Origin of the sequence: Pseudoalteromonas sp. MQS005, from assembly GCF_001661605.1 — a bacterium.
In the GTDB taxonomy this organism is placed as follows: domain Bacteria; phylum Pseudomonadota; class Gammaproteobacteria; order Enterobacterales; family Alteromonadaceae; genus Pseudoalteromonas; species Pseudoalteromonas tetraodonis.
The window spans coordinates 1-43,572 of the sequence record NZ_LYRQ01000042.1 but is presented as its reverse complement, the minus strand read 5'-3'; the positions used below and the strand labels follow the sequence as shown (position 1 = coordinate 43,572).

31 protein-coding genes are annotated in these 43,572 nt (G+C 41.6%); 17 read left to right on the top strand and 14 right to left on the bottom strand.

Annotated elements, in window-relative coordinates:
• Window positions 1-101 precede the first annotated feature (101 nt).
• The 10 genes from A9479_RS14255 (at window position 102) to A9479_RS14210 (ending at window position 16,525) form a co-directional block, all read left to right on the top strand.
• A complete protein-coding gene (locus A9479_RS14255) occupies window positions 102-2,456 on the top strand; it encodes a TonB-dependent siderophore receptor (protein WP_064663773.1) in 2,355 nt (784 codons plus the stop codon).
• Window positions 2,457-2,470: 14 nt separating this feature from the next.
• The gene (locus A9479_RS14250; protein ID WP_064663772.1) at window positions 2,471-4,624 is read left to right on the top strand and encodes an FAD-dependent oxidoreductase; all 2,154 of its coding nucleotides are present in this window, start codon (window positions 2,471-2,473) and stop codon (window positions 4,622-4,624) included.
• On the top strand, window positions 4,605-5,429 hold the full coding sequence (locus A9479_RS14245; RefSeq protein ID WP_064663771.1) for a DUF547 domain-containing protein: 825 nt from the start codon (window positions 4,605-4,607) through the stop codon (window positions 5,427-5,429). The genes A9479_RS14250 and A9479_RS14245 overlap by 20 nt, the downstream gene beginning before the upstream one ends.
• A complete protein-coding gene (locus A9479_RS14240; RefSeq protein WP_064663770.1) occupies window positions 5,416-6,693 on the top strand; it encodes an ABC transporter substrate-binding protein in 1,278 nt (425 codons plus the stop codon). The genes A9479_RS14245 and A9479_RS14240 overlap by 14 nt, the downstream gene beginning before the upstream one ends.
• Window positions 6,690-8,405 (top strand): ABC transporter permease, encoded by a 1,716-nt coding sequence (locus A9479_RS14235; protein ID WP_064663769.1) that lies wholly within the window; start codon window positions 6,690-6,692, stop codon window positions 8,403-8,405. The genes A9479_RS14240 and A9479_RS14235 overlap by 4 nt, the downstream gene beginning before the upstream one ends.
• A 24-nt stretch (window positions 8,406-8,429) precedes the next feature.
• Window positions 8,430-9,068 (top strand): ATP-binding cassette domain-containing protein, encoded by a 639-nt coding sequence (locus A9479_RS14230; protein WP_064663768.1) that lies wholly within the window; start codon window positions 8,430-8,432, stop codon window positions 9,066-9,068.
• A gap of 28 nt (window positions 9,069-9,096) precedes the next feature.
• Window positions 9,097-9,747 carry a CDP-alcohol phosphatidyltransferase family protein gene (locus A9479_RS14225; protein WP_064663767.1) on the top strand — a complete coding sequence of 217 codons (651 nt, stop codon included), beginning with the start codon at window positions 9,097-9,099 and terminating at the stop codon, window positions 9,745-9,747.
• Window positions 9,740-10,528 carry a sterol desaturase family protein gene (locus A9479_RS14220; RefSeq protein WP_064663766.1) on the top strand — a complete coding sequence of 263 codons (789 nt, stop codon included), beginning with the start codon at window positions 9,740-9,742 and terminating at the stop codon, window positions 10,526-10,528. Before A9479_RS14225 ends, A9479_RS14220 begins: the two co-directional genes overlap by 8 nt.
• Window positions 10,529-10,799: 271 nt before the next feature.
• Window positions 10,800-13,457, top strand: coding sequence for a glycoside hydrolase family 16 protein (locus A9479_RS14215; RefSeq protein ID WP_064663765.1), 2,658 nt, complete (start codon window positions 10,800-10,802; stop codon window positions 13,455-13,457).
• A gap of 74 nt (window positions 13,458-13,531) precedes the next feature.
• Complete coding sequence (locus A9479_RS14210; protein WP_064663775.1) at window positions 13,532-16,525, top strand: TonB-dependent receptor; 2,994 nt, start codon at window positions 13,532-13,534, stop codon at window positions 16,523-16,525.
• Between the two features lie 73 nt (window positions 16,526-16,598).
• On the opposite strand, the gene A9479_RS14205 is transcribed toward A9479_RS14210, so the two are convergent.
• The 6 genes from A9479_RS14205 to A9479_RS14180 all read right to left on the bottom strand — a co-directional run bounded on the left by A9479_RS14205 (window position 16,599) and on the right by A9479_RS14180 (window position 21,930).
• Complete coding sequence (locus tag A9479_RS14205; protein ID WP_064663764.1) at window positions 16,599-18,071, bottom strand: S41 family peptidase; 1,473 nt, start codon at window positions 18,069-18,071, stop codon at window positions 16,599-16,601.
• 178 nt (window positions 18,072-18,249) lie between these two features.
• Window positions 18,250-18,507 carry a hypothetical protein gene (locus tag A9479_RS14200; RefSeq protein WP_058155832.1) on the bottom strand — a complete coding sequence of 86 codons (258 nt, stop codon included), beginning with the start codon at window positions 18,505-18,507 and terminating at the stop codon, window positions 18,250-18,252.
• Between the two features lie 57 nt (window positions 18,508-18,564).
• A complete protein-coding gene (locus A9479_RS14195; protein ID WP_064663763.1) occupies window positions 18,565-19,116 on the bottom strand; it encodes a GNAT family N-acetyltransferase in 552 nt (183 codons plus the stop codon).
• Window positions 19,117-19,178: 62 nt separating this feature from the next.
• Window positions 19,179-19,397, bottom strand: coding sequence for a hypothetical protein (locus A9479_RS14190; RefSeq protein WP_024602708.1), 219 nt, complete (start codon window positions 19,395-19,397; stop codon window positions 19,179-19,181).
• A 104-nt stretch (window positions 19,398-19,501) separates the two neighbouring features.
• On the bottom strand, window positions 19,502-20,107 hold the full coding sequence (locus tag A9479_RS14185) for a DUF998 domain-containing protein (protein WP_064663762.1): 606 nt from the start codon (window positions 20,105-20,107) through the stop codon (window positions 19,502-19,504).
• Window positions 20,108-20,409: 302 nt separating this feature from the next.
• Entirely contained in the window at window positions 20,410-21,930 is a 1,521-nt protein-coding gene (locus tag A9479_RS14180; protein ID WP_064663761.1) for an aldehyde dehydrogenase family protein, read from the bottom strand.
• Between the two features lie 194 nt (window positions 21,931-22,124).
• On the opposite strand from A9479_RS14180, the gene A9479_RS14175 reads away from it, so the two are divergent.
• Complete coding sequence (locus A9479_RS14175; RefSeq protein ID WP_064663760.1) at window positions 22,125-23,018, top strand: AraC family transcriptional regulator; 894 nt, start codon at window positions 22,125-22,127, stop codon at window positions 23,016-23,018.
• Between the two features lie 81 nt (window positions 23,019-23,099).
• A complete protein-coding gene (locus A9479_RS14170; RefSeq protein ID WP_064663759.1) occupies window positions 23,100-24,131 on the top strand; it encodes a LacI family DNA-binding transcriptional regulator in 1,032 nt (343 codons plus the stop codon).
• 71 nt (window positions 24,132-24,202) lie between these two features.
• Here the strand turns inward: A9479_RS14170 and gtfA are convergent, their stop codons facing one another.
• Window positions 24,203-25,675, bottom strand: a complete 1,473-nt coding sequence (gene gtfA, locus A9479_RS14165; RefSeq protein ID WP_064663758.1) for a sucrose phosphorylase — start codon at window positions 25,673-25,675, stop codon at window positions 24,203-24,205.
• Between the two features lie 175 nt (window positions 25,676-25,850).
• On the opposite strand from gtfA, the gene A9479_RS14160 reads away from it, so the two are divergent.
• The 3 genes from A9479_RS14160 (at window position 25,851) to A9479_RS14150 (ending at window position 30,711) form a co-directional block, all read left to right on the top strand.
• On the top strand, window positions 25,851-27,080 hold the full coding sequence (locus A9479_RS14160; RefSeq protein ID WP_013463015.1) for a sugar MFS transporter: 1,230 nt from the start codon (window positions 25,851-25,853) through the stop codon (window positions 27,078-27,080).
• A gap of 167 nt (window positions 27,081-27,247) precedes the next feature.
• Window positions 27,248-29,641, top strand: coding sequence for a TonB-dependent siderophore receptor (locus A9479_RS14155; protein ID WP_013463014.1), 2,394 nt, complete (start codon window positions 27,248-27,250; stop codon window positions 29,639-29,641).
• A gap of 125 nt (window positions 29,642-29,766) precedes the next feature.
• On the top strand, window positions 29,767-30,711 hold the full coding sequence (locus A9479_RS14150; protein ID WP_064663757.1) for a carbohydrate kinase: 945 nt from the start codon (window positions 29,767-29,769) through the stop codon (window positions 30,709-30,711).
• Between the two features lie 198 nt (window positions 30,712-30,909).
• On the opposite strand, the gene A9479_RS14145 is transcribed toward A9479_RS14150, so the two are convergent.
• The 3 genes from A9479_RS14145 to A9479_RS14135 all read right to left on the bottom strand — a co-directional run bounded on the left by A9479_RS14145 (window position 30,910) and on the right by A9479_RS14135 (window position 32,759).
• On the bottom strand, window positions 30,910-31,311 hold the full coding sequence (locus A9479_RS14145) for an STAS/SEC14 domain-containing protein (protein ID WP_064663756.1): 402 nt from the start codon (window positions 31,309-31,311) through the stop codon (window positions 30,910-30,912).
• Window positions 31,312-31,431: 120 nt separating this feature from the next.
• The gene (locus A9479_RS14140; protein ID WP_064663774.1) at window positions 31,432-32,124 is read right to left on the bottom strand and encodes a cupin domain-containing protein; all 693 of its coding nucleotides are present in this window, start codon (window positions 32,122-32,124) and stop codon (window positions 31,432-31,434) included.
• A 14-nt stretch (window positions 32,125-32,138) separates the two neighbouring features.
• Window positions 32,139-32,759 carry a glutathione S-transferase family protein gene (locus A9479_RS14135; RefSeq protein WP_064663755.1) on the bottom strand — a complete coding sequence of 207 codons (621 nt, stop codon included), beginning with the start codon at window positions 32,757-32,759 and terminating at the stop codon, window positions 32,139-32,141.
• Between the two features lie 178 nt (window positions 32,760-32,937).
• On the opposite strand from A9479_RS14135, the gene A9479_RS14130 reads away from it, so the two are divergent.
• Window positions 32,938-33,456 carry a TetR/AcrR family transcriptional regulator gene (locus tag A9479_RS14130; protein WP_028834207.1) on the top strand — a complete coding sequence of 173 codons (519 nt, stop codon included), beginning with the start codon at window positions 32,938-32,940 and terminating at the stop codon, window positions 33,454-33,456.
• 72 nt (window positions 33,457-33,528) lie between these two features.
• On the opposite strand, the gene A9479_RS14125 is transcribed toward A9479_RS14130, so the two are convergent.
• Complete coding sequence (locus A9479_RS14125) at window positions 33,529-34,992, bottom strand: carbon starvation protein A (RefSeq protein ID WP_013463008.1); 1,464 nt, start codon at window positions 34,990-34,992, stop codon at window positions 33,529-33,531.
• A gap of 339 nt (window positions 34,993-35,331) precedes the next feature.
• On the opposite strand from A9479_RS14125, the gene A9479_RS14120 reads away from it, so the two are divergent.
• Window positions 35,332-35,814, top strand: coding sequence for a putative 4-hydroxy-4-methyl-2-oxoglutarate aldolase (locus tag A9479_RS14120; RefSeq protein WP_013463007.1), 483 nt, complete (start codon window positions 35,332-35,334; stop codon window positions 35,812-35,814).
• A gap of 78 nt (window positions 35,815-35,892) precedes the next feature.
• On the opposite strand, the gene A9479_RS14115 is transcribed toward A9479_RS14120, so the two are convergent.
• The 3 genes from A9479_RS14115 to A9479_RS14105 all read right to left on the bottom strand — a co-directional run bounded on the left by A9479_RS14115 (window position 35,893) and on the right by A9479_RS14105 (window position 43,430).
• Complete coding sequence (locus A9479_RS14115) at window positions 35,893-38,523, bottom strand: glycosyl hydrolase family 18 protein (protein WP_064663754.1); 2,631 nt, start codon at window positions 38,521-38,523, stop codon at window positions 35,893-35,895.
• A 73-nt stretch (window positions 38,524-38,596) separates the two neighbouring features.
• The gene (locus A9479_RS14110; RefSeq protein WP_064663753.1) at window positions 38,597-40,192 is read right to left on the bottom strand and encodes a lytic polysaccharide monooxygenase; all 1,596 of its coding nucleotides are present in this window, start codon (window positions 40,190-40,192) and stop codon (window positions 38,597-38,599) included.
• Window positions 40,193-40,259: 67 nt separating this feature from the next.
• Complete coding sequence (locus A9479_RS14105) at window positions 40,260-43,430, bottom strand: glycosyl hydrolase family 18 protein (protein WP_156520100.1); 3,171 nt, start codon at window positions 43,428-43,430, stop codon at window positions 40,260-40,262.
• Between the last annotated feature and the right edge of the window lie 142 nt (window positions 43,431-43,572).

The following is a 43,572-nucleotide window of genomic DNA, read 5'->3' as shown; positions in this document are numbered from 1 at the left end:
TAATATTTTAATAAATAACAATATTGTTAAATTGCTGAAAGTTATTTTTAAGCCTTTCGGTCTTTTATAACCATCAACATACAATTACAGAGAGAAAACGTTTGAAATATTCATACTTGGCCGTATCTATAGCCGCTTTATTAAATACACCCGCTATTGCTTTTGCTACAACAAAGCCAGTAACAGAAAATGCTATAGAGCGTATTGAAGTAGCGGGCCAAAGTTTAAATTCTCAAGGACTTTCTGTTAAAGATGCAACCATAAATGGCCCCTTTGGCGATAATTTAGCACTGCAAGATATAGCACGTTCAGTCACGCCTATTTCAAAAGAGCTAATAGAACAACTTAACATTACCACCTTGCAAGATGTACTTGCTGTGAGCCCTAATACGTATGCCGCCAGTGGCTTTGGTGCACCAAGCTTACCCACTATTCGTGGCCAATTAGGTGAGCTTTTTCAAGATGGAACTCGTCGCCAAGCAGGTAATAACGGCTTTGGTGTACCGCTATCATTTAACGCGGTAGAACAAATAGATGTAGTTAAAGGCGCTCCTCCAGTATTGTTTGGTTCAAGCCAGCGCAATGGTGGTTTTGTAAATTTACACTCTAAGCAAGCCTCAACTGAAGAACACAAAGGTAAAGCGAAGCTCTCTGCGGGTCGTTGGGATCAATACACCGCTCAGCTTGATTACACCGCACCGATTGTAAAAGACAAAATTGGTTTTCGTGTGAGTTATGAACACCTTGATCATGGAAGCTACTACGATTACTCAGGGACTAAAAGTGACAGTCTTTTTGCAGCACTGCGAGTATTGCCTGATGATAAAAGCAGCTGGGATATTAACTTTGAGCTATATCAGGTTGAGTTTACCGACAACGCCGGTATTAACCGCCCTACTCAAGCACTCATCGACCATGGTCTTTACATTACCGGCCAAGGCGTTCAAGCAAACGGCAGCACAGTACCCGCAGCGGGTTCAATTGTATCTCCTACAGGGTTAGTTAACATTGATCGCAGCACCGTACTTACCGACCCTGATAACCAAAACGAAGCCACTACTTACCTACTACACAGTATTTATAAGCGCGAGCTTTCAGATAAAGCGTCGCTTAAAAATATTAGTTATTTTCAGCACTTAAAACGTGATGAAGTGGCTCAAAACAGTTTTGTTGAAATTATAGATGGTGCCGATACCGCACAAAACCGCACTGAACTAACGTATCAATGGAATAATGAACAGCAAACTATCTTAGCCTTTGATGTACGCTACAACAAAGTACTTGGCTACAGCCAATTTACCACCGAGGCCGACACGCCAATTGATTTAACGGGTCCACTTTCAAACCGTCGTATTCCATTAACCGATGCGCAAAAAGCACGCTTAGTTGAGCTGCGCCCCGGTGTATTTGTATCCCCAGGTGGTCAATACGATATAAACGGTGATGGCAGTGGTGATTTTAACTTATCAGACACCACCGACTCGCGTTCTTGGCAAACTGGCTTTGCTATACAACAAGACTCACAGTGGACAAATAAACTGCGTACCAGTGTGGGCTACCGCGTTGATTATTATGACGTAGAAGCACACGACCCCATTGCACCACAAGGACAAATAGCAGCCAGTGATAGCATTAACGACACACTGCAATCTGGCCAAATCAGTTTTAATTACAAGCTCAATACTGATTTTACAAGTTACGGCGCAGCAAGTTACAACGAAGCGACTTCAAATAGTATGGCCGGTGGTAACACCTTAGGTGGTGACAACACGATTAGTGCGCAAAACTTTGCAACCGAAAACACGCTGGTAGAATTTGGCTTAAAATATGCGCCTACCAACAGCGATTGGTATGCTGATGGCGCCCTATTTAGCCAGCGCCGTAGTTTACGCAACCGCGATGGCAGCAATACCGGTATTCGTACCTCAGGCTTTGAAGGCCAAGTATTTTACGACGCCTACCCATATTGGTTAAGTGCAGGTTATAGCTATATTGACGCGCGCTACGATAACTCTGCGACTGGCCAAGACTCGGCGCAAATTGCTGATGCGTTTGATAACTCACGCCCAGATATTATTGCCGGTAATGGTATAGGCGCGCCAAGTTATACAGCGTTTGCCCCTTCAAATAGCCAAGTACAAGGTATTCCTGAGCAATCGTTAAGCGTTAATGGTAGTTATTCAATTAATGAGAAATGGCAGGCAGGTTTTTCAGCTTTATATACAAAGAGTTACCCGCTAGATTTTTTACAAACAGTGAAAATTCGTGACCAATACACGTTAAACGTCAATACCAGCTACGCGTTTACGCCTAGCACTAAGTTGCGATTAGATGTGAACAACGTCACAAATCAAGATAACTGGCGTCCAGTGTTTGAAGGCGGCTATTTTGGCGCAACATTGGCATTTCCTGAATTACCAATAAACGCCAAGCTTACCCTAACGCATAACTTTTAAGCCCAAGAGATAATATGATTAAAAAACTATTGTTAGTATTGATTGCAGCAGCCGGTATTGGCATGTTCTTTCATTTTAATTTGCACCAGTTGCTTACACTCGATGGCTTAAAAGGGTCGATGGATCAGTTTAACCAATACAAAGCGCAATCGCCGTTGTTAGTTATTGGCGGGTTCTTTTTACTCTATGTGGTAGTAACGGCTCTCTCTTTACCTGGCGCAGCTATTTTAACATTGGCCGCAGGCGCATTATTTGGCTTAATAGAAGGCTTACTGGTGGCGTCGTTTGCCTCAACGATTGGTGCTACCCTTGCCTTTTTAGTGTCACGCTATTTATTACGCGACACCATTAAAAAACGGTTTCCTGAGCGTTTAGCTGCTATCGATAAAGGCGTAGATAAAGAAGGCGCTTTTTACCTTTTTACTTTGCGTTTAGTACCGGTATTTCCGTTCTTTTTAATTAACCTATTAATGGGCTTAACCGCTATTAAGTCGTGGACTTTTTATTGGGTGAGCCAAATTGGTATGTTGGCAGGCACCTTTGTATTTGTGAATGCCGGTACTCAGCTTGCACAAATTGAGCGCTTATCGGGCATTTTGTCACTAGATTTAATTCTGTCATTTGCTCTATTAGGAGTATTCCCACTGATTGCGAAAGCGATTTTAAATGTGTTTAAAAAGCGACGGGTTTATAAAAATTACACTAAGCCTAAAAAATTCGACCGTAACATGATTGTTATTGGCGCGGGTGCAGGCGGCTTAGTTACCAGCTATATTGCCGCCGCAGTAAAAGCCAAAGTCACCTTAATTGAAGCCGGCGAAATGGGTGGTGACTGCTTAAACACTGGCTGTGTGCCTAGTAAAGCGATTATTAAAAGTGCAAAAATAGCACAGCAAATGCGCCATGGCGAAAACTATGGCCTTGAAAACACTACACCGCAGTTTTCCTTTAAAAAAGTAATGGCACGTGTACATCAAGTCATTGCTGATATAGCCCCGCACGACAGCATAGAGCGCTACACAAATTTAGGTGTGGAGGTTTTAAAAGGCTATGGAAAATTGATTGACCCGTGGACAGTAGAAATTAAACTTAACGATGGCAGCACGCACACTCTTACCGCTCGCACACTTGTTATTGCCACCGGTGCACGCCCGTTTGTACCGCCACTGCCAGGTATTGAAGAAACCGGTTACGTTACCAGCGATACACTATGGAGCAAATTTGCCGAGCTCGACGAAGCGCCCAAAAAACTGGTTGTTTTAGGTGGCGGCCCGATTGGTTGTGAGCTTGCACAAAGCTTTGCTCGTTTAGGCTCAAGTGTGACGCAAGTTGAAATGGCTGAGCGCGTTATGATCAAAGAAGATGTTGAAGTGTCAGCTTTTGCACACCAATCACTGACCGATAGTGGCGTTAATATTTTAACCTCACACCAAGCGCTGCGCTGTGAAGCACGCGAGGGTAAAAAGTACCTCGTGGTGAAACACAACGACACCGAAATTGATATTGAATATGATGAGCTACTGTGTGCCGTTGGCCGAAGCGCACGCCTCAAAGGCTATGGCCTTGAAGAGCTTGGTATAGAAACTAATCGCACCATAGTAACTAACGACTACTTAGAAACACTCTACCCTAATATTTTTGCCGCAGGCGATATTGTAGGCCCGTACCAGTTTACTCACGTTGCGGCTCATCAGGGGTGGTACGCGGCGGTTAATGGCTTATTTGGCCACTTTAAAAAGTTTAAAGTAGATTACCGTGTTATTCCATGGACCACCTTCATTGATCCAGAAGTCGCCCGCGTAGGCCTAAACGAGCAAGAAGCGATTGATAAAGGCATAGACTATAAAATCACCCGCTTTGAGTTTGAAGAGTTAGACCGCGCCATTACTGAGAGCGCCAATAATGGCTTTATTAAGGTGATCACTCCTAAAGGAAAAGACAAAATACTCGGAGTTACTGTGGTTTCTGAGCATGCAGGCGATTTAATTGCTGAATTTGTTTTAGCCATGAAACACGGCCTTGGCCTTAATAAAATTCTAGGCACAATTCACAGCTACCCAACATGGGCAGAAGGCAACAAATATGCCGCTGGTGAATGGAAACGTAACCATGCTCCACAAACTGTTTTAAACATGCTTGAAAAATACCATGCATGGCGCCGAGGTTAAGCCTTTGTATACGTTATTGAAGCTTTTAGTTTTAAGTGCACTACTGGTCACGGCGTTTAAAAGTAGTGCACAAAACCTGCACGATAGTTGGAACACGCTATTAACTAAACATGTGGTCGCTATTAATCATGGGCACAGCACTGAGGTTGATTACGCTGCAATTAAACACGAGCATACCCAATTAAAAGCATATTTAAATACGTTAACAGCCATCACACCAGGTGAATTTAACACGTGGGACAAACACAAACAGTTGGCGTTTTTAATTAATGCCTATAATGCCTTTACCGTTGAACTAATATTAACGCAGTACCCTAATATTGAATCAATCAAAGAGTTAGGTAGCTTTTTTAGTTCACCGTGGAGCAAAGAGTTTATTTCGCTGCTAGGTAAAACACGCAGCCTTGATGATATAGAGCATGAGTTAATTCGTGGTAGTGGTAAATACAACGACCCGCGTATTCACTTTGCAGTAAACTGCGCCAGCATTGGTTGCCCTGCACTTCGTGAAGAAGCCTACTCGGCAGATAAACTAGAAGAGCAATTACACCAGCAAACTGTTCGTTTTTTGTCAGACAACACCCGCAACATGGCAACAGGCAATACTTTAAATGTATCACCTATTTTTAAATGGTACGGCGGTGATTTTGAACAAGGCTTTAAAGGAGCAAACACATTACACCCGTTTTTAGCACAATACGCTGATGCATTAAAACTGCTACCCGCTCAACAAGAAGCGCTGCAAAATAATGACATGAAAATTAAATTTTTAGATTACAACTGGGATTTAAATGCACGTCGTTAAGCCAATACAAATACTCAGCCGATACTGTTTTTTGAGTATTGCTTTGTGCATTGTTTTAATTGCTAGCTTTAAAGCCCTTGCAACCTCTTTTTCTGATACTCGCTGGCAAACTATCCAAAGCCAAGGTAAAAACCAACCCGTTTATTTTTATGCATGGGGCGGCGATCCGCAAATAAATGCCTACATTCAATGGGTGGCTGAGCAGGTCAAAGCGCAATATGATATTGAATTAGTGCATGTAAAATTAAGCGATACCAGCGAAGCAGTAAGCCGGGTATTAGCAGAAAAATCAGCCAATAATCACGTTCAAGGCAGTGTCGATTTAATTTGGATCAATGGCGCTAACTTTGCCGCTATGAGTAAGCATGACTTGCTGCTTAAAGACTGGGCCCAGACGCTGCCAAATTTTGCATTAACCGATCCTAATAATAACCCCGCGGTAAACTTTGATTTTGGTTTGCCTACAAACGGGATGGAAGCGCCTTGGGGGCAAGCGTCGCTCACTTTTTATTACGACAGCCTAGCAATAGATGGCAGCACAACGAATCAACTACCCACCACCCTAAATCAGTTATTAACTTGGAGCGCGCAAAACCCTGGGCGTTTTAGTTACCCAAAGCCGCCTGATTTTTTAGGCATGAGCTTTTTAAAATACGCTTTAGTGGTACTACATAACAACAGCGATGATGCATTAAAAGCACAGCTAAACCAGCCAGCTACAGATAAAAACACCACTGAGGTGCTCAACCCTTTGTGGGTATTTTTAAATAAATTACACCCTACGCTTTGGCGCAGCGGCAAACATTTTATGCAAAGTGGCGCACAAATGCGCCGCTTAATTGACGATACTGAGCTTAGTATCGGGTTTACCTTTTCAGCGCCAGAAGTGCCCGCTGCAGTACAACGCTTTGATTTACCCACCAGCACCCGCAGTTATGCTATGCATGATGGCAGTTTAAGTAACACCCATTTTGTAGCAATACCGTATAATGCAAGCCATGCACAAGGCGCACAGTTAGTCGCTAATTTTTTATTAAGCCCTCAAGCGCAAGCTCATAAACAAAAGCCCACTATTTGGGGCGATAAAACCGTGTTGATCCAATCAATGCTAAATACCCAGCAACAAGCCTTATTTAAAACCACACAACCGCACCCAAGTGCGCTGCCCTTTAATAGCATAAAACGCACACTCAGTGAGCCTCACCCAAGTTGGGTTAATGCCATAATGCAAGGTTGGCAAACGCGCTATGGGGTAAGTCAATGAATAAAGTACCCACTTTAAATAGCCTATTTACCTTTTTGGTCAAAATAAGTCCTTACTGTTTGGTCGCATTGCTTACTTTACCCGTTTTAGGGGGGGTAATCGGCGTGCTTTTACCTGCCTTTGGTTGGGCGCCGGCACTCAATGAAACAAATATTGGCTTAGCAGGATTTAACGCATTATGGCAAACGCCTGGATTAACACACATGGTAGGGCTGAGCATACGAACAGGGCTTATTAGTACCTTAATCGCGTTTGTGCTGATGATCATTATGCTTGGCGCGTTTTTTAATAGTGCGTGGCTTAAACGCATTGAATATATTTTAAGTCCAATATTGGTTATTCCGCATGCCGCTGCCGCGATTGCGGTGAGTTTTTTAATTGCGCCATCGGGGTTATTTACTCGTTTATTTTCTCCATGGTTAACTGGCTGGCAATTAGCGCCAGAAGGCGCGTTACCTTACGACGCTTTTGGCTGGAGCATTATTATTGGGCTTGTGCTTAAAGAGTTACCTTTCTTACTACTGATTGCATTGGGTGTTTTGGCGCAACCCGAACTTGGCAAAAAGCTACGCAAGCAGCATCAAATTGCGGTTAATTTAGGTTATTACCCTATGGTGGCGTTTTTTAAAGTGGTGCTACCCAGTTTATACCCACTGTTACGTTTACCTATTTTTGCAGTACTTGCTTATGCCAGCGCCAGCGTTGAAATGCCACTCATTCTTGGCCCAAATACACCACCCACTTTAGCCGTTGCTATAATGCACTGGTTTAACGATGTAGATTTAAACCTGCGAATAAAAGCCTCGGCGGGTGCCCTGTTACAATTAGCGGTCACTGTTGGACTACTCTTAACGTGGCTATTGCTTGAAAAAATCATTGCTCTAGTTTTTAAGCAATCACTTATTAATGGCCGTCGCCAGTATGCACATCAACTGATCCGCACGTTTACTCATGCATCCACAAGTCTAATTTTAACGTTTATTGTTGCTGCGCTAATTGGGTTAGTGATGTGGTCAATCGCGGGCTATTGGCGCTTTCCGGATACCGTGCCCTCAAGCGTGGTATTTCTGCATTTTCAACATGCATTTACACAAATACATACTCCCTTGTTTAATACCTTAATAATAGGGGGAATAAGTACGCTGTTTGCTATCACTATGGTATTGCTGTGCTTAGAAGCCGAGCAGTTAAACGCGAAACCCATGTCGAAATGGACACAGTTAATTATTTATCTTCCTTTATTAGTGCCCAGTATTGCGTTTTTATTTGGTATTGTGTGGTTACAACAACTGCTCAATAGCCAGCATGCCTTCTTTAATGTGATATTTGTGCACGTTTTATTTGTTTTACCGTATGTTTTTTTATCTATTGCCGATAGTTACAGGCGTTTAGACCCTCGATTAGCGCGCGTTGCCGCAAGCTTGGGGGCAAGTCCCTGCAAAGTGTTTTTACAGGTTAAATTGCCACAACTATTCGCCCCTATTTTAATCGCGATAGCGCTTGGGCTGGCGATTAGTTTTGGCCAGTATTTATCTACACTTTTAGCCAGTGGCGGGCGTATAAGTACCATTACCACCGAAGCCGTAACCCTTGCTAATGGCGCAAGCAGACGCACCAGTGCAGTTTACGCCATTTTACAAATGGCATTACCGCTAATTGGTTTTGGTGTGGCATGGGTGTTACCTAAATACTTTTTTAAAGCGCGCGCTTAACTATAAAACCATTAAGGCTATTTAATGCAGTCATCATTACACATCAAAGATTGTCAGCTTTATCGTCAAGGCGAGCTGTTACTAAGCTTAAACGAGCAAGTAAATGGCGGCGAAATACTCACCATTATGGGGCCATCGGGCAGTGGCAAGTCAAGCTTATTAAATTGGCTTACAGGCTGTTTGCCCAAAGACTTTAGGGCACAAGGCGAAGTATGGCTAAATGAGCAAAATATAGGTAACACCCCCCCGCATTTACGCCATATTGGGGTGCTCTACCAAGACGCTTTATTGTTTTCGCATTTAACAGTGGCAGGAAATATTGCCTTTGCTATGCCCAAAGGCAATAAAAAACAGCGTCTTGAAAAAATAGACCACGCCCTAGAACAAGTTGGCTTAACAGGGTTGGCAGCCCGCCATCCCGACAGCCTATCTGGTGGGCAGCAAGCGCGTGTTGCACTGCTACGCATGTTGCTCAGCGAACCTAAAGCTATTTTACTCGACGAGCCTTTTAGTAAACTCGACACCCAATTGCGTGTTGATACCCGCGAACTGGTGTTTAGTCAAATACGCGAGCATAAATTGCCTGCCATTATGGTTACGCACGACCACAGTGACGCCGAGGCAACAGCTGGCAAAGTGATTACTTTAGGCACTGATGCTTAAAACCTGACTCATATTCAAGGCAATACGTATGTTAGATAAATTTGTTACCCCCATTATAAAGCCACTACTAACACCGGTTGTTATGCTCATTAATAAAAGCGGCATTACAGCTAATCAACTCACTGTTTTTGGTTTTTTAGTGGGTATGTTTGCCGTGCCTTTACTTGCCTTTGAAATGTGGTATGGCGCATTAATCGCCATTGCGTTGAATAGAATTTTAGATGGACTGGATGGCGCATTAGCCCGCTATGCTAATCAAAGTTCTAGCGCGGGTGGGTTTTTAGATATTACTCTCGACTTTTTATTTTACGCAGCGATTCCACTGGGCTTTATTTTGGCTAATCCAGCACAAAATGCCATTGCAGGTGCTATTTTACTGGCTACTTTTATAGGTACCGGTTCCAGCTTTTTGGCCTTTGCAATTGCCGCTGAAAAATTTAAACTCGACAAACCACAATTTAAATATAAAAGTTTTTACTACTTAAATGGCTTAACCGAAGGCACAGAAACCATTGCCTTATTTGTTGCCTTTTGTATTTGGCCGCAGCACTTTGCCATAATGGCCAGCTTATTTGCTGCAGCTTGCGCCATAACGATTTTCACCCGTATTTATGGCGGTTATCACACATTAAAACAACAAGAAACTAATATCAGTAAAACGGAGGCTACCAATGGATAACGAATTATGGTGGCGGCTTGGATGTTTTGTAAGTATTTTAGTCATAATGATGCTGCTTGAGTGGCAAGCCCCTGCACGGCAATCGCCCATAAAAGCCACTAAACGTTGGGTTGCGAATTTTGGTCTTGTATTTACCTCTTCAGTGATTGCTCGGTTAGCGGTTCCTTTAGGGTTAACCGCCGCCGCGCTTTATAACCAAGAACATAGTATCGGTGTGTTTAATCAACTAACTATGCCTCTTTCAGTAGCAATTATACTTAGCCTGCTGTTGCTAGATATACTGATTTATTGGCAACACAGATTATTTCATAAAATTCCAATTTTATGGCGTTTACACCGTGTTCACCATGCTGATGCGCACGTAGATACAAGCACTGGGCTGCGCTTTCACCCTATTGAAATAGGTCTTAGCATATTGATAAAGCTTGCCGCCATAACTGCTCTTGGCGTGCCCGCCATTGCAGTACTTATATTTGAAATAACACTCAATGGGTTAGCACTGTTTAACCACGCAAATATTCGCTTGCCAAGCGCAATAGAAAAACCACTGCGCCTCATCCTTATCACCCAAGCGCTGCACCGCATACATCACAGCCAAAACCCCGAAGAAACAAACAGTAACTTTGGGTTTAGTGTAACTTGGTGGGATAGACTTTTTGGCAGCTATAAATCACAGGCAAGCCAGCCTGATAAACGTATTGCACTTGGTTTGAGCCAATACCCAAACCCCGCACAAAATTCATCATTGTGGCAATTGTTAATAATGCCATTTAAAAAATAGCAATACGGCTAATGAAAACGCCCATGTACACCTTTTAAACCTTTATTTATAACATTACTTGGGCGTTTAACCGTTCCTGTTAACAAAAATACCCTGTTAAAAGTAAATCAATTGTAAATTATTTAAACAAATTCTTGACCCAGTTAAAAATCCCCCATATTATTTGTAAGCGCTTACATTTATCACACATAAAAATGTAAGCGCTTACAAAAATGAAAAAATCAACAAATACACTATATTCTGACAATAATCAGTTGAACGGGGTTCAGTTATGAACATTGAAACAACACGCATTACTCGCCTTTTGGCTGCTATTTCATTAGCATCTCTGGCGGGTTGTGGTGGTGACGCAGCAACCACTACTACAGATATTGAAAAAGTAAACCCTACTGAACCAGTCTCTGACTGGCGTATGGTATGGAACGATGAGTTTGACAGCACTAGTATTGATACTAACAAGTGGAACTTTGAATTAAACTGCGCTGGCGGTGGTAACAACGAGAAACAATGTTATACCGACAGTGAAGAAAACGCCTTTATTAAAGACGGTGTACTAAACATAGTCGCCTTACCTGCAGAAGAAGGCGCAGAAAAACCATACACATCAGCCCGTTTAAACACCCGTTACAACGCAGACTTTACTTATGGCCGCTTTGAAATGCGTGCAAAGTTGCCTTCGGGTCAAGGTAGCTGGCCAGCTTTTTGGATGATGCCAACCGATGAAGAATATGGTACTTGGCCGCGCTCTGGCGAAATTGATATTTTAGAAGCGGTAAATTTAAAAACAGTTGCTGAAGACGGCACCGTTGAAGCTAATATTCATGGCACACTTCACTATGGTCGCGAATGGCCAAATAACTCAAGTTCAGGTAAAGCGTATACATTCCCTGAAGGGATGAATCCTGCAGACGATTTTCATACTTACGCAATTGAATGGCAAGAAGGCGAAATTCGCTGGTACGTAGATGGCTATTTATACGCCACTCAACGTCGCTCTGAAGTTCGTTACAATTCAAAAGATGAACCTGTTGGCTTAAAGCATAAAGGTTGGTTTGCTGAATACTTTGAACAAGGTAGCGGCGAGCTAACAACGCATTGGGATAATGCCCCATTTGATAAAGACTTTTACCTTATTTTAAACAATGCTGTTGGTGGTGATTGGCCTGAAAACGTAAATAACTTAGGCGTTGACGCTGCAGCATTTGCAGAAGGTCAAAGTTTTGAAATTGATTACGTGCGTGTTTACGAATGTGCCTCTAACCCAACCACAGGTAAAGGCTGTGAAACAGTACGCCCAGGTTACGATAGCCTAGAAGATGCACTTGTTGAAGGTAAAGCCCCTGTACCTACCCCGCCAAGTGATGGTGTTGCAAAGAATCTTGATATTTTTGATGGCAGCTTAAATGCCAACTGGATCGCATGGGATTGTTGCGGTGGAACAACACCAGAAACCATTACTGACGCTGACAAAGGCGACGTAATTAAGTTTAACATTAACGATAATAACGGGACTGTGCTTGGTTTCTCTACCCGCGGTGGTCACTTCCCTGATGATTTTACTGGCACTTCATCTCCATTTGATGCATCACCTCTACTTGATTTAAATGGTCGACTCACCTTTGATATGAAAGTAGTAACGCCACCAACATCTTCAACTACTTGGTTATTAAAAGCCGAAGCGGGTGATGGTGGTCCTAATACCGGCGATGTAGCCCTTAGCGATAGTAATGAAGGTGTTACTCCTGTTACTGGCCAATGGCAAACCTATACATTCCCACTTTCTTTACTACAAGAAAGAGGCTTAGATTTAAGTGCCATTGATGTATTAATGGTATTCCCAGCATGGCAAACAGGTGCAGGCGCTGAATATTTAATTACCAATGTTGCGATTGAAGGTGATTTACCTGGAAGCCCAGAAGTTGACCTATTCACAGACGGACAAAATCTAGATTGGCCAATGTGGGATTGTTGTGGCGGTTCAACACCAATTGAGGTAGTAGATGATGAAGAACACGGTTTAACCGCAGAGTTTAGCATTGGCGAAGCACCCACTGTAATGGGCTTTAATACTCGCACCTCAGCCGGTGGTAGTGGTAAACCATTTGATGCAACAAGTATTTTAGAAAATGGTGTACTACAGTTTGATGTAAAAGTAATGTCAAATCCAAATGATCCAGCAGCTGTTTGGACAATGAAGATTGAATCTAATGAAGGCGATACAGCGGTAGAGCTTCCATTAACCGATGCTGGCGATGCACCTGTTGTAGGTGAGTGGAAAACTTATACCTTTACATTCGCTGACTTAGCGGGCGCAGGTTTAGATGTTAGTGCCATTGATGTAGTGATGATATTCCCAGCATGGGGCACAGGTGAAGGTGCGGTTTACCGTGTTGATAACGCTAAAATGTACGATCCGAGTGCATCAGCAGGCGATGAAATCACTATTTTCCAAGATACTGCCGCAGATATGTGGAGTATTTGGGACTGTTGTGGTGGCTCTACACCGACTGAAGAAACTGACGATGCTGAACACGGCACAGTGGCTGAGTTTGTTATTGGTGCTACACCAACAGTAATGGGCTTTTTAGCTGACGAAGGGGTTTCTTTTGATGCATCAGCAATATTAGCAAATGGTGTTGTGCAATTTGAAATGAAAATGGTGACACCACCAAATGATCCTGACTCAGTGTGGACATTTAAAATAGAGTCAACAGGTGCAGCAACGGCGGTAGAGCTTCCTCTTGCGCAAAGCGTTGAAGGTGAAGTACCCGTTATTGGGCAATGGCAAACATACACGTTTACAGTGCAATCATTATTTGATGCAGGTTTAGACATTAGCGATATCAATGTACTGATGGTTTTCCCAGCGTGGGGAACAGGTGAAGGTGCAGTTTATCGTATCGACAATGTGGTTATCGCTAACCCATAAACCCTAATTCAGTGGTAGGTACTAAATTAAAAGTACCTACTTACCGTAATAAATTAAGTAAAAGCAGAGCAATTATGAACACAAATAAGTTTAAAAAAAGCCCACTAGCGGCTTCTGTGTCACTTATCATCGCTGCAAGCACATTTAACTTCGCTTATGCTGCGCAAGAAAATACTGCCGAACCTGAACTAGAAGTTATTGAAGTAAAAGGTATTCGTGGCTCTCTCATTCGTTCAATGGACGTAAAACGCGATGCATCAGGCGTGGTAGATGCCATTTCTGCTGAAGAAATGGGTAAATTTCCAGATACTAACTTAGCTGAATCGCTACAACGTATTACGGGTGTATCGGTAAGTCGCTCAAACGGTGAAGGTAGCCAAATTACCGTACGTGGTTTTGGCCCATCATTTAACCTTGTAACACTTAACGGCCGTCAAATGGCAGGCACCGGTTTTACGCGTTCATTTAACTTTGAGAACTTATCATCTGAAGGCGTTAGTTCACTTGAAGTTATGAAAACAGCGCGTGCGGATACACCAACAGGTGGCCTTGGTGCAACTGTAAATATTGTTACCGCTAAACCTCTACAAAAGCCGGGTCAGCGCTTTTCATTGATGGCTAAAGGCATTCACGATACATCGGTAGAAGAAGGTGATGAAGTAACACCTGAAATTGCAGGTATTTACAGCAATACTTTTGCTGACGAAATGTTTGGTTTTTCAGCTAACTTTTCATACCACCGCCGTGATTTTCAGCGCCAAGCAGCCAATGTACGCTCTTGGTTAGTCAACCCTAACCTATCGGTTGATGCTGAAAACATAATTGATAACCGTCCAATGGATGCAGATGGTAACCCAGCTAAGCAGTTTTTCGATCCAAATGCTGGGGATAATGGTGAGTTTGTATCTGCCGCTTTCTTCCCACAAGAAGTGAGCTTTTCAAAAGATGATATTCAGCGTGAACGTTTAAATGCGCAAGCCACTTTTCAGTTTGCACCAACAGATAACTTAACGTTTACACTAGATCACACAATTTCAAATGCAACAACGGGTAATAATTCGTTATCGTGGGGTATTTGGAACGGCTCGTTTGGTGGTAATGGTAATGCCTATGAGCTAGATGAAAATGGCACCGCTATTTACTATAACTCAGCTGGTGATGATGCCTCATTCACGGCATTTCGTGAAACTGCCGAGGTAGACTCAAAAGCAACCGGTATTAATGTTGAATGGTTAGCAACAGAAAACCTTAGTTTTAACTTTGATGCCCATACCTCAAAAACCACAACAGATAATGGCAAAGATCCTGGCTTAAACTCTAATGCCCGTATTATTTTGGGCTCAGCAGAGTTATCTACTAAAGAATACTTTTTCCGCGAAGGCGATGTACCGGGTTTTAATATTAATTGGAACAACGGCACACAAGAAGTAAGTCCAAATCAAATTGGTTCTAACTTCAGTATTTTTACCAGAACACCAGGTGAGTCAGAAGTTTCTCAAGTACAATTAGACGGTAAATTATTTACTTATACAGATATTGGTCTTGAAACCGTTAAATTTGGTGCGGCTTACACTAAACAAACACTCAGTGGTTGGGGCGGCTCTAATAACGCCAATGCACCTGGCTTTAACAACGGTACATTCGCTGAAATTTTCCCAGATGCGATGTTCGAAAGGGTTGATTTAAGCGGATTCCTTGATGAATTTTCATTTGGTCCTAACGGCGTAGCGCCAGGTTATGCTTACACTTATGACCTTGATGAAGCATTTGCTCGTCAAAGTGCTTATTTGACCGAAGACGTAATTGGTAGTGATTATTACCGAATTGGTAGCTTTGATAACTTCCCAACTAACGAAGTAGAAGAAGAAACCATTAGTGTTTACCTTTCTAGCAACTGGGTATTTAACGTTAGCGACTACGACGTATTTGTAAACTTAGGTCTTCGTTATGAAGAAACTGATATTGTAAGCCCAGCAAAAAGTCGTGTAGCGGAACAAGTTTACTGGGCAGGCGGTTCAGAGTGGTTAACTCAATTTGCCGCTGGTGGCGAATTAGTTGAAGTAGACTATGAAGGACAATACGACTTACTACTTCCTATGATTGATATTAAAGTCGATCTTACGGATGACTTAGTAACCCGCGCATCATGGGGACAAACAATCACCAGACCAACTCTTGGCGATATGTTAGGTAACTTGGCTTTAACACCATCACCTAAATTAAATTCAAGAAGTGGTAGCCGTGGTAATCCAAACTTAGAGCCATTTAAATCAACTAATCTAGATTTAAGCCTTGAGTATTATTACAGCGAAGGCAGTTACGCTGCTGTCGGTCTATTTTGGAAAGACGTAGATAATTGGATTGATAACACCCAGGTAAAAACTACCTTTGAAGGTTTACATGATGTGTATTTAGGTGAGCGTTGGAACAATGCAGTAGCCGCCATTGAAGGTCGTGGAGATCAAGCAACTGACACTGCAATTTACAATGAAATTGTAGCTAATGGCGTAGGCATTGGTGAAAACAACCGTATATTACCAGATCCAGCGACTGATCCGCTGATTGAATGGACCATCAATTCACCTGAAAACGTTGGTTCACGTAAAGTAAACGGTTTTGAATTTGCTGTTCAGCACTTGTTTGGCGACTCAGGCTTTGGTGCAGGCTTTAATGCCACCGTTGTTGATGGTGATGTAGAGTACGATAACTACTACCTTGCCTCTCAAGCAGTATTAGCTGGTTTAAGTGATTCTGCAAACATACAAGGCTTTTACGAAAAAGATGGCTTATCGGTGAAAATTACCGGTGCATGGCGTGATGAGTACTTAATTGCGCAAGGTTTACCTGACTCAGGTGCTACGGCTCCTCCACAATACGCAGAAGAGTACTTACAGTGGGATATTAGTGTGAACTACGAAGTTAACGAAAGCACAACGGTATTCTTTGAAGGTGTGAACTTAACCAACGAAACCGAGCGTTCATTCAGTCGCTTCGAAAGTCAGTTCTTAAGCGCGGCTCAATACGGCCCTCGTTATGCCTTTGGCGTTAGATACTCTATGGGCAATTAATACATTGCCCAAATACAGTTTTTGATTACCCCTTATAGTTGAAAAGTCAAAGCCGCTCATTGAGCGGCTTTTTTTATAACTGTTTAATTTTTTCTAATAGCTTATCGGTTGTCCAATCAATATCGTTATAGGCAATATCGGGTTTATAATAATCGCCCTTTCCTCTTGCTCTATTCACATACACTTTATTAGGCACTATCACTTTACCTAAACCTGAGGGTAACTCAGCTAATCGAACATCCATATACAGTGAGTCAGCACTGCTTGGCGCGCCAAATAACTGAGTGTTTGAAAACTGCTTAAATACATCGATGGCATCAAGACACGCACTTGCACACTGTGGCGGCACAATAACAAAAACCTGTGTTTTAAAGTCACTTACTGGTAGCGTACTTTCGCTTAGGTTTGATTTATTTTGCAGCTCTTCAATGTAAAATGGCTTATTATTTTCAAGTGATTGCGCCATACCTGCTGCTATTTCTTTAATCAGTTCATGAACTTCAGGTTGATCTTTTACCACGTCAATTAACGATTTAACATAGTTGGTATTGTCTTTTGACGCTCTCCACCAAACCCGGCTATTTTGTGAGTAACTGTCCATTTTTTGTTCAACAACCTGCTCACCCCACAACGCTTTTGCAAGCGTTAAGCTCCAATACGACGAGCCACCTTGGTTATGACGAAGATCTAAAACCACCGTTTTTGCACTGAGTAACTTAGTACGTTGACTCGCCACTTTCTTATACAGGTTATTGTAATCATGAGTTTGCTTATCGTTATTTGCAAAACTGGGCATAGCAATCCACGCTATGTTTTGCGCAGGCCAAGTTAAATCGGTTGTAAGCTCATCCCCATTATAAGCATGTGTTAAATGCTTACTTACACTCTTTGGCCGAACAGACCAATCAAGGGTTTTACTGTAAGCTTGCCCATTAGCTTTAACAAATTGACATTCTTTTAGAGGTGTTAAAAAGGGGTTGCCCTCATCAATTAGTAACCGCCAACCTTGCTGCCACCAATGCCCAGGTTGTGTAACCTGTCCATGAAATTTAAACACTCTTTGTCGCATTAACGTCTCGGTACTTTGTCCATCGCATCCACTTATCACATCACCTTTATTTATATTATCTGTTTCACTGTAATACACTTTTAATGCATCACCCCGCCAAACGGCACTAAAACCAGGCCAACGACGAGCAGGTCGTTCAACGCTTGAAAACACACCTGCATGACCATCTTGTAGCACAGTACTAAAACGCGCAATTGCCGCAACATGAACCTGCGGCCCACTCGCTTTGGCAGACAGTGCAAGTGCTTCTGCTTTTGCTTGCTTTAATAGCTCAGGAAAGACTGGGTTGTTAACATCAAACATACCGGGGTGGTTTTTTGCCGAAATACTGTAAGCAGCTTCAATATCACGTTCAGTAACACTGCGCCATTGCGCTGGTGTTTGAGGAGTAACTGCTAATTCTGCCATGCTCAAGGTAGGCGTAATTAATAAAGCACTCAATAAAGTACGGCTAACTATTTTTGTTTTTATATTCATGAAAATCCATTTTAAATTAGGTTATATAATTACTGTAAACTCATTTGGTGGAACTAAAAATACCTTAAATCAAATAAGTATCAGCAAATTATTTTTATAGCAGTAACTTAACAACATTAAAAGCAGCTAACAACGAGTAAGATTTGAAATGAACTGGCTTTAAATTTAGAGCAACACCTTACTTAGACGTTTGTTCAATTTTGGTTTGCAGTAGTGTTATGCGGGCGTTGAGTTTTCTAAAGCTATACTGTGAATAGAAAAAGTTCAAAAAGAAAGCAGCAAAACCTGAACAAGCAAGCCCTATCAATGGGCTGAAATAAAACATTAACAACAAAACAATAACAGCCATCGCTATCGTAAGTCCCAAATTATGAGATGCACTAAATAACTTTCGGTTGTTTTTTTCAAGTTGAACTATGTGAGAATCTATATCCATTAAAATTTCATTTTTAAAAACTGATACTTAACAAATCAACGTTAACTATTTTGAGCTTTAGATGGCCACATAAGCAGCATCTAAAGAAGTCCATTCATTCCACTGCGCTTTAGTTAATCGGTATAACTGTACGGCACGACCATGAAATTGATGATTGCTATAGTTTGTAAAGCCAATTTTCTTTGCTACTTTCAATGACGCAATATGCTCAGGTTCAATAATAACAACGACCGATTGATGAGTAGTTTGCGTAAACACATACTTTAAAACACCTTTAGCCGCTTCGCAGGCTAAGCCTTTATTCCAAAAATCGACCGCTAATCGATACCCTAAATTAGGCTCTTCGTTACCCGCGACACTTTGTGGAGAAACACCACAAAACCCTATAAGTAGGTTACTGTTTTTATCTATTAGTGCCCATGGGCTCAAACCGTATGATCCGTAGCATTGTAAACACCACTTTATAAATTCACGAGTTGCAGCTTCATCGCACACACCACGAATTGAGTATTTCATCACTTCATCGTCATTAAGAATTTCACTTAATGCCGGCACATCATCAATTGAAAATGGCCGAATAACCAACCTTTGGGTTTCACAAATGTTCACTCAAACCTCCTTGTAATCACAGCTAAAAAATTTCAACAAACCAAGTGATTAAGGTTGTTATCTCAGTTATTTCGCTCTTTTTTATATTTCGAATGCCATAAAAAGTATCCAAATAATATGCCTACTAAAGGAAATATTATTAAAGATGAAATGATTCCATCAAAAAAATCTTGCTCACCTGTAAAGTACATAATTAATTGAAATAAAATAGCTGTAGGAATTCCCCAGCCTAGAACACCTTTTAGTAAAATAAAACGGAATTTAGCGTGGTTTATATTCATGAGCCTTCCTTGAGTTGTGGCGCCAAATAATAAGCTGAAATAAATCATAGTCGTTAGTGAGTTAAGTCTCTAAATTATTGAAGGCGATTTAAATTAGTTTAAAATTACATTAACACTATTGAAAAAACACTTAACCAACTTAATTGGATACCATAAGAGATACGTTGATAGCTACCAGGGTTGCTTTGTAGTTTTATTGCTTTAGCCATAGCAAACAGATAATAAACTGTGGCGATAACAGAAACAATTGAAAAAACACGAAAGTATAGAGAGATAACTTCTGTGGTTGGACTAATAGCTATTAATATTGGTGCTACAACCAGCGAAAGTAACATAATAAAACCAGCCCAAGAGTGAACCTTGCAGCTAAAAGTTGGATGTTTAGTAAATGGGTCAGCATCCATAGGAAAATAACCCGCAACCCAGGTACCAATACCATGCACTATAACTAACCAACCAACAATATTAACCAATATAGAAACATTAGCCAATTGCGCCAAATACCAGCCAAAAAAGCAAAATAGAAAACCTAAAGGATAATTATTAATTAGCGGTGACAGTTTTTCAGTTGGGCTTCCCGTTGCACCTAATTCACTACAAAATTGTTTAGAATGACTGTAACCTTCATAAAACCGACTTGCTACATAAACACCAATGAATATCCATAATGTGGCTATTAACCCTGAATAAATCGCAATCGTTTCAAACATCACCATAATCCTTTTTGTGATTAATTCATTAAAGCCTTTTTGAACACAGAGGAGAAAATGAGCCGGCTTCGAGTGACGAGCTGTGAGCTTGTACAAACAGCCTGAAACCTAGTCATAACAGCCCTGAGCTAGAACCTTTAATCTACTTTTTCAACCCAGCGCCTCATTAATAAATCATTTCTTTATCATTATAATTAACCACTAATCAAATGCTATCGGTATTAGTTTTAAAAAAACAAAGCGCTACAAAAATGTAGCGCTTTCATTACTTATAGGTTGTTTGTTTAAACTAAAACGCGTTATTAAAAAAAGCCAAGCGGATCTTCGCTGTAACTTACTAGCAAGTTTTTAGTTTGTTGGTAATGATCAAGCGCGAGTTTGTGAGTTTCGCGGCCTATACCAGACTTTTTATAACCGCCAAACGCTGCATGTGCTGGGTACATATGGTAACAATTAGTCCATACACGACCTGCTTCTATTTTGCGACCAAAGTGATAAGCACGATTCATATTACGGCTCCATACCCCTGCGCCTAAACCAAATTCTGAGCTGTTAGCCAGTTCAAGTGCTTCGGCTTCGTCTTTAAAGGTCGACATTGAAATAACGGGGCCAAAAATTTCTTCTTGGAACACGCGCATGTCATTACGTCCTTTTAATAGTGTAGGTTGAATGTAATACCCGCCGTTTAGCTCGTCGCTTAATTGCTCAACATGGCCGCCAGTTAATACTTCAGCACCTTCTTCTTTACCAATTTCAATGTAGCTTAAAATTTTATCAAACTGCGCTTTAGAGGCTTGTGCGCCTACCATGGTTTCACTATCAAGCGGGTTGCCACGTTTAATTTGTTTAGTACGTTTTAAAATACGTTCTATAAATTGCTCATAAATATCTTCTTGAATGAACAAGCGTGATGGACAAGTACATACTTCACCTTGGTTAAAGTAGGCAAGAATGGCACCTTCAATTGCTTTATCTAAGTATGAGTCGTCTTTTTCCATAACATCGCTAAAGAAGATATTAGGTGATTTCCCCCCAAGCTCTACCGTTGAAGGAATAATATTCTCGGCTGCACATTTTAAAATATGTGAGCCCACAGGAGTTGAGCCTGTAAAGGCAATTTTAGCAATGCGCGTACTGGTTGCCAGTGCTTCACCTGCTTCTTTACCAAAGCCGTTTACCACATTTAAAACACCTCCTGGGAGTAAATCGCCAATAATTTCCATTAACACTAAGATTGAGGCAGGTGTTTGCTCGGCGGGTTTTAATATTACACAGTTACCTGCTGCAAGTGCAGGCGCTAATTTCCATGCGGCCATTAATAATGGAAAGTTCCACGGAATAATTTGCCCTACAACGCCTAGTGGCTCATGAAAATGATACGCCACCGTGGTTTCGTCTATCTCGCCAATACTGCCCTCTTGAGCGCGCAGGCAGCCTGCAAAGTAACGAAAGTGATCGGCGGCCAGTGGAATATCAGCGGCAAGGGTTTCGCGAATCGCTTTGCCGTTATCCCATGTTTCGGCCACTGCAAGTAGCTCCAAGTTTTGTTCAATACGGTCGGCAATTTTTAATAGTATATTGCTGCGCTCGGCGACTGAGGTAGTGCCCCACTGGGTTTTTACTGCATGGGCTTTGTCGAGTGCAAGGTTTATATCGTCTTTATCTGAGCGCGGTACTTTACAAAATACCTTGCCATTAACTGGGCTTATATTATCAAAATACTGGCCGTTGACTGGGGCAACCCACTCGCCGCCAATGTAATTACCATACTGCTGTTTAAATGTGACGAGTGCGTCTGCTGAACCTGGATTTGCGTAAATCATATGTGTGTTCTCTGTTGTTGTTAGCTAAAAGTCTAAGCCGAAATTTGTTAGAGTAATGTAGCAACTTGCTTTATATTTAATCGGTATTGATTGACATTAGACCATTAAGCGCTTAAAAACTTGCTTAGCTGTCCAAAAAAGTTGTCTGTGAGTCCACATTAAAAACGCTCTATAACGATTAAAAAAGGCTGAACATGCACACATCTCAGTTAAATAAAAAACGCCAACAACTTGATGTACTGATTGAAAACAAAGTGACCTTTGCTGCCGATAACTCTGAGCTAAGTATTTACGATACCTATAAAAGTGCGCAAAAAGTGGCGTTGCATTCTAACGAATTACTGTTTTGCGCTATGCTCAGTGGTAAAAAAATAATGCATGTTGAGAGCAGTCAATACCACAAAGCGTTTTTACCCCACGAATCGTTTGTATTAGCACCCGAGCAAGGCGTACTAATTGATTTTCCGCATGCATCCTTAAACGCACCCACCACCTGTTTAGCCATTGAAATAAGCACCGATAAAATAACCAATGTGGCTAATGCGCTTAATATGCAGCAAAGCTTTGCTAGTGATACCTTGTTTGAATACACCCCTAATTTAGTGCATACCCAACATAATACGCAAACTCAGCAGTTATTAGAGCGCATGGTGCATTTATTTAGTGAGCAAGGCGCTGAGCGACACTACTTAATTGATTTATCGTTAAACGAATTGATCACCCGTTTATTACAACAACAAAGCCGTGATTTATTGCTGGCAAACTGCGATAAGCTGCGCCTAAAAAGTAACGTGAGTGATGCACTGCATTATATTGAAGAGCATTTAAGCGAAAACCTCGACATAAACACCTTGTGCAAAATAACCTGTATGAGCCGTAGTAAGTTTTACCAGCAATTTAAACTTGCTTTTGGTACAAGCCCTGCACTTTGGCAGCAACAACTTAGGCTTAAAAAAGCCCGCACGCTTTTATTAGAAGGCCACGCTATAAGCAAAGTATGCTACGACCTTGGCTTTAATAGCGCCAGTCATTTTAGTCGTTTATTTAAGCAAACTTTTGGAATTGCACCAAAAGCGTGTCGCCACTAACCTAACACAACAGTTTTTGTTATATTAAACAGCCTAATATGCTAGATTGTTTGCAATGTTGTAAGTAGTAATGAGTCACCGATGAGTAAACCCACCCGCTGGACATTAAAGAGTATTGCCAAAGAATTAGGTGTGTCTAATGCTACGGTATCAAATGCGTTTAATCGCCCTGATCAACTCTCTGCTAAACGCCGCGAAGCCATACTTAAAGCGTGCAAAGAGCTGGGGTATTATGGCCCTAATAAAGCGGCGCAGTCTTTGCGAAGTGGCACGTTTAATATTGTTGCATTAGTCCTTCCTGATAGCGTGGAATACATGGTATCAGACCCTGTTGCGAGCAGTTTTATGCGGGGAGTAACCTCGGTACTTGAAAAAAACAATATTAATGTTTTATTGTTTTCAGGCAATAGTGACAACCTCAACAGCGTTGTTGATTTTGTCGATGGCTTTATTTGTTATGGTCGCCCGCGCAATAAAGCACTAGTAGAGCAACTAAAAACAGTCTCTAAACATGTGGTGACAGTTGATTTTGACATTGCCCGTAACGCCTCAATTAATGTTAATAACGAGCAAGCCAGTTATGAAATAGCCAAACATGTTTTGCATAATCAAGATGATAAAGTGGCTATATTAGGTTTAAGATTACTTGATGAAAATGTATTGTGTCGGGTATACGAACATCACGAATTTGAAACTGGCCAATCTATTTCGCATCAACGTTTACGTGGCTATCAACGCGCCTTAAGTGAGGCCAACATAACGGTTGCCGACGACCGCATTTGGAATATTCCTGAAAGCAGTGAGCGCTTTGCAAATATTGCCGCAAAAGAGGTATTAACAGCCTCCCCTCGTCCAAACGTGATTATATGCATGAGCGATTTAATTGCCCTTGCCACCATGCGAGAAGCCATAAAACAAGGGATAAAAATAGGGAATGAGCTACGTATTGTTGGGTTTGATGGCATAGAAGAAGCTGCCCGTTTTGTGCCTCGCCTCACTACAATTCATCAAAATAGCCAAGAAAAGGGCGTTATGGCTGCTAACTTATTTATTTCTAAAGAAGAAAAACAATATGAAGTAGGTTACGCACTCGATATTGGTGCAAGTAGCTAAGCACTGTTAATAAAGCAAATAAAAAAGCCAAGCAGAAGCTGCTTGGCTTTTGGTTTTCAACAAATAAGCAATTAAGCCAATAAGCTTTGTAAGTTTAGAGTGCTTTCTTGAGTGCCATTAAGCTGCGTAATAAGTGCAGTACGGCTTGCAAAGTCAATCCTCAAAGAAATTGATTGTTGTTCAAGCTTCCACATTAAACAGCAAACACTTGCGCCGCCTTGAGCCGAAAATTCACCTGCAAATGCGGGGTGTTCGTTACGCATTTTAATTAGCTCTATGAGCCCTTTTACTACCGGTTTATTAAGGGCTTGCTCTATTTTAGCCGCGTTCAAATATGGACGATTTATATCACGGCCAACATTGGTTTTTGCTAACAGTTCCATATCGTTTTCACAGGCAAATAAGCCGCCGTAATAAACTTGCGGTACACCTGGCGCAAAAAATTGAATTGCTCGCGACAGCAAATAGTCAAAATCATTAGCGCCTAATGCATTGTAATAAGTACAGTTTACTTGATATAAGTCGACATTACTGGCAGCCGCGCCTGTTGCTTGGCGGCTTTGATTGTTACTATTTGCATGCATGGTTTCTACTAGGTTATCAATTTGCTCTGCATTTAATAAGCCTGGTTTTTCACCCATTGGGCCTGCATCAATAATGCCTATGCCATCATGGGTGTCTAGTACCGTTAAACAGTTACGCGGCGATATTTTTAGCCATTTGAGTAATGCATCCGCATTGTTATTAAACAAGCTATGTAGAATAAGTGGTGGCAACGCAAAGTCATAAACCATATTAACGCGCTTAGCTACATCTACTTGTGTTTGATAATGGCTATGAATTTCTGCAATGGTTTCCATGCCTAAATCGTTGGCTTGCTTTGATAAGTTATCTAAGTAGCCAAACGTTTCATCTAGCATAAAACAATTAGTACCCGCCTGCTTAATGGCATAACCCGCTGCATCTAAACGAATAATATTAACGTTGTTAGCAGAGAACTTAGTAAGTACATTATTTAAATACGCAATTCCTGCCTCTACTTTTACGTTTATATCAATTTGATTGTCGGTAAAAGTGGTCCAAAAATCATACGTTTGACCATCACCGCATTTCATTGGCGTAAAACAACTGCCTGGGCGTGGACGGTAAATAGCTTGCTGCTCAGCCTTGCTCATACCATTGGGAAACACGTCTTCTTTGGTTAAAAATAAATCCCAAAATGCTGACGCTTTACCTTTAGCCAGCACATCTTGAAATTGAAAAGATTGCGCCGACACATGGTTCACTATTAGATCAGCCATTAAATCATGGTCTTTACCGAGTGCCTTTATGTCGTCCCAAGTACCGATTCGAGAATCAACTTCACTATGATCAATCGGGTCAAAGCCTGCATCGCTGCCATCAATTGGGTTATAAAATGGCAATAAGTGCACACCACCAAAAACGCCCTCTAATGGGCCATGTAAAAGAGTGGTAAGTGCATTTATATCTTGGCCAGTAATTCGATCAGCGTATGTGATCAATTGAACTTTATTCTTCATCATTGTGTGATTACCATGTTGAAACTTAATCGATTAAGATATATCTTTAACTAGCACGTACGAATTTACAAGTTATTTTTATAAATTTTACATACAAATATCGTGGCGACATTAATACTATAATCAGTAACTGACTGACTTACTGAGTGTTAAGAACGCATTTAACGAGGAAAAGCACATGACAAAATCACACACACACGTAAGCAGCGATCCGTTGCAACAAATTCGCTGGCTCACATATATGATGTTTTTTATGTTTGCCATGACCTCCGATGCCGTTGGCATGATCATTCCCGAGCTCATAACTGAATTTGGTTTAAGCATGACCCAAGCCAGCGCATTCCACTATGCGCCTATGGCACTCATTGCCTTTAGCGGATTATTTTTAGGCTTTTTAGCCGATAGCCTCGGGCGTAAAAAAACGATTATGCTTGGGTTATTAATATTTTCTGCGAGTTGCTTTTTATTCGCCATTAGTAGCAGCTTTATATTTTTTGTTTTTTTGCTTTGCTGTATTGGTTTAGCTATTGGCTTATTTAAAACCGGCGCTTTGGCGTTATTAGGCGATATTTCTCATAGCAACGCAGAGCACACTAAAACCATGAACAAAGTAGAAGGCTTTTTTGGTATTGGTGCCATTGTTGGACCTGCACTTGTTGGTGTATTACTGGTACAAAATGTAAGTTGGACTTATTTATATATTATTGCCGGCATTATGTGCTTAATTTTAGCGTTTTTAGCGTGGCGTGCAGAGTATCCGAGCGTTGTTAAAAGCACTGAAAAGCCCGCTTCACTTGCTACTACCATGAAAATGATTAAAAACCCCTACGCGCTTGGCTTTTCGCTCGCCATTGCGCTTTATGTTGCAACCGAGGTTGCCATTTACGTATGGATGCCGACGCTGTTAAAAGACTACACGGGCTCTTGGCCCCTTTTGGCAACCTATGCACTCACCATATTTTTTATACTGCGTGCCGCAGGTCGTTTTATTGCTGTGTGGTTATTAAACCGCTATAGCTGGCAAGGTGTTATGGCTTACTTAAGTTTAGGTATTGCACTGTGTTATGTGGGTACTTTAGTCGGTGGCGTTGATTGGGCTGTTGGTTTATTGCCGCTTTCAGGGTTATTTATGTCGATGGTTTACCCGACCTTAAACTCCAAAGGAATATCGTGCTTCCCGGTACAACAACATGGCGCAGTTGCTGGGGTTATATTATTTTTCACTGCACTTTCAGCCGCATTAGCGCCTTTATTTATGGGTATGATCAGCGATTACTTTGGTCATGTACGTTATGGTTTTTATCTTGCAACCGGCTTTGCCATTATTTTATTTTTAGCGATGCTGTTTAACTATTTCCGTGACCCATCAGCCAGCGCTTTACAAGAGAGCAACCTAATAACTGAGTAAATCAACAAATTGGGGGCTAAAAAAACACTATATAAATCAATAGATGAGTAAAAAAACAGCAAATAAAGAATAAAATAATTTGCTTATTGTAAAAGATTTGTTATTTTTACTTAATCGATTAAGTAAAAATAACAAACCCCTTCGGGCTCACAAAACGAGGCGTTCACATGACAACACACAACACACCTTTATATTTAATGAGTGCTTTAGCGCTGGCTGTAAGCCAAGGCGTTTATGCACAACAAGAAGAGCAAAACACACAAGCGCAAGCTAACAAAGGTCTTGAGACTATCGTTGTAACCGGTGTACCACGTCGTACAACCATTATGGCATCAAGCTCATCAGTGAGCAGTTTATCGCTTGCTCAAGTTGAAGTATCTACACCGCGTTCAACTGCTGAAGCGTTTAGAATTATTCCGGGCGTACGCTCAGAATCAACCGGCGGTGAAGGTAACGCAAACATTGCTGTACGCGGCTTACCTGTGGCCTCTGGTGGTGCTAAGTTTTTACAATTACAAGAAGACGGTTTACCCGTTATGCAATACGGTGATATTGCTTTTGGTAACGCTGATATATTTATGCGCCTAGATAATACCGTACAAACTATCGAATCAATTCGTGGTGGTTCGGCCTCGACTGCAGCAAGTAATGCACCGGGCGGCATAATTAACTTTATATCTAAAAATGGTGAAAACGAATCAGGCAGTGTTTCTACAACACTGGGCCTTGATTACGACACTATTCGTACAGACTTTGAATACGGCACTTACCTTAGTGATAGCGTACGTTTTCATGTAGGTGGTTTTGTGCGCCAAGGTGAAGGCCCGCGTGAAACAGGTTACACATCAAATAAAGGTGGGCAAATTAAAGCCAACCTTACCAAAGACTTTGAAAACGGTTACGTGCGTCTTTATTACAAACATTTAGATGACAAAAGCGTGGGTTACTTACCAATGCCAATGTATGCAAATGGTGACTCAATCCCAGGGTTTGACGCACAATCAGATACCCCGCATTCAGCATTATTTACTAAAACAGTGCGTTTAAATGGCGAAAATCAAATTAGTAGCGGCGATATTCGCGATGGCATGAACCCGCAAGTTGACTCAGTGGGTTTTGAAGCTGTATTTGACTTAGATAACGATTGGCGTATTGAAAACCGTTTTCGTAAATCCTCTGTTAGCGGTAACTTTAATTCACTTATTCCTGCTGAAGTAGGCAGCGCGACTGCTATTGCACAAAGTATTGGCGGCGCAGGTGCAACGCTTAGTAATGCCAATACCGGAGCTGCATTTAATGACGATTTAGCTATGCGTATTCATACCTTTGACGTCACAATGAACGACTTTGACTCTATTGTAAACGACTTCAAACTGACTAAATCACTAAGCGATGATACAAGCGTTACGTTTGGTTACTATGCTTCAACACAAAATATTGCTATGTCATGGTTATGGAACTCTTACCTAATGGAGCTTAAGGGCGATAATGCGGCGCTACTAAATGTAACAGCTGCCGATGGTACAGCGTTTTCTGAAAATGGTTTATATGCATACGGAACGCCTTTTTGGGGTAACTGCTGTCAGCGTGATTACGATACAGAATACGATACCCGCGCCCCGTACGTTTCATTTTCAACAAAAGTGGGTGATGTAAGTATTGACGCAAGTGCTCGTTACGATAGTGGTGAAGCACGCGGCAACTATGCAGGTGCCGTTACCTCAACGGTCGATATGAATCGCGATGGAGTGATTTCAGTTCCTGAACAAAATGTAGCAGGCATTGATACCGCAAATGCTAGCCCAGTAAATTACGATTGGGATTATGCATCCTATTCAATTGGGGCTAACTACCAAATAGATTCAAGCCTTGCGACATTTGCAAGACTGAGTAAAGGTGGCCGTGCAAATGCTGACCGACTTTTATTTGGTAAAGTACGCGCTGACGGTTCGGTTGCTGATGAAGATGCCGTTGATGAAGTAAACCAGTATGAATTTGGGGTTAAAAAACGTTTTGATTCACTCTCAGTTTTCGCAACAGCGTTTTATGCAGAAACAGAAGAGCAAAACTTTGAAGCAACATCGCAAACCTTTTTTGACCGTGAATACGAAGCAAAAGGGATTGAAATTGAATCAACTTACTTCATCGATGCATGGGATTTTCGTGGTAACTTAACATGGACAGATGCAGAAATTGCTAAGGATGCACTTACCCCTGAAGTGGTAGGTAATACGCCACGCCGCCAAGCTGATTTAATCTACTCTTTAATGGCTCGTTATAGTTTTGATAAAGGTGCTGCCGGTGTCAACTTTATTGGTACTACTGATGCTTACGCTCAAGACAATAACGACCTTAAATTTGACGGTTACACTCAAGTAAATGGCTTTGTAAGTTACGATTTATCTGAAAACCTTAATATTGCACTTAATGTAAATAACTTATTCGATACGGTAGGTATTACAGAAGCTGAAGAAGGCTCAATTCCAGATAATAACATTATTCGCGCCCGTACTATTAATGGCCGCACAACATCAATAACGCTTAAATACGCGTTTAACTAACCATCTTTAGTGTAACAAGCGCTGAAGCTATGTTTTTCAGCGATTGTTACACTAACTTTAATTAGTTTTAATAATTCTCCCTTGAATTTTGACCTAGCTCCGCTGGGTTTTTTAGGATTTACACTATGACCAAATTACTTAGCCTCGGCGAGCTACTTATTGATATGCTGCCACAAGATTCTCAAAACAGTGCTTATTTGCCCATTGCAGGAGGGGCCCCTGCCAATGTAGCGGTAGGTTATGCAAAGTTAGGCGGCAAGGCTGCTTTTTGTGGCGGTATGGGTGATGACTACTTTGCTAAACAATTAAGTAAATCGCTTGAGCAATATAAAGTAAGTACAGAGTACTTATTTACGATTAAAGACTCTCAAACGGCCGTGGTTATTGTGAGTTTAGATGAAACCGGTGAACGCAGCTTTAATTTTTATCGCCACAATACCGCCGATTTACTGTTAACGAGTGATCACTTAAGCCATATCAAATGGGATGAATTGAGTACCCTACACTTTTGTTCCAACACGTTAACCAATCCAGCCATTGCAAACACCACCGTGTGTGCTTTAAAGCTGGCTAAAAACAACCATAAACTCGTTAGCTTTGATGTAAATTTACGCTATAGCTTGTGGCAAAATAGCAATGACATTGAACACAATGTACATGCGTGTTATGCCTATTGCGACATTGTTAAGCTATCGCGTGATGAGCTGAACTTTTTAGCTAAGCAAACACAGCAATCACCTGATGATTACTTACAGTCTATTTTAAATATAGGTGTAAAATTGGTATTTTTAACCAATGGCCCTGCACCGGCAACGGTTTACCATAAAGGGTTTATATTAAATGAATCGGCGCCAATCATTAATGCTGTGGATACTACCAGTGCCGGTGATGCGTTTATTGCAGGCGTGTTATATTATTTAAATCACACCGATGAAAATAGCTCGCTTATCGAAAAAATTAATAATGAACACCTAGTAAAACACGCTTTAAGTTTTGGTTTGCGTTGTGGCTCTAAAGCCTGCTTAGCTAAGGGGGCATTTCCCGCATTACCTACACTTCAAGAGGTGTAATACCAATCCGCAATAATACTTAATCATTTTACGAGGCTAAACGTGTCGCTATCTGCGTTAAAAAATTCTCATTTAGAACAACTAAATAGCAAATTTTTTGCCTAGCTATAAACACGTTTTTCCAGCCTCAAAATAGATCACTTAATTAAGCGAATTGATATAAATACTTTAAAAATAAAAGCCGATTATGGCCTTTATTTAAGCATCCGCTTCTTCATCATTACTTTTTAACCATTCTAAAGCCGCAGTGGCGTTCTCAAAATATTGAATTTCACCTGATACAAACCAACTGCCTAATTTAGCGATGGTTGATTGCCAGTCTTTGTTGCCGTATATGGCTATTTTTTTAAATTCTTTGTTATGCTTTAAGCCAAGTTTTAAATCATCCCATGCAGCTCTAAGTTCCCAGCCATCAAGCTCAGTAGCATCTATGAGTACATTAACAATAGGATGTTTAACTTCGCCAAGCGCAGAGTCAATCATCGGCGTGATCACCTCATAATCTTTGTGAGTGAGTGTACCTATAGCTTTTAAGGTTAAAAAAAACTCGCAACCAGAGCGCTCAATACCAATAGATAAGCCGTGTGTTAAATTTACCATAACCCGAACTCCACAATAATATGAGCATCAAGTATAGGTGATAGCTTATTAACCAATAGTGAAGTAGATCAAAAAACAGGCACATCACTTTTATTGTGCCCATTTTAATTAAATGCTTAATTATGCATTTTTAAGCCGTGCTATTTGATTTTCAACATCTGTTAAATGACCGATTTTAAGCCACACTCTGGCTCCTTCACTGCCTGCTGTTGCTTTAATTTCGCTGTTAGGCGGCACTCTTAACCAGCTGTGCTGTACTAATGTATCGCCCTGCTCTTCAAGCGAGCCTTCAAGAACTAAAAGCTCGCCCCCACCTGAGGCGTTTAACGATATTTCACTGTTAGGTGCGAATGCAAAAATACTCACCTCTTCAAAGGCATCTTTATAAAGAGAAACTACATTTACATTACTAAACTCAGGGTGAGGAACACTGCACATGGTATTAGTTTGCAAGCGAACATGCTCTCTATCCTCTGGCTGAAACTGCCATAATTTCACAAATATAACGCACCCGTTTTCAGAGCTTGGTGTATGTTTTGACTCAGGCGGATTGCGAATATAAGAGCCCTTGGGGAAATCACCATGTTCATCTTGAAAAACACCTTCAAGCACAATAAATTCTTCACCGCCGGTATGTGTATGGGCAGAAAAATGGCTGTTTGGCGCATAACGTACAATGCTGGTTGCGCGTGCAACCTCATTGCCCACTCTATCAAGTGGACGCCTATCAACACCCGCCATCGGTGAGGCTATCCATTCTAACGATTCGCTATGTACAACAACACGTTCGCTAAAATCAGCTGCAATTTTCATATTTGACTCCATATCTAAGCGGCAATACTTGGACGCTGAGCGACCTTTTCTTGCCATGCTATTAAATGTGATAGCTCACTAGGAATAGCTATTTTTGCAAAGCCTGCAAACACCAGACCGGCGTACAAAGTAATATCTGCAACACTGAAATTCTCACCAGCAACATAAGCAGAGTTAGCTAATACGCTATTAAAATAAACAAAGCCTTGGCGCGCTTTTTCACCTTGCTTTTCTCCCCAAGCAACATTTTGATAGGTTTCAAGCGCTGGGCCTAAACCATCCGTTGCATGATGAAAGTAAGTAGCGACAGCATCAAGTACCATTGACTCCGCACGCTTTTGCATCATATTAATCACCGCGCGTTCTTTTGCCTCAACACCTGTTAATGAAGGGCCTGCAAAAACGGTATCAATATATTCAGTAATCGCGGTGCATTCTGCTATGAACGTTCCATCATCTAGCTCTAAAACAGGTACGCCTGCTAAGGGGTTTTTAGCTAAAAAAGCCTCAGTACGGTGCTCACCATTTAATAAATCGACAGCAACAAACTCTACTTTATCAGTCGCCTTTTTTTCAGCAAGCGCAATACGTACACGTAATGGATTAGGAAAGTTTTCTACATCATAAATTTTCATAATTATCTCTTTATATTTTTAATCACAGTTTGAGCTAATACTGGCAAGAATAAATTATCTACCTACTGGTAGGTAATTTATATTAAGTTCTCGACCTTTGCAAACTAAAAATAAAAGAGCTTGAAAATAACTACCTACTGGTTGATAATTTTTTGCAGCGATATGAAGGAAGTTTAAAATGACAAAAAAAGCAGCCCTGTTAAAAGCAGCAGAAAACAAAGTTAGACTTGGTGGCTATAGCAATTTTAGCTTTAGAGAGTTGGCCAATGAAATTGGTATTAAAAGTGCCAGTGTGCATTATCACTTTCCAACTAAAGCTGATTTAGGTGCAGAGCTTGCGCATCAATATACCGATGCCTTTATCGCTGTACTTGGTGAACCAGAGGCACACAAAGCAAACGGTAAAAACCCTATTGATATTTACACTCAGTTATTTAGAAATGCACTGGTGATTGATAAAAAAATGTGTTTATGTGGCTTGCTCGGCGCAGAAAGCGACAGCCTACCTGATAAAGTGCGGGTTGAAGTTCAGCGGTTTTTTAATAAAAATTTAGCCTGGTTAACCCAAGCACACGCTGTGAATGGTGAAGAAAACCCTGCTCGCGCGGCAATACAAACAGTGAGCTTATTAGAGGGTGCGATGATGATTAGTAAAACCCTAGATGATATCAGCTACTTCGAACAAGCCACTTTTTAGCGATTGGTGATCAAGTATAAAAAAAGCGAGCCTTCATAAGGCTCGCTTTTACATTTTTGAGATTACGATTTATTAAGCCGTACGCACTTTATGCTTTGAATGCACAACAGCTAATACAATAAACCCTATAACAGCCACCGCTGCACCAATCGGTTTACCTAAATCACTTGATAAGTTTAACCCTATTGCCGCGGTCATTATGTATGACAAGGTCACTGCTGTAGCGATTACTGCTGGTATACTAGTGATCCAGTGGAATGTACCACGGTCAAATAAGTACTTGGTCGCAAGCCACAACACACTGGTAGAAAGCAGCATATTTGAGAATGCGAAGTAGCGCCAAATCACAGAGAAATCGAGCTTAGTCATAAAGTAGGCAATGGTTAAAATAGGGATTGCTAGTAATAAACGATTACGTAAACTTTGCGGAATACTAAACGCATCAACCACGGTCAAGCGCAGTGAACGAAACGCCGTATCGCCTGAGGTAATAGGGAAAACAGCAACAGCAATAATTGCCATAATACCGCCAAATACACCTAAGTAGCTGTTTGCAATATGGTTAACCACCAAACCTGGGCCACCAAGATCAAGCATAGCTTTTAAACCCGCATAGCCTTCAGGGAATGCAGCAATACCCGCTAATGCCCAAACACAACCTACAATGCCTTCACACATCATCGCACCATAATAAACTGGGCGTACGTATTTTTCGTTGGTTAAACAACGGGCAATAATAGGTGCTTGCGTTGAGTGAAAACCACTAATAGCACCACAGGTAATGGTTATAAATAGCAGCGGCCAAGTGGGCAGTCCATCAGGATTTGGTGCTAAGAAGTCATGAGCGTGATCAGCCTCAAAGTATGCTAAAAAGTCGCCCGCTACTGGTAAATGCGGTGCGTTTATTAGCAGTGATACCGCAATAGCTACTGTCATTACAATCATTAACAAACCAAAAATAGGGTAAAACTTAGTGATGATTTTATCAATGGGTAATAACGTGGCTAAAAAGTAGTAAGCTAAAATGGCCAAAACCCAAAAGGTATTATTTGCAAATATTGTATCCTTAAATATATCAAGGTTACTTAATAATCCTGCCGGGCTCATAATAAATACAACACCAACAAAAAATAGTAGCATCGCAGTAAAAATAAGCATAAAGCCTTTAAATACAACGTTGTAGTAGTGCCCTGCTATTTCCGGTAAGCTTTTACCGTCTTCTTTTATACTCATTACTCCTGAGAAGAAGTCGTGTACAGCGCCACCCAAAACATTACCAAGCACAATCCATACAAGCGCAACCGGACCATATAATGCACCCAATATTGGGCCAAATATGGGGCCTACGCCTGCTATATTTAAAAATTGAATCAAAAATGCACGAACAGGGTGAATTGCAACGTAATCAACACCTTCGCTAAAGCGTTTTTGTGGTGTGTCGACCGTTGAATCCATGCCCGCTTGCTTTTCAACAAACGGGCTATAAAACTTATAGCCTAATATTAAAATAGTTAGGCAAATAAAAAAGATGATCATAAAGCACGCTTCTCTTTTTGTATGTGTGTATAGGGCCAAATATTGCAGCCCAAATTTTAAAATAACAATTGAACGTAGCATATGAAAAAGCACGCAACAATGAGACGTTTGGCTAATGCTCTGGCAAAATCAAATTTATTCAAAAAAATTAAACTAAGTAACAGCATAAGTTACTTATAAAAAAACGTTAAAAGTGCTTATATTGCGACTAAAATCTATACGCCAATTTACAACAATAGCTACACCTGAATGATTAATTAGCTTACGATAAACATTATTACTACTTTTAATGTACTGCCGTTGGCCTACGTGGCTTTATAAAAAACAAGGATGCCCTCAATGACACAGTTTACTACGCCCGATTTATACGATGAACATCGCGACCATGTGCAAGTCGCTGACAGTGGCTTGCAACACTTTGGTAATAAAACTCTCTTTTATGGTCAAGTAGTGACTGTCACCTGCCCAGACGATAACTCGTTTGCTGGCAACATATTACATGAAAATGGTGAAGGCAAAGTGTTGGTTGTGGATGGCTTTGCTAGTAAGCGTTTTGCATTCATTGGCGATATGATTGCAGAGCGAGCCCTAAAAAATGGCTGGCAAGGCATTATTATTAATGGTTGCTGCCGCGATATTGAAATTCTTGCCACGCTTGATTTACCCGTGATGGCGCTAGGCGCTACGCCGCGCTGCACCACTAAGCGCGGTTTAGGTGCCAAAGATCACCCGGTTAATATGTTAAACACCACAATTAATACCGGTGATTGGGTGTATGCTGATGTCAATGGATTAATTATTAGTAATAAAGCCTTGTTTTGAACAATCAAAGTGGCTGTTCGCGATAAAAAAAGCAGCTCGAGAGCTGCTTTTTTTAAAATCAAACAATAAAGTTTTACATTAAAGTGCTAACCATACATCGGTTGAACCAGGCTCGTTCCCTTGAGTCCACCACTTAGCTTGGTACTTGTTGCCCTGATAAGAGACTTCATCACCGCTGTTATAAATAGCCGATGACTGCCAAATTGCAGCACCTGTATCATCTGTAGGCTGTGTTGTTGCCTCCCACGCACCACCTAAATCAGGACGCTCACCTTGAGTCCACCATTTTGCTTTATATTCAACGCCATTATAAGTGACGACATCGCCACCAACGTATGCAACACTCGCATCCCAATCTCCTGTTGGTGGAGTGGTAGTATCACCATTTGTCACTGTTACGCTAAAGCTTTGTGTTGTAGTTAATTCGCCATCACTGACTGCAACTGAAACAGTGAAGTTTGTATCTGTATCTACAGCGCCTGCCTCAATGCTCACATTTGCACCGCTGCCCACTAACGTTAAGCCTGTTGGTACTGTCCACGTATATGTAAGCGCATCGTTTTGTGCATCGTTTGCAACTACAGCAACACTTGCTGATGCGCCTTCTTCTACACTAACATTAGCAATTGCATTAACACTTGGAGCTGTGTTACCGCCACCTGATGTCGGCGCAATAACATTAACAACAACATCACGATTCACTGTTGCTTGACCATCTGATACCGCAACGGTTGCAACATACTGTGTATCTGTAGTCACTGTTGGCGCGGTAATAACCAGTGATGATGTATTTTGTCCAGATACTACTAGCGCGCTATCAGCACTCCAGCTAAAGCTCAGTGGATCGTTATCTGCATCGGTTGCAGAAGCCGTTACTGTGATGCTATCGCCTGAATTAACAGACACAGATGAAGACACTGAAACAACCGGTTTGTTATTACTTGGCGGCGCAACTACGCCCCCTAAGCCATCATGCATTGCATTTAGAATGTCACCATTGTCAGCATCAATTTCCCATGCAAATAAACCGCCTAAGTTATGCTGATTAACATACGCACCTTTGGCCAGCACAGACTTACGGCTATCATAAGTAATTAGTTTACCGGTTGAGCGATTCCATACATAAGCGGCTTGTGCTTGCTCATCATAACCCACTTCAAAACCATTAATACCGGTGCCCGCCGCACCAATCATATTGGCTTTAACGCCTTTGTAATCAATAACACCATCTTCCCATACGCCTTGTGCCGTAGAGCCTTTTAACGGGCCATTACCAGGGGCGGTCATTGGGTTACCATCAACCGCGGCATTTTGCGGGTAAACACCTTCCCAACCACGGCCATACATGGCTGTGCCGACGACGATTTTTTTCGATGGTACATTTTGCGCAAGTAACAGCTGTACTGCATTATCGGTGGTATAAGCAGGGCCTTTACGAGGTTCGCCATTTTCATCAAGCCCAGTGCCATTACATTGACCAACACTCATGTGCTCGCCACAGTAAAGTGCAGTTTGATGACCAGTTACGTTACTCCATGCGCCATAAAAGTCATAGGTCATGGCAAAAATGTAATCCATGTACTGGCTTGCGGCTTGATAATCTACATCTTCAATTTTATCGTAACCAGCACCAATGGCTGAGGTTAACTCGTAAGTACGACCCGTTTCTGCTTCTAGTTTATCAAGCATAGCGCGCAGCTCTTGCATAAGCGCCACATAGGCTGGGCCATCGTTAATTGGATCGCCAATATCAGGATTGGGGCCGTCACCACCTGGGAATTCCCAGTCAATATCAACACCATCGTAAAACTTCCAGGTTCTTAAAAACTCTTCCATTGAGGCAACAAAGGTGTCGCGGTTTGCTTTATTAGTAAAACCACCAAATGGGTCTGATAACGTCCAACCACCTACAGATGGTAAAATTTTAATATCTGGGTAACGCTGTTTTAGTGCCATTAACTGCGAGTAAGTACCACGAATGGGATCTTTAGCATCAACCCCTGGCAATGCTTTTTGTACTGCGGCCCATGGGTCGTGAATAACCACTTCGTAATCTGCAGAGCCCGCACAGGCTGTTTCCAGTGCGCGCTTAGGACCGCCAGTTAACGACGCATTCTCACCACAAATTGGAATGAAGCCATACAAAATATGACTCAGGTTTTGTGCTGGCATATTCGTTACATCGTAATCACGGCCATAGATCCCCCACTCAACAAAGTAAGCGCCCGTCACTAAATCTTGCTTAACGCCAATATCACGGTTATTTGGGTCAACATCCATAGGTAATGGTGCTAAATGTCCGCCGTCAGTGTCAGCAATTACAATTGGCTTACCCGCACTTCTCGCACAGGTCGTGCCGCCTTCACATAGCTCAACATACATTGTATGGCGGCCTGCTTTATCATAAGGGAATGAAATAGTGCCACTTTTAGAACCAGCAGCAAGCGTGCCCTCATTCACTAGCATGTCATCAAAGTACACTTTATAGCTATCGCCGCCATCACCGCTCCACGCACTCCATTCAATGTTGATATTAACTTGCTCAACACGGGTAACCAGCTGTTTGTAAGAGCCGTTTCCCTCAAGGTCTACCTCAACAAACGAATATTGCTGTGGCTCCCAATTAATACTTGGTGTAGAAGGCGCTGCCGATACAGAACCGGCAAATAGTGCAACACCCATAGCTGCGGTTAATTGTTTAATATTCATATTTCTCTCTTATCTATTTTTAATGTGATTATTTTGGTTTAATAAGTTTGAACTACAAAACTTAGGCTTTTAGTTACAGTGTTTTCCATACATCGGCTTGTCCTGGCGTATCGCCTTGAGTCCACCAATTAGCGCGATAGCGCTGTCCTTGATAGATTATTTCTGCGCCTGCTTGATAAGCTTTGTTAATACTCCATGCTGCTGGATTAGTACCCTCCTCAACAAGCTCCCACGCACTTGAACTATCGGGCTGCTGACCTTGATTCCACCATTTAGCTAAGTAAACACGCTCTTGAAAACTCACTTTATCTGTTGCTTGATAAACCTCAGTAGTGCTCCAAGGCGCTATAGCAGGATCATTGATAACGCTGTCATTAACGGTGACAACAAACTCGGTTTGGGTCGTTAATTGGCCATCAGAAACAGATACCACAACGGTATAATCTGTAGGTGTTGAAACTTCAGGTGAAATTAAGTTGATATTGGCATCGCTACCGGTAAAACTCAGTGGTGCCGGTACTGACCAAGTATAAATTAACGCATTTTGCTCATCATCAAACGCATGTAAATGCACAGCCGTGGTGGTGTTTTCATCAACTACTAGGTTTTCTGGCTTACTAACAATAGGCGCTGTATTATCAGGGGTGCCCAGCACGCTTAATGTATAGGTATAATTTGGATTGCTGCCATAGACTTGGTTTGTTAGTACATCAGCGCTGTTAAATACAACATCACCAATTTGATTTTGCACACCAATCTGCACTAAATGCGCATAATCAAGGTTGAGTTGTGACGCCAATACTTGTTGCCAATTTGCTTGATTATCGGCATTGATTTTAAGTTGTTGATTAATCACCTCTTGGCCAGATTCATCAAATAAGCGAGCCCATACAGTGTGACCAACAATGGCATTTTGCCCTTGACGTACAAAGTACCCAAGGCTTGCCCACGCATTCGGATTGGTTGGAGCTGCGTCGTTTACAATATTTATATCACTACAGTTATAAAAGCCTTCACCCACAACATCGTTTCGTTGCCAGCGGCTGTACAAAATGGCATCACCGTTGCGTCCTTGTGGAATAGCCACACTCATTTGATAATAACGCTCACCATCGGTGTCTTTAATCACGTCAACATTTTGATGCTCCTGAACTAGCTCTAAGTCTTGCCAGGTCAATACATCAGTAGCGGCATTAAAAGTTGGCTTAGTTAAGTAAAACTGCCAAAAGCTGGGATTATGTGGCGTTGATGCAAGGTAACGAACTTGAATTTCACCATTAGCATTGGGCACTACGTCACTACGTTGCCAATGTGGTGATGGTAAATCCATACCGCGTTTGGCTGTATCGCCACCAGCACATAAAGTGCCGTTTGGTACACTGGCCTCAACTGCGGTTTGATTTAAATAGTCAGGAGTATTAACAGAAAATTCAATCGCTTGCACAAACTGCACCGTGCCGGATTCTAGATATGCTGATCGACAAGCAAGGTTAGGAATATTTGTGCCATCTTCTGGCCACCAGTATCCGCCATCATCTTGGCAAAATGCTTGGCGTGCTTTAGGACTATCCATATAACCATGTGCTTGTACTTGCGGTGCTAGCATACTCAGTAGCAAGCCACCTGCGATTGCAGATAGCGATAGTGTGTTAAGTTTAATTGATGCCATTATTTTATCCTTTCTAAGACCCAATACATGGGGCAAGCTCAGGCCTACCCCTCATTGTTTTTGAAAATTACAGGCTACAACTTAGGGTCCAATCAGCCGTTACACCCGGCTCAGACGTTGTCCACCACTTGGCTTTGTATATCGCGTTGTTATGAGACATTAAGTCACCTGCTGCGGCATGGCTTGGGTTGCCCGCCCAGTCAGTTTGAGGGAAGTTTGGATAAACAGGTATCGAGGCTATATCAACTCCTTCACACGTACCTGCAGGGTCACCGCCACCGTTATCTGGATTGCCCGTGCCATCACCCGGTGTTGCATCTGGTAGCATTGGGTATTCAGCTTTGAATGCGTAAGTTTTTCCATCTTTTTCAATGGTAAAGTTGCTAGGCCCAGTGATTGGCATGTAGTACATCACTTGTGCATTCACAGTTGCACCAGCGCTAAAGTCTTTTGGTTGACCGCCCCATTCATTGTTCAGTGTGATTGAAAAACGGTGGAACTCGTTCTCAAAACCGCCAATATTATTACCCGCTGCGTTCGAGCCATTTACTTCTACAGCCATGCCTAGCTTCTCTTGTGCATTCCAGTTGGATTTAAAAATAGCGGAGGTTGATACCGGTACATCAAATGAAATTTTTGCACCGCTTAAATCAAGGCTTGAGTTATTGGTAAACGCAAATGTTGGGCTGATTGGGTAGTTATCATCACCGACAGGGAAATCTTTGGCTTCAAATGTGATATCTACTGCTTCAGCAGGCACTGTAAAATTAGGGTTACCCGCGTGAACATCATAAGCAACACCACTTTGATTAAACTTGTCATAGGCAAGTGAGGTTAAAGTCGACCCCATGAAGTACTCGCCTTTTGCTGAGTCGTAATCAAAATCACCAGCAAGCTCCCAGAACATGATACCGCCAAGGCCGTTGTTAATAACATAATCAACTTTAGAGGCCATCGACTCTTCATCTTCTATCGACAGAAATACTTTTTTATCGGCATTCCAAAGCCAAGGTGCGACGGCAACACTGTCGTAATAACGTGTGTAAGAACCTGTTAAGCGATCGTCAGCATCGGTATCGGGGGTTAAGCCATACACTTCGAGGTAAGAGCCAACAATACCATTTTCGAGATTTTTAGCGTGCCACAAAGGATTTGAACCGGCGGGCATTTCTTGACCTGCGTCGTTCTTATCGTGCCAAAGGTTATCAATACCTAATGCACCATTACCACACTTGTTCTTTTCACCAACCCCTGTACCTGTGGCACAATCAGCTTGGTTTGGTAAAGCCGCTTGACCCCATAGACCATTAGTTCCGCCCGACATATCTTTAAAACCTCGAGTATAATAAGGAATACCGATATTGATTCGACCGGCAGCCATTGCCCCTCGGAAATAACGAACCGCCCAATCGGTGTTTAAGTAACCAATCCCTTCAAATTCTTTAGTGCCGTAGACGTTCCATTGTGTCAGTTCTGAGTCTAAACCGGTGTCAAATAAGGCAGCATTGTGCCCTACATGTGAGTTCCATGCGCCATGTAAGTCGTAAGACATAATGTTTACATAATCCAGATATTTAACCGCTTGAAAGGTTTCCATACCTCGTAATAAATAACCAGAAGATGGAGACGCAATAGTGAGTAAATAGTGCTTACCTGCTGCTTCACCTGCACGGTCTAGCTCTTCACGTACTTTTTTCATTAGCACTTGGTATGAGGCATTCAATCCTGCACGGCGCGCGTTGGATATAGGAAAATCATCGGGGTGACCTGAGTCGTTCATTGAAGATGGGTATTCATAATCAATATCAACGCCGTCAAATCCATATTTTTCAATAAACTCAACGGTGCTTTTTGCAAATGCATTAATACCTTCATAATTGACTGAGCCATCAGCATGGGTGGTCATAGTATAAAAGCCACCACTTTCAACGCGGCCAGTTTCATCAAAATACCCCCCCGTTTCAGCCCAGCCACCTACCGATACCAAGGTTTTAACGTGTGGGTGTTGTTTTTTGTATTTATTTAAAAGATTAAAGTGTCCTTTGTATGCAAACTCAGGATCCATTTCAGCGCCAATAACGCCTGGCCATTCCATGTTTGTAGCAGGATTATTTGCTGAATTAGGATCGCCAATAGATACTTTATTATTGGCATCAACATGCGCAAAGGCATAATTAATATGAGTAATTTTATCCCATGGAATATCATTAACTAGATAACTTGGTTGGTCATTAGCACCATTTCGCCAACTAGTAAAATAACCAATAACACGACGCGGGTGGTCAGCTCCCATAACTTCACGACCATCAGCATCATACACAGTACAATAAGGCGTATTAACACCGGGGGTTTGATATAACCCTTGTGGTTGACAATCAGTTACACCACTGCCGGGCGCTGCAGAGTCAACAACATTTAGGGTTTTTGTGGTTTGTACTGTAGCCCCTTCGTTATCAGTCACTGTAAGTGTAAAGCTGGCTTGCCCAAGAGCTGTAGCCTGCCATGTATACTGACTAGTTGCTGATGTCGCTTGATGAGTATCATCACCATTTATAGCAAAATTAAGCGCGGTGATCTCACCATCGCTATCGCTACCTGAAAGCTCAAACACAACTTGTGAACCCACAATTAGCTGTTCAGGTAAGGTACTCAATGAAATTGATGCAACGGGTACTTGATTAACAGGATTAGTAACGTCATCTGCAACTGTTAAGATATTGATGATTTGTAATGACTGCGCACCTTGATCATCCGTTGCAATTGCACTTATTTGATGAGAACCCGCCACAGCTTGCCAATCAACGCTGTAAGGTGATGAAGTATCTGCAGCTAGAAAAATACCATCAACAAAAAACTCAACGGTGGTTACCTCTCCATCGTTATCAATTGCTTGCGCCGATATGACAACGCTGTCTTTATCGGTTAGTTGAAAACCGTCTGCAGGCATTAACTCGGTAATTACTGGAATTTCATTATCAATGACAGCGTTGTCACATACACCCAAAATTTTCCAATCTTTATAATCACCAGCATTCTCCACTGGATTGGCTTGCGTCCACCAGCTAGCTTCATACGCTGTGCTTTGCGCTTGCACTTGATCTCCAGCAACGTGTGTCTGGCCTGTTTGCCACTGTTCTAACGCACTGCAATCAATAGACGCGTGTACATTTAAACTAAGAAAACTTAACGATAAAGCACTTAGATTAAAGGCATTTGTTATTATTTTACGTGAGCTCATTGGCTCCTCCATTAACGATGTTTATACTCATTATTTTTTACCTTTCAGGTACAAACTTAACATGGATATCGTAAATATCAAGAAAATAATGCACAAATAACAAACAAAATAAATACAAAATAGTTACATTATAAAATTAACT

Bases quoted from the DNA above. Each gene is read 5' to 3' on its own strand.
- A9479_RS14135 (WP_064663755.1), bottom strand. From the start codon at position 32,759: ATGAAAATTTATGATGTAGAAAACTTTCCTAATCCATTACGTGTACGT.
- A9479_RS14245 (WP_064663771.1), top strand. From the start codon at position 4,605: ATGCATGGCGCCGAGGTTAAGCCTTTGTATACGTTATTGAAGCTTTTA.
- A9479_RS14105 (WP_156520100.1), bottom strand. From the start codon at position 43,430: ATGAGCTCACGTAAAATAATAACAAATGCCTTTAATCTAAGTGCTTTA.
- A9479_RS14125 (WP_013463008.1), bottom strand. From the start codon at position 34,992: ATGATCATCTTTTTTATTTGCCTAACTATTTTAATATTAGGCTATAAG.
- A9479_RS14205 (WP_064663764.1), bottom strand. From the start codon at position 18,071: ATGAATATAAAAACAAAAATAGTTAGCCGTACTTTATTGAGTGCTTTA.
- A9479_RS14235 (WP_064663769.1), top strand. From the start codon at position 6,690: ATGAATAAAGTACCCACTTTAAATAGCCTATTTACCTTTTTGGTCAAA.
- A9479_RS14140 (WP_064663774.1), bottom strand. From the start codon at position 32,124: ATGAAAATTGCAGCTGATTTTAGCGAACGTGTTGTTGTACATAGCGAA.
- A9479_RS14155 (WP_013463014.1), top strand. From the start codon at position 27,248: ATGACAACACACAACACACCTTTATATTTAATGAGTGCTTTAGCGCTG.
- A9479_RS14220 (WP_064663766.1), top strand. From the start codon at position 9,740: ATGGATAACGAATTATGGTGGCGGCTTGGATGTTTTGTAAGTATTTTA.
- A9479_RS14145 (WP_064663756.1), bottom strand. From the start codon at position 31,311: ATGGTAAATTTAACACACGGCTTATCTATTGGTATTGAGCGCTCTGGT.
- A9479_RS14110 (WP_064663753.1), bottom strand. From the start codon at position 40,192: ATGGCATCAATTAAACTTAACACACTATCGCTATCTGCAATCGCAGGT.
- A9479_RS14240 (WP_064663770.1), top strand. From the start codon at position 5,416: ATGCACGTCGTTAAGCCAATACAAATACTCAGCCGATACTGTTTTTTG.
- A9479_RS14210 (WP_064663775.1), top strand. From the start codon at position 13,532: ATGAACACAAATAAGTTTAAAAAAAGCCCACTAGCGGCTTCTGTGTCA.
- A9479_RS14175 (WP_064663760.1), top strand. From the start codon at position 22,125: ATGCACACATCTCAGTTAAATAAAAAACGCCAACAACTTGATGTACTG.
- A9479_RS14160 (WP_013463015.1), top strand. From the start codon at position 25,851: ATGACAAAATCACACACACACGTAAGCAGCGATCCGTTGCAACAAATT.
- A9479_RS14225 (WP_064663767.1), top strand. From the start codon at position 9,097: ATGTTAGATAAATTTGTTACCCCCATTATAAAGCCACTACTAACACCG.
- A9479_RS14200 (WP_058155832.1), bottom strand. From the start codon at position 18,507: ATGGATATAGATTCTCACATAGTTCAACTTGAAAAAAACAACCGAAAG.
- A9479_RS14170 (WP_064663759.1), top strand. From the start codon at position 23,100: ATGAGTAAACCCACCCGCTGGACATTAAAGAGTATTGCCAAAGAATTA.
- A9479_RS14150 (WP_064663757.1), top strand. From the start codon at position 29,767: ATGACCAAATTACTTAGCCTCGGCGAGCTACTTATTGATATGCTGCCA.
- A9479_RS14230 (WP_064663768.1), top strand. From the start codon at position 8,430: ATGCAGTCATCATTACACATCAAAGATTGTCAGCTTTATCGTCAAGGC.
- gtfA (WP_064663758.1), bottom strand. From the start codon at position 25,675: ATGATGAAGAATAAAGTTCAATTGATCACATACGCTGATCGAATTACT.
- A9479_RS14190 (WP_024602708.1), bottom strand. From the start codon at position 19,397: ATGAATATAAACCACGCTAAATTCCGTTTTATTTTACTAAAAGGTGTT.
- A9479_RS14130 (WP_028834207.1), top strand. From the start codon at position 32,938: ATGACAAAAAAAGCAGCCCTGTTAAAAGCAGCAGAAAACAAAGTTAGA.
- A9479_RS14180 (WP_064663761.1), bottom strand. From the start codon at position 21,930: ATGATTTACGCAAATCCAGGTTCAGCAGACGCACTCGTCACATTTAAA.
- A9479_RS14215 (WP_064663765.1), top strand. From the start codon at position 10,800: ATGAACATTGAAACAACACGCATTACTCGCCTTTTGGCTGCTATTTCA.
- A9479_RS14120 (WP_013463007.1), top strand. From the start codon at position 35,332: ATGACACAGTTTACTACGCCCGATTTATACGATGAACATCGCGACCAT.
- A9479_RS14115 (WP_064663754.1), bottom strand. From the start codon at position 38,523: ATGAATATTAAACAATTAACCGCAGCTATGGGTGTTGCACTATTTGCC.
- A9479_RS14185 (WP_064663762.1), bottom strand. From the start codon at position 20,107: ATGTTTGAAACGATTGCGATTTATTCAGGGTTAATAGCCACATTATGG.
- A9479_RS14250 (WP_064663772.1), top strand. From the start codon at position 2,471: ATGATTAAAAAACTATTGTTAGTATTGATTGCAGCAGCCGGTATTGGC.